Source organism: Tessaracoccus bendigoensis DSM 12906 (assembly GCF_900141915.1).
Lineage (GTDB): Bacteria > Actinomycetota > Actinomycetes > Propionibacteriales > Propionibacteriaceae > Arachnia > Arachnia bendigoensis.
In genome coordinates, this window is the sequence record NZ_FQZG01000004.1 from 1 (window position 1) to 57,671 (window position 57,671).

49 protein-coding genes and 2 tRNA genes (1 of these 51 running past the window's edge) are annotated in these 57,671 nt (G+C 66.1%); 36 read left to right on the forward strand and 15 right to left on the reverse strand.

The features are described from left to right. Positions 1 to 161: 161 nt before the first annotated feature. The 6 genes from BUC15_RS00580 to BUC15_RS00605 all read left to right on the forward strand — a co-directional run bounded on the left by BUC15_RS00580 (position 162) and on the right by BUC15_RS00605 (position 7,462). On the forward strand, positions 162 to 659 hold the full coding sequence (locus BUC15_RS00580) for a hypothetical protein (RefSeq protein WP_073185411.1): 498 nt from the start codon (positions 162 to 164) through the stop codon (positions 657 to 659). A 279-nt stretch (positions 660 to 938) separates the two neighbouring features. Further along, a complete protein-coding gene (locus BUC15_RS00585; RefSeq protein ID WP_073185413.1) occupies positions 939 to 2,681 on the forward strand; it encodes an acetolactate synthase large subunit in 1,743 nt (580 codons plus the stop codon). Next, a complete protein-coding gene (ilvN, locus tag BUC15_RS00590) occupies positions 2,678 to 3,181 on the forward strand; it encodes an acetolactate synthase small subunit (RefSeq protein WP_073185415.1) in 504 nt (167 codons plus the stop codon). Before BUC15_RS00585 ends, ilvN begins: the two co-directional genes overlap by 4 nt. A gap of 24 nt (positions 3,182 to 3,205) precedes the next feature. Then, positions 3,206 to 4,231, forward strand: coding sequence for a ketol-acid reductoisomerase (gene ilvC, locus BUC15_RS00595; protein WP_073185417.1), 1,026 nt, complete (start codon positions 3,206 to 3,208; stop codon positions 4,229 to 4,231). Between the two features lie 198 nt (positions 4,232 to 4,429). Then, positions 4,430 to 6,409 carry a PTS mannitol transporter subunit IICBA gene (locus BUC15_RS00600; protein ID WP_073185419.1) on the forward strand — a complete coding sequence of 660 codons (1,980 nt, stop codon included), beginning with the start codon at positions 4,430 to 4,432 and terminating at the stop codon, positions 6,407 to 6,409. Between the two features lie 6 nt (positions 6,410 to 6,415). After that, the gene (locus BUC15_RS00605; protein ID WP_073185421.1) at positions 6,416 to 7,462 is read left to right on the forward strand and encodes a zinc-dependent dehydrogenase; all 1,047 of its coding nucleotides are present in this window, start codon (positions 6,416 to 6,418) and stop codon (positions 7,460 to 7,462) included. 67 nt (positions 7,463 to 7,529) lie between these two features. Here the strand turns inward: BUC15_RS00605 and ptsP are convergent, their stop codons facing one another. Beyond that, positions 7,530 to 9,194: a phosphoenolpyruvate--protein phosphotransferase gene (gene ptsP / locus BUC15_RS00610; RefSeq protein WP_073185423.1), complete on the reverse strand. Its 1,665-nt coding sequence runs from the start codon at positions 9,192 to 9,194 to the stop codon at positions 7,530 to 7,532. Positions 9,195 to 9,302: 108 nt separating this feature from the next. Here ptsP and BUC15_RS00615 point away from each other — a divergent pair, with 108 nt between their 5' ends. Beyond that, complete coding sequence (locus BUC15_RS00615) at positions 9,303 to 10,070, forward strand: DeoR/GlpR family DNA-binding transcription regulator (protein ID WP_073185425.1); 768 nt, start codon at positions 9,303 to 9,305, stop codon at positions 10,068 to 10,070. Between the two features lie 19 nt (positions 10,071 to 10,089). Here the strand turns inward: BUC15_RS00615 and BUC15_RS00620 are convergent, their stop codons facing one another. Beyond that, positions 10,090 to 12,570, reverse strand: coding sequence for a phosphoketolase family protein (locus BUC15_RS00620; protein ID WP_073185428.1), 2,481 nt, complete (start codon positions 12,568 to 12,570; stop codon positions 10,090 to 10,092). Between the two features lie 161 nt (positions 12,571 to 12,731). Between BUC15_RS00620 and BUC15_RS00625 the strand changes: the two genes are divergently transcribed. The 4 genes from BUC15_RS00625 to mgtE all read left to right on the forward strand — a co-directional run bounded on the left by BUC15_RS00625 (position 12,732) and on the right by mgtE (position 17,066). Further along, positions 12,732 to 14,204: a carboxylesterase/lipase family protein gene (locus BUC15_RS00625; protein WP_217652062.1), complete on the forward strand. Its 1,473-nt coding sequence runs from the start codon at positions 12,732 to 12,734 to the stop codon at positions 14,202 to 14,204. A gap of 270 nt (positions 14,205 to 14,474) precedes the next feature. Further along, positions 14,475 to 15,458 (forward strand): 1-phosphofructokinase family hexose kinase, encoded by a 984-nt coding sequence (locus BUC15_RS00630; RefSeq protein ID WP_073185432.1) that lies wholly within the window; start codon positions 14,475 to 14,477, stop codon positions 15,456 to 15,458. An 18-nt stretch (positions 15,459 to 15,476) separates the two neighbouring features. After that, a complete protein-coding gene (locus tag BUC15_RS00635) occupies positions 15,477 to 15,743 on the forward strand; it encodes an HPr family phosphocarrier protein (protein ID WP_073185435.1) in 267 nt (88 codons plus the stop codon). 45 nt (positions 15,744 to 15,788) lie between these two features. Next, the gene (gene mgtE / locus BUC15_RS00640; protein ID WP_073185437.1) at positions 15,789 to 17,066 is read left to right on the forward strand and encodes a magnesium transporter; all 1,278 of its coding nucleotides are present in this window, start codon (positions 15,789 to 15,791) and stop codon (positions 17,064 to 17,066) included. Between the two features lies 1 nt (position 17,067). Here the strand turns inward: mgtE and BUC15_RS00645 are convergent, their stop codons facing one another. Next, a complete protein-coding gene (locus BUC15_RS00645; RefSeq protein WP_073185439.1) occupies positions 17,068 to 17,418 on the reverse strand; it encodes a hypothetical protein in 351 nt (116 codons plus the stop codon). A 95-nt stretch (positions 17,419 to 17,513) separates the two neighbouring features. Next, the gene (locus BUC15_RS00650) at positions 17,514 to 18,566 is read right to left on the reverse strand and encodes a 3-isopropylmalate dehydrogenase (protein ID WP_073185441.1); all 1,053 of its coding nucleotides are present in this window, start codon (positions 18,564 to 18,566) and stop codon (positions 17,514 to 17,516) included. A gap of 129 nt (positions 18,567 to 18,695) precedes the next feature. Here BUC15_RS00650 and cimA point away from each other — a divergent pair, with 129 nt between their 5' ends. From cimA to BUC15_RS00695, 8 genes are all read left to right on the forward strand, one after another. Next, the gene (gene cimA, locus BUC15_RS00655) at positions 18,696 to 20,276 is read left to right on the forward strand and encodes a citramalate synthase (RefSeq protein WP_073185443.1); all 1,581 of its coding nucleotides are present in this window, start codon (positions 18,696 to 18,698) and stop codon (positions 20,274 to 20,276) included. 33 nt (positions 20,277 to 20,309) lie between these two features. Then, on the forward strand, positions 20,310 to 21,113 hold the full coding sequence (locus BUC15_RS00660; protein ID WP_073185446.1) for a fumarylacetoacetate hydrolase family protein: 804 nt from the start codon (positions 20,310 to 20,312) through the stop codon (positions 21,111 to 21,113). After that, positions 21,110 to 22,033: a CPBP family intramembrane glutamic endopeptidase gene (locus BUC15_RS00665; RefSeq protein ID WP_139280037.1), complete on the forward strand. Its 924-nt coding sequence runs from the start codon at positions 21,110 to 21,112 to the stop codon at positions 22,031 to 22,033. The genes BUC15_RS00660 and BUC15_RS00665 overlap by 4 nt, the downstream gene beginning before the upstream one ends. Before the next feature lie 82 nt (positions 22,034 to 22,115). Continuing rightward, positions 22,116 to 22,187, forward strand: a tRNA-Gln gene (locus tag BUC15_RS00670). A 28-nt stretch (positions 22,188 to 22,215) separates the two neighbouring features. After that, positions 22,216 to 22,288, forward strand: a tRNA-Glu gene (locus BUC15_RS00675). A gap of 634 nt (positions 22,289 to 22,922) precedes the next feature. Further along, positions 22,923 to 23,531, forward strand: coding sequence for a hypothetical protein (locus BUC15_RS18940; RefSeq protein ID WP_084189238.1), 609 nt, complete (start codon positions 22,923 to 22,925; stop codon positions 23,529 to 23,531). 467 nt (positions 23,532 to 23,998) lie between these two features. Then, positions 23,999 to 24,463 (forward strand): PKD domain-containing protein, encoded by a 465-nt coding sequence (locus BUC15_RS00690; protein ID WP_073185454.1) that lies wholly within the window; start codon positions 23,999 to 24,001, stop codon positions 24,461 to 24,463. Between the two features lie 74 nt (positions 24,464 to 24,537). Next, positions 24,538 to 25,338: a siderophore-interacting protein gene (locus BUC15_RS00695; protein WP_073185456.1), complete on the forward strand. Its 801-nt coding sequence runs from the start codon at positions 24,538 to 24,540 to the stop codon at positions 25,336 to 25,338. Positions 25,339 to 25,441: 103 nt separating this feature from the next. Here BUC15_RS00695 and BUC15_RS00700 read toward each other — a convergent pair whose 3' ends face one another. Then, positions 25,442 to 26,167, reverse strand: a complete 726-nt coding sequence (locus BUC15_RS00700; protein WP_073185458.1) for an IclR family transcriptional regulator — start codon at positions 26,165 to 26,167, stop codon at positions 25,442 to 25,444. Between the two features lie 104 nt (positions 26,168 to 26,271). On the opposite strand from BUC15_RS00700, the gene leuC reads away from it, so the two are divergent. The 3 genes from leuC to BUC15_RS00715 all read left to right on the forward strand — a co-directional run bounded on the left by leuC (position 26,272) and on the right by BUC15_RS00715 (position 29,473). After that, complete coding sequence (gene leuC, locus BUC15_RS00705) at positions 26,272 to 27,669, forward strand: 3-isopropylmalate dehydratase large subunit (RefSeq protein ID WP_073185460.1); 1,398 nt, start codon at positions 26,272 to 26,274, stop codon at positions 27,667 to 27,669. Between the two features lie 13 nt (positions 27,670 to 27,682). After that, positions 27,683 to 28,288, forward strand: a complete 606-nt coding sequence (gene leuD, locus BUC15_RS00710; protein WP_073185462.1) for a 3-isopropylmalate dehydratase small subunit — start codon at positions 27,683 to 27,685, stop codon at positions 28,286 to 28,288. A gap of 141 nt (positions 28,289 to 28,429) precedes the next feature. Beyond that, the gene (locus tag BUC15_RS00715) at positions 28,430 to 29,473 is read left to right on the forward strand and encodes a hypothetical protein (protein ID WP_139280038.1); all 1,044 of its coding nucleotides are present in this window, start codon (positions 28,430 to 28,432) and stop codon (positions 29,471 to 29,473) included. 30 nt (positions 29,474 to 29,503) lie between these two features. Here the strand turns inward: BUC15_RS00715 and BUC15_RS00720 are convergent, their stop codons facing one another. The 5 genes from BUC15_RS00720 to nadA all read right to left on the reverse strand — a co-directional run bounded on the left by BUC15_RS00720 (position 29,504) and on the right by nadA (position 35,099). Beyond that, a complete protein-coding gene (locus BUC15_RS00720; protein ID WP_073185466.1) occupies positions 29,504 to 30,130 on the reverse strand; it encodes a PepSY domain-containing protein in 627 nt (208 codons plus the stop codon). Positions 30,131 to 30,181: 51 nt separating this feature from the next. Further along, entirely contained in the window at positions 30,182 to 30,610 is a 429-nt protein-coding gene (locus BUC15_RS00725; RefSeq protein WP_073185469.1) for a hypothetical protein, read from the reverse strand. 993 nt (positions 30,611 to 31,603) lie between these two features. Next, complete coding sequence (nadC, locus tag BUC15_RS00730) at positions 31,604 to 32,467, reverse strand: carboxylating nicotinate-nucleotide diphosphorylase (RefSeq protein ID WP_073185471.1); 864 nt, start codon at positions 32,465 to 32,467, stop codon at positions 31,604 to 31,606. Further along, a complete protein-coding gene (gene nadB, locus BUC15_RS00735; protein WP_073185473.1) occupies positions 32,464 to 34,089 on the reverse strand; it encodes an L-aspartate oxidase in 1,626 nt (541 codons plus the stop codon). Before nadB ends, nadC begins: the two co-directional genes overlap by 4 nt. After that, on the reverse strand, positions 34,086 to 35,099 hold the full coding sequence (nadA, locus tag BUC15_RS00740) for a quinolinate synthase NadA (protein WP_084189239.1): 1,014 nt from the start codon (positions 35,097 to 35,099) through the stop codon (positions 34,086 to 34,088). The genes nadB and nadA overlap by 4 nt, the downstream gene beginning before the upstream one ends. A 61-nt stretch (positions 35,100 to 35,160) precedes the next feature. Here nadA and BUC15_RS00745 point away from each other — a divergent pair, with 61 nt between their 5' ends. The 5 genes from BUC15_RS00745 to BUC15_RS00765 all read left to right on the forward strand — a co-directional run bounded on the left by BUC15_RS00745 (position 35,161) and on the right by BUC15_RS00765 (position 42,325). After that, positions 35,161 to 35,877 (forward strand): NUDIX hydrolase, encoded by a 717-nt coding sequence (locus BUC15_RS00745; RefSeq protein ID WP_073185475.1) that lies wholly within the window; start codon positions 35,161 to 35,163, stop codon positions 35,875 to 35,877. A gap of 236 nt (positions 35,878 to 36,113) precedes the next feature. Further along, entirely contained in the window at positions 36,114 to 39,026 is a 2,913-nt protein-coding gene (locus BUC15_RS00750; protein ID WP_073185477.1) for a glycoside hydrolase family 3 protein, read from the forward strand. A gap of 101 nt (positions 39,027 to 39,127) precedes the next feature. Continuing rightward, positions 39,128 to 40,273 carry a UDP-galactopyranose mutase gene (glf, locus tag BUC15_RS00755; protein WP_425443319.1) on the forward strand — a complete coding sequence of 382 codons (1,146 nt, stop codon included), beginning with the start codon at positions 39,128 to 39,130 and terminating at the stop codon, positions 40,271 to 40,273. A 10-nt stretch (positions 40,274 to 40,283) separates the two neighbouring features. Next, positions 40,284 to 41,027 (forward strand): LytR/AlgR family response regulator transcription factor, encoded by a 744-nt coding sequence (locus tag BUC15_RS00760; protein WP_217652063.1) that lies wholly within the window; start codon positions 40,284 to 40,286, stop codon positions 41,025 to 41,027. Beyond that, a complete protein-coding gene (locus tag BUC15_RS00765; protein WP_073185483.1) occupies positions 41,024 to 42,325 on the forward strand; it encodes a sensor histidine kinase in 1,302 nt (433 codons plus the stop codon). The genes BUC15_RS00760 and BUC15_RS00765 overlap by 4 nt, the downstream gene beginning before the upstream one ends. On the opposite strand, the gene BUC15_RS00770 is transcribed toward BUC15_RS00765, so the two are convergent. From BUC15_RS00770 to BUC15_RS00780, 3 genes are read right to left on the reverse strand one after another with little or no spacing between them, the layout of a single operon-like run. Then, entirely contained in the window at positions 42,318 to 43,319 is a 1,002-nt protein-coding gene (locus tag BUC15_RS00770) for a glycosyltransferase family 2 protein (RefSeq protein WP_073185485.1), read from the reverse strand. The genes BUC15_RS00765 and BUC15_RS00770 overlap by 8 nt on opposite strands. A gap of 13 nt (positions 43,320 to 43,332) precedes the next feature. After that, a complete protein-coding gene (locus tag BUC15_RS00775) occupies positions 43,333 to 43,983 on the reverse strand; it encodes a GtrA domain-containing protein (protein ID WP_217652064.1) in 651 nt (216 codons plus the stop codon). Continuing rightward, positions 43,983 to 46,376: a glycoside hydrolase family 3 C-terminal domain-containing protein gene (locus BUC15_RS00780; RefSeq protein ID WP_073185489.1), complete on the reverse strand. Its 2,394-nt coding sequence runs from the start codon at positions 46,374 to 46,376 to the stop codon at positions 43,983 to 43,985. Before BUC15_RS00780 ends, BUC15_RS00775 begins: the two co-directional genes overlap by 1 nt. 191 nt (positions 46,377 to 46,567) lie before the next feature. Here BUC15_RS00780 and BUC15_RS00785 point away from each other — a divergent pair, with 191 nt between their 5' ends. Together BUC15_RS00785 and BUC15_RS00790 are read left to right on the forward strand one after the other, a co-directional pair. Continuing rightward, entirely contained in the window at positions 46,568 to 46,921 is a 354-nt protein-coding gene (locus BUC15_RS00785; protein ID WP_073185491.1) for an ArsR/SmtB family transcription factor, read from the forward strand. A gap of 9 nt (positions 46,922 to 46,930) precedes the next feature. Further along, positions 46,931 to 47,908, forward strand: a complete 978-nt coding sequence (locus tag BUC15_RS00790) for an SRPBCC family protein (RefSeq protein ID WP_073185493.1) — start codon at positions 46,931 to 46,933, stop codon at positions 47,906 to 47,908. Positions 47,909 to 47,916: 8 nt separating this feature from the next. Here the strand turns inward: BUC15_RS00790 and BUC15_RS00795 are convergent, their stop codons facing one another. Then, positions 47,917 to 48,240: a putative quinol monooxygenase gene (locus BUC15_RS00795; RefSeq protein WP_073185495.1), complete on the reverse strand. Its 324-nt coding sequence runs from the start codon at positions 48,238 to 48,240 to the stop codon at positions 47,917 to 47,919. Between the two features lie 37 nt (positions 48,241 to 48,277). Here BUC15_RS00795 and BUC15_RS00800 point away from each other — a divergent pair, with 37 nt between their 5' ends. The 5 genes from BUC15_RS00800 to BUC15_RS00820 all read left to right on the forward strand — a co-directional run bounded on the left by BUC15_RS00800 (position 48,278) and on the right by BUC15_RS00820 (position 53,639). Beyond that, the gene (locus tag BUC15_RS00800) at positions 48,278 to 50,311 is read left to right on the forward strand and encodes a prolyl oligopeptidase family serine peptidase (RefSeq protein ID WP_073185497.1); all 2,034 of its coding nucleotides are present in this window, start codon (positions 48,278 to 48,280) and stop codon (positions 50,309 to 50,311) included. Between the two features lie 83 nt (positions 50,312 to 50,394). Next, positions 50,395 to 50,700, forward strand: coding sequence for a hypothetical protein (locus BUC15_RS19255; RefSeq protein ID WP_073185500.1), 306 nt, complete (start codon positions 50,395 to 50,397; stop codon positions 50,698 to 50,700). Further along, positions 50,700 to 51,470 (forward strand): lysophospholipid acyltransferase family protein, encoded by a 771-nt coding sequence (locus BUC15_RS00810; RefSeq protein WP_073185502.1) that lies wholly within the window; start codon positions 50,700 to 50,702, stop codon positions 51,468 to 51,470. Before BUC15_RS19255 ends, BUC15_RS00810 begins: the two co-directional genes overlap by 1 nt. A 131-nt stretch (positions 51,471 to 51,601) precedes the next feature. After that, a complete protein-coding gene (locus tag BUC15_RS00815; protein WP_245787839.1) occupies positions 51,602 to 52,714 on the forward strand; it encodes a D-alanine--D-alanine ligase family protein in 1,113 nt (370 codons plus the stop codon). Between the two features lies 1 nt (position 52,715). Then, positions 52,716 to 53,639, forward strand: coding sequence for a thiamine-phosphate kinase (locus tag BUC15_RS00820; protein WP_073185506.1), 924 nt, complete (start codon positions 52,716 to 52,718; stop codon positions 53,637 to 53,639). 98 nt (positions 53,640 to 53,737) lie between these two features. Here the strand turns inward: BUC15_RS00820 and BUC15_RS20615 are convergent, their stop codons facing one another. Next, positions 53,738 to 53,989, reverse strand: a complete 252-nt coding sequence (locus tag BUC15_RS20615; RefSeq protein WP_245787840.1) for a hypothetical protein — start codon at positions 53,987 to 53,989, stop codon at positions 53,738 to 53,740. Between BUC15_RS20615 and BUC15_RS00825 the strand changes: the two genes are divergently transcribed. Further along, the gene (locus BUC15_RS00825; protein WP_073185616.1) at positions 53,988 to 56,279 is read left to right on the forward strand and encodes an FtsK/SpoIIIE family DNA translocase; all 2,292 of its coding nucleotides are present in this window, start codon (positions 53,988 to 53,990) and stop codon (positions 56,277 to 56,279) included. The genes BUC15_RS20615 and BUC15_RS00825 overlap by 2 nt on opposite strands. A 15-nt stretch (positions 56,280 to 56,294) precedes the next feature. Further along, positions 56,295 to 57,671: the 5' portion of a 30S ribosomal protein S12 methylthiotransferase RimO gene (rimO, locus tag BUC15_RS00830; RefSeq protein ID WP_073185508.1), read on the forward strand. The gene runs 36 nt beyond the window's last position; only the first 1,377 of its 1,413 coding nucleotides appear in the window; it begins with the start codon at positions 56,295 to 56,297; its stop codon lies off the right edge, out of view.

The window sequence follows — 57,671 nt, forward strand, 5'->3', positions numbered from 1 at the left end:
CACGTCAAACGCGCCGCCCACGCCACCTGGCCCCAGCCCGGCGACACCACAACCATCCACGTCCAACGCTGTTAACTGAACGGTATTGGGCCTAAGCCAGGTAGGTTTGGTCCTGTCGTCGGGTGTGGATGCGCCCGCAACTCAAGTGAAGGGACCGGCCCATGAAGGCCACCAAACTCGTCGGAGTCTTGTCAATCGTCGCCGGGATCGTCATGATCATCGCCGGCGCCCTCACCTGGGGGATGGTCACCACGCAACTCAAGGCTGAGAAGATCAGCGTCCCGGGCGACTCCCAGTTCATGAACGGCGCATTCCAGGGCAAGCCCGTCGGCGGCCCCCTCACGGCCTTCGCTCAGGCCGATGCCATCAACATGCACGCCATGTTGGCCTCGGACAACAAGACCTACGCCGAACTGGGTGCGCTCGCAACCGAAGCGAGGGAATCCGGGGACGACGCCTTGGCTGATGAGTACACCGCTACCCGCGCCACGGTCATGAACGCCTCCTTCCTCCGCGCCTCGCTGTTCAGCTCGGTCATCGCCTACGGCGTCGCCGCGCTCGTGATCGGGCTCGGCCTGATCATCGGCCTGATCGGCTGGGCGCTGACCACCGTCCGCACCGTGCCGGTCGAGGTCGTCAAGGCGGACGTGGTTGCCTGACCAGAGGCTGAGCGGTTGAGCCCACAGCACAAGCGGAGGGCCGGGATCAGCAAAGATCCCGGCCCTCCGTCTTATATTCCGGACGCGTAACACGCAACCCTTGACAGCTTGGATGCCAGCGACCAAGGTGGACTCATGCCCATCAGCTGGCTCGTACTTATCTCATAGCGCTTCGCGGCAGTAAAGCTCCGAAGCGCTCCCTCGTGTGCCCCATCGGGCGGCGGGGGTTTTTTCTTGGGTACAACCGATGCAGCCAGCCGATATGTGAAGGGAGAGGCTATGGCAGACACCGATGGTCAGGTCATGACGGGGGCGCAGGCGCTCGTCGAGTCCCTCGAACGAATGGGCGTCGATGTAGCATTCGGGATTCCGGGCGGCGCGATCCTGCCCGCATACGACCCGCTGTACGACTCGAAGATCCGCCACATCCTGGTTCGCCACGAACAGGGCGCCGGACACGCCGCCGAGGGATACGCAATGACCTCCGGGCGGGTCGGGGTGTGCATCGCGACCTCCGGGCCCGGCGCAACAAACCTCGTCACGCCCATCGCGAACGCCTACATGGATTCGACGCCGATCGTCGCCATCACCGGTCAGGTCAACAGTGCCGCGATCGGGACCGACGCGTTCCAGGAGGCCGACATCCGCGGCATCACGATGCCGATCACCAAGCACTCCTTCCTCATCAAGAACGTCGAGGCGATCCCCTTGGCGATCAAGGAGGCGTTCCACATCGCCGCCACCGGTCGCCCCGGACCGGTGCTGGTCGACATCGCGAAGGACGCGATGGTGGCGAAGGCCCCGTTCGTCTGGCCGGGGGAACTCGACCTGCCTGGATATCGGCCGACCATCCGGCCACACGCCCGCCAGATCCGGGGGGCGGCCAGGATGATCGCGGAATCGAGGCGCCCCGTCCTCTACGTCGGTGGCGGCGTCGCCTTGGCCCACGCGCAACGCGAACTCGCGGAGTTCGTGGAGAAGACCCGCATCCCGGTCGTCACCACACTTATGGCGCGCGGGGTGTTCCCCGACAGCCACGAACTGCACATGGGTATGCCAGGCATGCACGGCACCGTCGCGGCGGTGGGTGCGCTCCAGAAGTCCGACCTGCTGATTGCGCTCGGCACCCGCTTCGACGACCGGGTCACCGGCAGGCTCGACAGCTTCGCGCCGGATGCGAAGGTGATCCACGCCGATGTCGACCCCGCCGAGATCGGTAAGAACAAGGCCGTCGACGTCCCCATCGTCGGAGATGTCAGGCTCACCCTTGAGGCACTCAACGAGGCGATCGAGGCCTACGAGCCTCCCGATGCGGCCGCCTGGCGCAGGCAGCTCACCGCTATGAAGGCACGCTATCAACCGCGCTGGGACGAGGCGCCGGACGGTCGGCTTTCCCCGCAGGAGGTCATCCAGCGGATCGGGCAGCTCAGCCCGCCAGACACGATCTACGCCTCCGGCGTGGGTCAGCACCAGATGTGGGCCGCGCACTTCCTACCGCACGAACAACCGGGGAGATGGGTCAACTCCGGCGGGGCCGGCACCATGGGCTTCTGTGTCCCGGCGGCCATGGGCGCGAAGGTCGCGAACCCGGACACCACGGTGTGGGGGATCGACGGCGACGGCTGCTTCCAGATGACCAATCAGGAACTGGTCACCTGCGCACTCAACAACATCCCCGTCAAGATTGCCGTGATCAACAACAACGCGCTCGGCATGGTGCGGCAGTGGCAGTCGCTCTTCTACGACGGCCGCTACTCCAACACGGACCTGATGACGGAGTCGTTGCCGAACTTCCCGCTCCTGGCCGAAGCCATGGGGTGTGTCGGGCTGCGGGCAACCAACGAAGAGGAGATGGACGAAGCCATCAAGCGGGCACTCGAGATCGACGACCGTCCGGTTGTCGTCGAGTTCGTGGTCCACAAGGACGCGATGGTGTGGCCGATGGTCCCGGCCGGTGTCAGCAACGATGAGATCCGCGTCGCCCGCGACATGGCGCCCGAGTGGGAAGAGGAAGTGCTGTGAAGTACCACACCCTGTCGATCCTGGTTTCCAACAAGCCGGGTGTCCTGACCCGGATCGCCGCGCTGTTCTCGCGGCGTGGGTTCAACATCCAGTCGCTCGCGGTCGGCCCGACCGAACGCGAGGAGATTTCACGGATGACGGTCGTCGCGCAGGTACACGACGACGCGACCCTTGAGCAGATCGTCAAGCAGTTGAACAAGCTCATCGAAGTGCGCAAGGTGCTCGAACTCGGCAGCAACTCGGTGAGGCGCGAGATGGTCCTGGTCAAGGTGCGCGCCGACGTGCATTCCCGCAGCCAGGTCATCGATGTCGTGTCGCTGTTCCGAGGCAAGGCCGTCGACGTTTCGGCGGAGACCATCACCGTCGAGGCAACCGGAAGCGATGAGAAACTCGCCGCGCTGCTGGAGATGTTGCAGCCGCACGGCATCATCGAACTGGTCCAGTCGGGTCAGGTCGCGCTGGGGCGCGGCACCAAGACCCTCACCGAAAAAGCTAGATAGAAACCGAACAAGGAGATACCCCCAATGGCAGAAATGTTCTACGACGCCGACGCTGACCTGTCCATCATCCAGGGTCGCACGGTCGCAGTGATCGGCTACGGCTCGCAGGGCCACGCGCACGCGCTGAACCTGCGTGATTCCGGTGTCGATGTGCGGATCGGCCTGCGCCCAGGCTCGAAGTCGGCCGCCAAGGCCGAAGCTGAAGGCCTGCGTGTCCTCCCCGTGGCCGAGGCCGTCGAGGAGGCCGACCTGATCATGGTGCTGGCACCGGATCAGGCACAGCGCAAGCTCTACAAGGAGGACATCGAGCCGCACCTGGCCAAGGGCGACGCGCTGTTCTTCGCTCACGGCTTCAACATCCGCTACGGCTACATCCAGGCCCCCGAGGGCGTCGACGTCTGCATGGTCGCACCCAAGGGCCCGGGCCACCTGGTGCGCCGCGAATACATCGATGGTCGAGGCGTGCCTGCGATCGTGGCGGTTGAGGTTGACGCTTCGGGCAGCGCCTGGGCGCTTGCCCTCTCCTACGCCAAGGGGATCGGGGCCCTGCGCGCGGGCGGCATCAAGACCACCTTCACCGAGGAGACCGAGACCGACCTGTTCGGTGAGCAGGCCGTCCTCTGCGGTGGCGCCTCGGCACTCATCCAGGCGGGGTTCGAGACTCTGGTCGAGGCCGGCTACCAGCCGGAGGTCGCCTACTTCGAGTGCCTGCACGAGTTGAAGCTCATCGTCGACCTGATGTACGAAGGTGGCATCGCGAAGCAGCGTTGGAGCATCTCCGACACCGCAGAGTTTGGCGACTACGTCTCCGGCCCGCGGGTCATCGATGCGCAGGTGAAGGCGAACATGAAGGCGGTGCTGAACGACATCCAGGACGGCACTTTCGCTCAGCGCTTCATTGACGACCAGGACGCCGGGGCGCCCGAGTTCAAGGAACTGCGTGCCAAGGGCGAGGCCCACCCGATCGAGGCTACCGGGCGCGAGCTGCGGAAGCTGATGAGCTGGGTTAAGAGCAATGACGACTACACCGAGGGCACAGCCGCCCGCTGACCATCGGCAGAGGCCCGCGACGCACCGCGTCGCGGGCCTCTTGCATGTCCAGATATCTCAAAAACCACACAGGGCAACAAAAACACATGGAAACAGGGTTGACATTGTTTCTGATTGGGGTGATGATTGAGGTGTGGGCGGAGGAGCCCACCGGCTCAGCGCAGAGGAGCGGTGAGCGGACCTAGACGGAGGGCGCAAATGACTCTTCCAGACGCAAGCGTCAACAAGAACCTAGAAGGGCCCGGTCTGCGGGCCAGTATCCAGCGCTTCGGCGGCAAGCTGGCCGGCATGATCATGCCCAATATCGGTGCGTTCATCGCCTGGGGCTTGATCACCGCGATGTTCATTGAGGTTGGCTGGTTCCCGAACGCGACCCTCGCGGGCCTCGTCGGACCGATGCTCTACTTCCTTCTGCCGCTGCTGATCGGCTACACGGGTGGCCGGATGGTGCATGCGACCCGTGGCGCGGTGATCGGCGCGGTCGCCACCTTCGGCGTGATCATGGGCGGCATCACCGACTTCGCCACGCTGAGCGGCGCACCCATGCTGCTCGGTGCAATGATCATGGGGCCGCTGGCCGCATACCTGCTGAAGAAGTTCGACACGGCGATCGAGGGCAGGGTCAAGGCCGGCTTCGAGATGGTCATCGACAACTTCTCGCTCGGCATCCTCGGCCTGATCCTCGCGGTGCTCGGCACCCTCGGTGTCGGTCCGATCATGACGGCGCTGATGGCCGTCCTTTCGGGCGGCGTCGGCTGGCTGGTCGACATGGGTCTGCTGCCGCTTGCCTCGATCTTCGTCGAGCCGGCCAAGGTGTTGTTCCTGAACAACGCCATCAACCACGGCATCTTCACCCCGCTCGCTGCGCTCGACGTGCAGGAGGCTGGGAAGTCGATCCTGTTCATGGTCGAGTCGAACCCCGGCTCCGGCCTCGGCCTTCTCGTCGCCTTCATGCTGTTCGGGCCCAAGTCGATGCGCCCGGCTACTGGCGGCGCCGTCGTCATCCACTTCTTTGGTGGCATCCACGAGATCTACTTCCCCTACATCCTGATGCGCCCCGTCCTGATCCTCGCCACGATCGCGGGTTCGGTCTCAGGCCTGTTCGTCGGAACCGCGCTCGGGGCCGGCCTCGTCGGCCCGGCCTCGCCCGGATCGATCATGGCCTACTTCCTGGTGACCCCTCCCGGCGGGCACCTGGCGATGCTTGCCACGGTCTTCACCGCCGCAGGCGTGTCCTTCATCGTGGCCGCCGCGCTGTTGAAGTTCGGCAGGGGCTCCGACGACACGGCCGAAATCGCGGCGGCCGCCGCGGCATCCGCGTCGGGGCAGCCCGGCGGTGGCAGTTCGATCGCCGGTGGTGCGATCCGCAAGATCGTAATCGCTTGCGATGCCGGTATGGGCTCATCCGTGATGGTCGCGGGCCAACTCAAGAAGAAGCTCGCCCCGTTCGGGGTCGAGGTGATCCACACCCCGGTCGATGAGATTCCGGCAGACACCACCGTCGTGCTCACCCAGGACGGGCTGGCCGGTCGCGCCGCCAAGCGGGTTCCGGACGCACTGATCGTGCCGTTCAAGTCCTATCTGGGCGACCCGGCCTTTGATCGGGTGGAACAGGCGATCCGTGAAGGACGTGAGCTGACGGCCACCGGTTTGGGGGAGCCGACCGCCAGCAGCGCAACAGCCACTCCAGAGGCGACCCCGGCCCCAGCGCCGAGGAAGCGACGCGCCAAGCGGCTCGAAGCCGGGGTGCTGCCACGTGAGAACGTCAGGCTCGGTCTCAAGGCCGTCAACAAGGACGACGCCATCCGGCAGGCCGGGCAGGTGCTCGTAGAGGCGGGGGCCGCCGAACCGGGCTACATTGAGGGCATGCTCGCCCGCGAGTTGCAGACCACGACCTACCTGGGGCAGGGGGTCTCGATCCCGCACGGCACCAACGAGGCGAGGCAGTTCATCTCGAAGGCGGCCCTCGGGTTCCTGCAATTCCCAGACGGCATTGACTGGGACGGTGAGACCGTCCACGTGGTCATCCCGATCGCATCCAACAGCAACGAGCACGTCGGCATCCTGTCGGCGCTCGCCACAACTCTTTCCGACAGCTCGAAATCTGAGCGCCTCCGCGTCGCATCCAGCGCCGATGAGGTACTCGCACTACTTATCCCAGAACAACAGGAGGACTGATCAATCATGTTGGCGCTTCGCTACCACGCACCCGGCGATGTCCGGATCGAAGACGTACCCGAACCGGTCTGTGGAGACGGTGAGGTGAAACTCCGCGTCCGCAACTGCTCCACTTGCGGCACCGACGTCAAAATCCGTGCGAACGGACACGTGAACATCACCCGGGTGACCACAATGGGCCACGAGATCGCGGGCGAGGTCGTCGAGGTCGGCGCCTCGGTCGGTGGAAAGTTCTCAGTGGGGGACCGCGTACAGGTGATCGCGGCGATCCCCTGCGGTGACTGCCACGAATGCCGCAAAGGCTGGATGGAGGTGTGCCAGAACCAGCTTTCGATGGGATACCAGTTCGACGGCGGGTTCGCCGAGTACATGATCGTCCCGGAAGAGGTCCTCCGGGTCGACGGGCTGAACCAGATTCCCGATGGCGTCGGGTTCGCCGAAGCGTCGGCAGCCGAGCCGTTGGCCTGCGCCATCAACGCGCAGGAGCAACTCGGCATCGAGAAGGGCGACTTCGTCGTGGTCTTCGGCGCCGGCCCCATCGGCTGCATGCACATCCGGGTGGTACGTGGCCTCTACGAGGCCGGGACGGTCGTGCTCGTCGACATCAACGCTGAGCGGCTAGAGATGTCGGCCAATGCGGTACACCCGGACATCGTCATCGATTCGTCGAAGGTGGACGTGGTCGAGGAGATTCTGCGGCTCACCGAAGGGCGCGGCGCCGATGTGGTGATCACGGCCACCCCGGCCAACGTCGTGCAGGAGCAGGCGGTGGCCATGACCGCCCGCAACGGGCGCATCTCGTTCTTCGGAGGGCTCCCGAAGACCAATCCAACCATCACCCTTGACAGCAACCTGGTGCACTACCGTCAACTCCACATCCACGGGGCGAACGGTTCCGCGCCGGAGCATCACCGTCGGGCGCTTGAGTACATTGCGACCGGCAAGATCCCGGTGTCGGACCTCATCACGCAGAGGTTGCCACTCAGCCGTGCAGCCGAGGCTCTTGACATCGTGGCGGCCGGCGAGGCCATCAAGGTGACGATCGAACCCTGACCCTCAGGACAGAGATGAGACTGGCCGGACACCCTCGGGGTGCCCGGCCAGTCTCATCTGTTCAGGTTCAGGACAGCAGCGTGCGCGCTAGCTCCTTCGCATCGCGCGAGTTGCGGGCCTCGACGATCTTCTGGGCCGCCTCGCGACACTGCTCCATCGTCACCTTGCCGAGTTGGACGCCCACCGCGGGGATCGCCCCGGTCGCCATCGACAGCGATGTGATGCCGAGCCCGATCAGCACGCAGGCCAGCAGGGGATCAGCCGCGGCCTCACCGCAGACGCCGACCGGTTTGCCTGCCCTGGTGCCGGCGTCGCCCGCCATCTTGATCAGCCGGAGCACTGCGGGCTGCCAAGGATCGGTCAGCGTGGCCAGCTTGCTGGACATCCGGTCGGCGGCCATCGTGTACTGCGTCAGATCGTTGGTGCCGATTGAGAAGAAGTCGACCTCTGCCAGGAACTGGTCGGCGAGCAGCGCGGCGGCAGGAACCTCGATCATGATCCCAGGCTTCAGGTTGCGTTCGCGGCACTTGCCAGCGAATTCGAAGGCCTCGTCGACGGTGGCGATCATCGGTGCCATCACCCACGGGTCTTCGACCCCGTTGTCCTCGGCGGCCTGGGCGATCGCGTCCAGCTGACGGTCCACGATGCCTGGGTTGGTCCAGCCGAGTCGGATGCCCCTGACGCCGAGCGCAGGGTTCTCCTCCTCCTCGTGGTTTGCGAACGGCACTGGCTTGTCAGAGCCTGCATCGAGCGTCCGCACGACCACCTTGGAATCGGGGAACGCGGCGAAAACCTCACCGTAGATGCCAGCCTGTTCGGCGACGCTCGGTTCGGTCTTGGCGGTCAGGAAACAGAGTTCGGTACGGAACAGACCGACCCCCTCTGCAGGGCTGGCGGAGGCCTTGCGCGCGGCCGCGCCGTCCTGCACGTTGGCCAGCACCTGCACGTGGGTGCCATCCGCGGTCGCGGCTGGGCCGCTCCACGAACGAACTTCTGCCCGAAGCGCCTCATCCTCGGCGACCAGCCGCTGGGCCTCCTCAGGGTCTGGGGAGACGGTGAGGATTCCGCTCGTGCCATCCACTAGGAGCATCGCTCCCTCCTGGACCGTGTCGAGGGTGGCTGCGGCCACCACGCAGGGAATCCCGAGCTGTCGGGCGATGATCGCGGTGTGGCTGGTCGGCCCGCCGAGCCTGGTTACCAGCGCGCGCACGAACGTCGGGTCGAGGCTGGCGGTGTCGGCTGGGGCCAGATCCTCCGCGCAGAGGATCACCTCGCTGGTCTGCTGTGGGACCCCCGGTTCGGGCAGACCCAGGAGTTCCGCGATCACGCGGTTGCGGATGTCGCGCAGGTCGGTGGTGCGCTCGGCCATTACTCCGCCGAGCTTCTCGAACTGGGCGATGAAGCCGTCGATAGCGTCGGTCGTGGCGACCTCTGCCGTGCTTCCGGCATTGATCGCCTTGGTCGCGGTGCGCAGCCAACCACGATCACGGGCCAAGGCAGCCGTCGCCCCGAGAACCTCGGTGGCAACACCGGTGGCGGCGCTTGCCCGTTGGGTGAATCGCTCTGCCACCGTCTCGGCCGCAGCCTTGAAACGGGCGACTTCCGCGGGTCGGTCGTCTTCGGCGACGCTTCCCCGTGAGGTCGGCAGCACCGGGGCGGGCCTGGTCCACGCGACCGGTGCGTAGGCGAATCCCGAAACCACTCCGGTACCGCGCAACTTGACTGATTCCATGGCATCCTCCACGGGGCTGGGGTTTGGTCTATATTCCCCACTGAACCTACCAAGTCCACGTCGGTCTTGTTTGGAATGTGTAGCTAGCAAGCTCAAGGAGTGATTCGCGTGTACGCCGAGGAACGTCAGCACGAGATTCTTGCCCTGGCGAGGAGCTTCGGGCGGGTTTCCGTGACCGAACTCGCCAGCCGCTACGGGGTGACGCCGGAGACGATCCGCCGCGACCTTGATGCCTTGGCTGCGCGTGACCTGCTCAGCAGAGTGCACGGCGGCGCGGTGCCCCAGGAGAAACTCCTGCTGAAGGAAGCGTCACTGCGTGACCGCCAGACGACCTCGCCGGATGAGAAGTTGGCGATCGCCAGACACGCGGCCAACCTGCTGCCCGAGCGCGACGGGTTGACCGTGCTCCTTGACGCGGGAACCACGACGGGTCGCCTGTGCGCGGTCCTCCCCTCGCGGGTGTCGATGGTGGTGACGAACTCGGTGCCGATCGCCGGCGAGCTCGCCGACCGGGGCGAAGTGGAGGTCCTGTTGCTCGGGGGGCAGGTGCGGGGGCTCACGCAGGCGACGGTCGGCGTCGACGCGCACACGGCCCTTTCGCGCCTGCGGGTCGACGTTGCGTTCGTGGGCGCCAACGGGTTCTCGGTCGACCACGGTTTCTCGACGCCGGACCCGTCGGAGGCGATCATCAAGCGTGCGATGGTCGCGGCCGCACGTCAGGTCTACGTACTGGCAGACGCCAGCAAGTTCGGTGTCGACTACCTGGTCCAGTTCGCCGGGTTCGGTGACGTCGATGCCCTGGTCACCGACTCGCGGATAGAAGAGGCATCACTGACTGCGCTTCAGGCCGCCGACCTGACGGTCGAGGTGGCCTGAAGCGCGGTGTTGCTCTCGGCTATTCGTTGTCCCCACCGGTGACCACGGTCGCCGCCTCGGCCTGACCCTCTGAAGCGGCGTTTCCGGCGTCGGGCCAGACCCAGTCTCGAACCTCGGGGATGTCGTCGCCGTGGGCTCGGGCATAGGTGCGGGCGTCCAGCCGAGCGTCAACCATCTCCTGCCGCAGCCCCGCGTAGCGCACGCCCAGGCTGGGGACTCGGTCGATGACATCGATCACCAGGTGGAACCGGTCCAGATCGTTGAGCATCACCATGTCGAATGGCGTCGTGGTGGTGCCCTCCTCCTTGTAGCCACGCACGTGCAGGTTCGCGTGCCCGTTGCGGCGGTAGGTGAGCCTGTGGATCAGCCATGGGTAGCCGTGGTAGGCGAAAACGATCGGCTTGTCAGTGGTGAAGAAGGTGTCAAAATCGCGGTGTGACAGGCCGTGCGGGTGCTCGTCCACGTCCTGCAGGCGCATCAGGTCCACGACGTTGACCACGCGCACCTTGAGGTCGGGGATTCGTCGTCGGAGGATGTCGGCGGCCGCCAGCACTTCGATCGTGGGGATGTCGCCGGCGCAGCCGAGGACGACGTCGGGCTCGGTGCCTTCGACCTCGGTGCCGGCCCAGTCCCAGATTCCGAGGCCACGGGTGCAGTGCTTCACTGCCTCATCCATCGAGAGCCAGTTCGGGTTCGGCTGCTTGCCTGCGACCACCACGTTTACGTACTGCGTGCTGCGCAGGCAGTGGTCGAAGGTCGAGAGCAGCGTGTTCGCATCCGGCGGGAGGTAGACGCGCACGACGTCGGCCTTCTTGTTGACGACGTGGTCGATGAATCCTGGGTCCTGGTGTGAGAAGCCGTTGTGATCCTGGCGCCACACATGGGAGCTGAGCAGATAGTTGAGGCTAGAGATGGGGCGGCGCCATTCGAGGTGGTTGGTCACCTTCAGCCATTTGGCGTGCTGGTTGACCATCGAGTCGACGATGTGGATAAAGGCCTCGTAGGACGACATCAGGCCGTGACGGCCCGTCAATAGGTAGCCCTCAAGCCAGCCCTGGCACTGGTGTTCGCTCAGCATCTCGACGACCTGGCCGACACGGCCGAGGTACTGGTCGACCTCGGGAGATTCGTAGTCGGCGACCCACTGCTTGTCTGTGACCTCGTAGAGCGACTGGAGCCGGTTGGAGGCGGTCTCATCGGGGCCGAAGACGCGGAAGTTGTCGCGGTTGTGTGCGGCGACGTCGCGCAGCCAGTTGCCGAGCACGCGGGTCGCCTCGTTCAAGCTGCCGCCAGGGGTTGGGACGTCGACCGCGTAGTCGCGGAAATCGGGCAGCCTGAGATCCCGGCGGATGATCCCGCCGTTGGCTTCAGGCCTTTCGCCGAGCCTCAAGCCGATGGGAGGGGTGGTTGCCTCGATCTGGGGCCCGGGTGCCCCGTCCTCGTCGAAGAGTTGGTCAGGTTCATAGGATCCCAACCAGGCGGCGAGGTCGGCCAGGTGGGCGTCGGTGTCGCGGGCACTGGCCAGCGGGACCTGGTGGCTGCGCCAACTGCCCTCGGTCTTGCGGCCATCGATCTCCTTCGGGCCGGTCCAGCCTTTCGGGGTGCGAAGGACGATCATCGGCCAGGCCGGACGCACGGCGTCGGCGGCGCCTTGCGTTGCTGCGACCCGGCGGATCTCGGCGATCTCGTCCATCACCTGGTCGAGCAGTTCCGCGAATCGGCGGTGGTAGGACGTGGGGTCTTCCTCGTCGAAGCCCGCGGTGAAAACGTGCGGGTTGTGCCCGTAGCCCTTCATCAGGTCGACGAGTTCGGCTTCCGGGATTCTCGCCAGCACCGTCGGGTTGGCGATCTTGAACCCATTGAGGTGCAGGACGGGCAGCACCACACCGTCGGTGACGGGGTTGAGGAACTTGTTCGAGTGCCAGGACGTGGCCAGTGGCCCGGTTTCCGACTCACCGTCGCCGACCACCGCGAACACCAGTAGGTCGGGGTTGTCGAACGCGGCCCCGTAGGCATGCGAGAGCGCGTAGCCGAGTTCGCCACCCTCATGGATCGAGCCGGGGACCTCCGGCGCGACATGTGACGGGATGCCCCCCGGGAACGAGAACTGTTTGAACAGCTTCTTCATCCCGCCCTCGTCTCGGGTGACCGCCGGGTAGATGTCGCTCCAGGTGCCGTCGAGGTAGCTGTTGGCGACCATGCCCGGGCCACCGTGACCCGGGCCGGTGATGTAGAGCGTCGGGCGTCGTCGTTCGGCGATGACCCGGTTCAGGTGTGCGTAGAGGAAGTTGAGCCCCGGCGTGGTGCCCCAGTGGCCCAAGAGACGGGGCTTTACGTCGTCGCGAGTGAGAGGGCGTCGCATGAGGGGGTTGTCGAGCAGGTAGATCTGCCCGACGGAGAGGTAGTTGGCGGCGCGCCATCGCGAGTGGATGCGTCCCAGGTCGGTATCGGTGAGTTCGGCCGCGCCACACTGGGCGCGCGTCTGCCAAGGCTGGTTCATTCTCAACTCCTTCGTTGCTTCCATCAAACACCAGTCGACCAAGCTTGTGGCTCGATCGGCCCTGTGATCGCTGTTGGATGCGGCATGATCAAGCGTACGGACTGGTGACGTCGAATCTTGACTGAGAGCCGTCGGGTCCGGTTCTGGAAGGGAGAATGTCAGTGGCGCTTCAGCCTGTCGACACCATCGAGGTAGACACCTGTGAGGGTCGCGTCCGAGGCTTCTGGCGTGACACACCCGGTGCGGTCGCCCGATCCGCTGCATTCCTGGGCATTCCGTTCGCGCAGGCTCCGGTCGGGTCGCTCCGGTTCTCTGCCCCGGCCCCGATGGAGCCTTGGGTGGGGGTACGCGACGCGTTGGCGTACGGTGCGACGGCGCAGCGCGGCGACCCGGGGGTGACGCTGATCCCGGAGCCATCGGTGCCCGGCGAATCGACCCTGAATGTCAACGTGTTCACCCCGGATCCGTCCCACCGCACGGATTCAATGCCTGTGCTCGTCTGGATCCACGGCGGCGGATTCATTTCCGGTTCGCCTGCCAGCCCGTGGTACGACGGCCGCGCATTCAACCGGGACTCGGTCGTCGTGGTTTCGCTGGGCTACCGGCTCGGCTTTGAAGGTTTCGGGGCCATCCAAGGCGCAACATCCAACCGTGGTGTCCGGGACTGGATCGCCGGCCTCGAGTGGGTGCAGCGCAACATTGCGGCATTCGGGGGCGACCCGTCCCGCGTCACGATTGCGGGCCAGTCCGCCGGGGGTGGTGCGGTGCTGACCCTGCTCGGGATGGAGCACGTGCAGCACCTGTTCCATTCGGTGTACTGCGCCTCGGGTGCCATCGCCGATGTGACGTCGGAGCGCGGGGCCGAGGCGGCGGGGAAGTTGGCGAAGGCAGTAGGTGTCGAGGCGACAGTCGAGGGGTTCTCCAACGTGGAGGAGGAGAGCCTGCTCGCTGCGCAGGGAGAGGCCTTCAAGTTGGGCGCGTCGGATCTCACCGCCGGGTTGCCTTTCGGGCCGCTGATCGACGGCGAGTTGATCGTGCGGCCGACACCTGAGTCGCTTCGCATGGGCGTCGGGTCGGACAAGCCACTCGTCCTGGGGGCGACCGACGACGAGTTTTCGATGATCGTGCAAGGTAAAGAGAAGTTCCTGCGCTGGCTGCCGCTGGCGCTGTTGTTGCGCCCGTTCAAGCTACCGGCTGAGGTGCGTCGAGCCTATCTCCGGGCGAATCCGGAGGTGGCCGCCTGTGGGCATGGTGCGGTGCTCGGCAGGTTCATCACGGACAACATGTTTCGAACCGTCGTCGTCCGGGTCGCCCGGGCGCGCGGCGAGGCGCCGACGTGGGTGTACCGGGTCGCATTCAAATCGAAAGCGCACGGGTCGGCCGTGCATTGCATAGATGTGCCGTTCCTCTTCGACTGCCTGGACGGGCCGCTCGTTGAACGGTTGACAGGAGAGAACCCGCCCCAGGAGTTGGCCGACGCGATCCACGGTGCCGCTGTCGCGTTCATGCGTGACGGCGATCCCGGATGGACGCCGTGGTCCAGCGAGCCGGACACGGACGCGGTGTTCGGTGGGGCGGAGGCGACCATGGAGGTAGAGCGGGGCGGATATGGGGGAGCGCTGCCGCTGGTCTGAACCCCGCCCGGAGGTTCGAGCCCCGTGCCGGACCAGGGTGCCTGCGACAAGAGGGGCCCGTGGCTGGTCAGTGGTCGATCTTCGTGCGCAGACGGGTCAGAATGGGCCAGTGGTCGATTTTCGGAGGCTGGCTGCGGCTTGTGTTGGGGGAAGGTGGCCGGTCTCGCCTCCGGCCCCATGTGTGTTTAGTTGTGTTCGTGTTGGAATGGCTTGCTTTCTCTGGCGATTGTGCAGTACGGTTGTTCCACCGTCCGAAGCTGGAGGCATCAAATGACTGACGAAGTTGTCACCCTCACTGCCAATCCGAGTGTCGACCGAACCATTGTCCTGCTCGACACCTTGGCCCGCGGGCAAGTGCAGCGCACTCCCTACGTCACCGAACAGGCCGGAGGGAAGGGCCTCAACGTGGCCCGGGTCCTGGCGTCCGCGGGGCGCAGCGTTGTGGCCGTAGCTCCCGCAGTGGATGCCGTTTACCGTGCGCTTGCTGCCGAGCCGCCGTCAGGGAACCTTGTCGCCGCCGTCCTCCCCGAGGGGCGACGGGTGAGGATCAACACGGCCATCACGGAACCAGACGGCACCACCACCAAGATCAACGAGGCCGGCAACGAGCTGGGGGCCGTGGATCGCGAAGCGACCGCCGAACTCCTGGCCGAAAGGGCCGCTGGGGCAAGTTGGGTTGTGCTCAGCGGGTCGCTCCCACCCGGCGCACCCGTCGACTGGTATCCGCAACTGGCGAAGGGAATCGACTGCAAGGTCGCGGTCGACACCTCGGGCCCCTACCTGCAGGCCGTTGTCGATGCCTTGCCTCAGGTCAAGATCGATCTGCTGAAGCCCAACTCCGACGAATTGGCCGAACTGACCAGTGGAGACGCCGCAGCCTTCGAGGAAGCCGCGGCTCAGGGAGACGTCGGAGACATCGCGACTGCGGCACGCCGCCTCGTCGAAGCAGGTGTCGCGAACGTGATGGTCACCCTGGGTGGCTCCGGCGCGGTGTTGGTCAACGCCGACGGCGCCTGGTTCGCTCACGCTCCCGAGATCGCCGTGCGTAGCACAGTGGGGGCCGGGGACTCGTCGGTCGCCGGGTTCATCCTGGCAGACCTGCGCGGCGAAGGGCCCGAAGGCTGCCTCGCAACTGCGGTGGCGTACGGTTCCGCCGCAGCGGCGCTGCCGAGCACTACACTTCCGACAGGGGCTGATGCACAGCCGCTGCTTCCCAAAGTTGTCGCCGTGGGACGAACCACGGTGAAGCAGTAGAGAATCACAGGAGAGATTATGGCAAGCAAGACAGTCATCGTCGGATCAACCGTTGGGCTCCACGCCCGTCCCGCCGCGCTGGTTGCCCAGGCAGCTGCAGAGTTCGACGACGACATCACGTTGCGGCTGTCCGACGCGGATGCCGACGACGCGGTGGACGCGGGCTCCAGCATGATGATCATGTCGCTCGGCGCCGCCGCTGGCGACGAGATCGTGGTCGAGTCCGACAATGCGGAAGCCGTTGAGAAGCTGGCAGCGCTGATCGAGCAGAACCTCGACGCCTGATCCGAGACCTCTTGGCGGATAGAGTTGCCGTCGGGAGGTGGCGACATGAGCGGGCAGACGTACGAAGAGGCGCATGAGATCGCCGACCGTATCGCCCGACTCGACGATGTTTCGGCGGCGCTGGAGTATCGCAGCCTGCCGAAGGGCTTGGGCCTCGAGGTGTTCGAGGAACTCAACGCCTTCGACCAGCAGCGTCTACTTTCGGGCATGCGGGACGACGCCTACCGGCAGACCCTGGAGGCGATGGATCCCGACGATCGTTCGCGTCTGCTGCAGGAGGCCCCAGCCGTCGTCGTCAAGCGGGCGCTCGCGGGCCTGAGTCACCACGAGCGCACGATGACGGCGCAGCTGCTCGGCTACCCGAAAGGGTCGGTCGGCCGCTACATGTCGCCGGAGGTCGTCACACTCCGCGAGGGCCTGGCTGTAGGCGAGGCGCTGGAGATCGTCCGCGCCAAGGGAGCGAGGGCCGACAACGTCTATACTCTCGCGGTCGTCAACGACTCCCGTTGCCTAGTTGGACCGGTGGCTCTCAGCGACCTGGTGCTCTCTGAGCCGGGCCGGGCTCTGGCTTCGGTCGTCGACGGCGACGCCATCACACTCGTCGCCACCGATGAGGCGGAGGGGGCCGCCCGACTCATCCAGGAGACCAACGAACCCAACCTACTCGTCGTCGACAGCGAACACCGGCTCGTAGGGCTGCTTTCCTATGACGATGCAATGGAGGTCCTCGAGGAGGCCGACTCGGAAGACGCCGCCAGGCAGTCCGGCGCGGAGCCTTGGGAGGGCCACTACACCTCGGTCGGTGTGTTCCGCCTCGCCAGGTATCGGGCGCTCTGGCTCAGCTTGCTGCTCGTCGCCGCGACGTTGACCGTGTCGGTAACTCAGGCGTTCGAGGCGACCCTCGCCGAGGTCGCCGCCCTGGCGCTGTTCATCCCCATGCTGATCGGCGCAGGGGGCAACGCCGGTGCCCAAGCCGCAACGGCGTCAGTGCGTGCCCTCGCCGTCGGTGAGTTGAAGTTCTCGGACCTGGGGCGGGTCGTGTGGCGCGAGGTCAGGGTCGGGCTGCTGCTCGGGCTGATGCTCGCCCTATTGGGATTCCTCGTCGGCGCCGCGTTCGTGGGGTGGCAGATCGCCACGGTGCTGGCGTGCAGCCTGATCCTGGTGTGCGCTTGGGCGGCGACCATCGGGGGCGCGATGCCGTTGATTGCGCGGCGCCTGGGGATCGACCCGGCTGTGGTGTCCGCTCCGCTGGTGACGACGCTGGTGGATGCGACCGGACTGGTGATCTATTTCCTGATGGCGAGGCTCATCCTTGGGCTCTGACTCAAGCGCCTGAGGTGTCGACGGGCGGGAAGTCGGTCATGACGAGGCCAGGTCTGGGCGCACCCTCGAGGTAGGCGGGGCGGTCATCCACGACGTGCAGGAGTGCGAGCAGGTCGGCAGTGCCTCCTTGCAGCACATGGCATGAGGCACCCCTTGGGGCGGTGCCGTCGTCGCCGACCAACTCGATGGACGGGCAGGTTCCACAGCCGCAACGGTCACCGGCGAACGCCGAATCGAGGAAATTCAACCAGCGCAGCCGCTGCGCAACGCTCGGCGGAGCCGTATCCGTGGTGCCGTGGCCGATTAGATGTCGGGCCCAGGCCTCCTCGTTCGGTGAGAGTGGGCGCTTCATTCCGGCAGGCTACCGAGTGGGCAGCAGCCCGGAGAGGGCGGGGTACAGCTTCCGGCCCGCATCCGATTGTGGGATGCGGGCCGGATCGAGTCGTGTCAGGCGAGTCGCGCCGCGATCCTGTCGCCGGTCTCGACCGTAGAGAACCTCTGGCCGCCACGCTCGGTGATGTCGGCCGAGACGGCGTCGTCCACCCGCTTCGCGAGGTCGGCGTGACCGAGGTGGTCCAGCAGCAGCGCCATCGACGAGATGGCCGCCGTCGGGTCGGCGATGCCCTGCCCTGCGATGTCGGGTGCCGAGCCGTGGACCGGCTCGAACATCGAGGGGAACTCGCCGCTGGGATTGATGTTGGCGGAGGCGGCCAACCCGATGCCCCCGGTGACGGCGGCGGCCAGGTCGGTGACGATGTCGCCGAACAGGTTGTCTGTCACGATCACGTCGAACTGGGATGGGTCGACGACCATGGCGATCATGGCCGCGTCGATGTGCAGGTATCTGCGCTCGACGTCGGGGAACTCCTCGCCGACCTCATTGAACACGCGGTTCCACAGCGAGCCCGCGTTGACCAGCACATTGTGCTTGTGAAGGAGGGTCAGCTGCCTGCGGCGGGCCTGAGCGCGGTGGTAGGCGTCGCGCACGACCCGCTCGACGCCGAAGTAGGTGTTGACGGAGACCTCGGTGGCCAGTTCGTGCGGCGTGCCGATGCGCACCGCGCCTCCGTTGCCGCAGTAGAGCCCCTCGGTGCCTTCACGGACGACGACGAAGTCGACCTCGCGGCCCTCGAACACCCTCGGCGCCAGCGGCGTCGGAACACCCGGGTACAGCTTTGAGGGGCGCAGGTTGATCCCGTGGTCGAATGCGAAGCGCAGCTTCAGCAGCAGGCCGCGTTCCAGTAGGCCACTGGGGATCGCCTTGGAGCCGGGTGCGGCTCCGATGGCGCCAAGGACGATCGCGTCGAACCCCTTCAACTCCTCGAGCACGGTGTCGGGGAGCACCTCACCGGTGCGCTGCCAGTGCTCGGCGCCGAGGTCGTAGTGCGTGAAGTCGAATGCGTCCGGTCCAGCGACGGCGGTCAGCGCCTTGAGCGCCTCCGCCGTCACCTCTGGGCCGATCCCGTCGCCGCCGATGACGGCAATCCTGGCTGAAGTCATGGCGGAACCCTACGCGAGCCGTGCGAGGGCGGGGCGCCCGTCTCAGGTGTCCGTCCACTGGCTGAGACGCCCGCACCTGTTCCGGGCGGCGTATCCTCGGGCAGAGTTTTCCGATCAACTGGAGTGACAATGCCGACGCTGCCCCAGCAACCCGCCGAGTTCCACGTGTTCGACACCTCCCTGCGCGACGGTGCGCAGCAAGAGGGGCTACACCTGTCCGTTCCCGACAAACTGAAGATCGCGGGATACCTTGACGAACTGGGCGTCACCTTCATCGAGGGCGGCTGGCCCGGCGCCAACCCGGCCGACACCGAGTTCTTCCGCCTTGCAAAGGACCTGGGGCTGAAGAACTCGAAGCTGGTCGCATTCGGGGCCACCAGGAAGGCTGGCGCGAAGGCATCGGAGGATGCCCTCACGCAGGCGCTGGTGGATGCGGGCACCGACTACATCTGCATCGTCGCCAAGTCGCACGAGGACCACGTGCGCCGCGCGCTTCGCACCACCCTCGAGGAGAACCTCGAGATGATCACCGACACCGTCACGTTCCTGCGTTCGCAGGGCAAGCGCGTCTTCGTCGACGCCGAACACTTCTTCGACGGCTACCGTGCGCACCCCGAGTACGCGATCAAGGTCGTGCAGACGGCCCACGACGCGGGTGCCGAGGTCGTCGTCCTGTGTGACACCAACGGCGGCATGCTGCCCAGCTGGATCGGAGACATCGTCCGGGCCGCCGCGGAAACGGGCGCAAATCTGGGCGTCCACGTCCACAACGACACCTCCTGCGCCGTGGCGAACACCGTCGCCGCCGTCGAAGCCGGCGTCATGCACATCCAGGGCACCTTCAACGGCTACGGCGAGCGCACCGGCAACGCCGACCTGTCGGCTGTGATCCCGAATCTCCAGCTCAAGTTCGGTTGGCAGGTGCTGCCGCCTGAGCAACTCGCCGAGCTCACACGGGTGGCGCATGCGATCGCGCTGGTGGCGCATCAGCCCCTGCTTGGCCGGCAGCCCTACGTCGGGCAGTCCAGCTTCGCGCACAAGGCCGGGCTGCACGCCTCCGCCATCAAGGTGGACGAGAACCTGTACCAGCACATCGACCCCGCCCTAGTCGGCAACGACATGCGGATGCTGATCTCCGACATGGCAGGCCGCGCCAACATCCAGATCAAGGGCGAACAACTCGGGTTCGACCTGAACGACCGCGAGTTGGCAGCCAGGATCACCGAGGTCGTCAAGGCCAGGGAATCCGAGGGGTACTCGTACGAGTCGGCCGACGCGAGCTTCGAGATGCTGCTGCGTGACCAGTTGGACGTCCTGGAGTTGCCGTTCACGGTCGACTCGTGGCGGGTTTTCACCGAGGAACGGGACGGCACCAACATCTCCGAGGCGACCGTCAAGCTGACTGCGAAGGACGCCCGCCAGATGGTGGTAGGGGAGGGCAACGGCCCGGTCAACGCCCTCGACGGCGCACTGCGGGCCGCGCTCATCCCCGCCTACCCGCAGGTCGCCGACTTCGAGCTCACCGACTACCGGGTGCGCATCCTCGACGAGGGCTACGGCACCGATGCGACGGTGCGGACGCTGATCGACACGTCCTTCGACGGCCACACCTGGACCACGGTCGGTGTCGGCACCAACGTCATCGAGGCCTCGTGGGAGGCGCTCTCCGACGCGTTGGCCTACGGGATCATCACCAAACTGGCCGACTGACGCTTCCCGGCCCGGGCGACTACGCTGGCGCACATGCGCATAGCCCGTTTCGCCCTCGCCGGCCAGGATCCCCAGTACGGGATCATCGAACTCGCCATCGACGGTGGCGACCATCCCGACACGATCGCCACCCTGACGGGCGACCCCCTCGCGGGGGTCGCCGTCAACTACACCGGTGAGCGGCACGAATTGGACGACGTCCGGCTCCTGTCGCCGGTGATCCCGCGGTCGAAGATCGTCGGCGTCGGGAAGAACTACGCCGATCATGCCAGCGAGATGGGCGGTGAGGTGCCAGAGGTGCCGCTGCTGTTCTTCAAGCCCAACACGTCCGTCATCGGACCGAATGAGACGATCATCCGTCCAGAGGGCGTGAACGAGTTGCATTTCGAGGGAGAACTCGCCGTCATCATCGGGCGCATCTGCAAGCAGGTGCCTGTCGAGCGGGTACCTGAGGTGGTGTTCGGTTACACCATCGCAAACGACGTCACTGCGCGTGACTGGCAGCGAGCCGACGGACAATGGACCCGTGCTAAGGGGTCGGACACCTTCCTGCCGCTCGGCCCGTGGGTCAACACCCACCTGACGCTGGAGGAAGTCGGCAAGCTCGACATCGAGACCCGCCTTGGTGACGAGGTGCGCCAGTCGGGTTCGACCTCGCAGATGGTGCGTGGGGTCGCCGAACTCATCGCCCACATCTCCCGGTCGATCACGCTGCTCCCGGGCGACATCATCCTCACCGGAACCCCGGCAGGGGTCGGCGCCATGGAGCCCGGCGACGAGGTACACGTGCAGATAGACGGCCTCGGAACCTTGTCGAACCCCGTCGCTGACCAGTGAGCGAAGTCCCCCGCCTGATGGCGGTTGGCCAACCCGCCGATCCGCCGTCGGGGCTGACCTACCCGCTGGCGCTGCGTCACGGAGGGTCCAGCGGCTTCCAGTCGGTCTTCGGGATCCTGGTCGGGTTCAGCGCGTTTGCGCTGCTTGTGCCGCTGATGAATCAGTTGGTGCTTCGGATCACCCACCTGTTCCGCGGCGGTGACTGGGAGCAGTACCTCGCCGAGGCGGGCAGCTACCGGTTGCCCGAGGGACCGGCCGCGGGTCATCTCGCTCTCGCTCTGCTGATCCCGGTGTCGATCCTGATCGTCCGCTACGTCCAGGGCGTCAGCCCGCGTTGGCTGGCGTCGGTGCAGCCGGGGGTACGGTGGCGATTCCTGCTGATCTGCCTGATGGCCGCCGTGGTGGTGCTCAACGGCGTCCTTTGGTTGTCGTTCGTGACGAAGGGGGTGCCGTCATTCCATTCGGGGGAGAGCGGATGGCTCGGGTTCCTGGCGGTGTTGGTCATTACCTCGCCGTTGCAGGCCGCCGCTGAAGAGGTGTTCTTCCGTGGCTACCTCCTGCAGGCGATAGGGTCGGCAACGGGTCGGCAGTGGGTCGGTGTGGTCGGGTCGGCTCTGGTGTTCGCCTTGCTCCACGGGGGCCAGAACCCTGCGCTTTTCGCGCACCGCTTCGCCTTCGGGCTCGTGGCGGGTGCATTGGTGGTGGTCACGGGGGGTCTGGAGGCGGGCATCGCCGCGCACGCCGTCAACAACGTCGCCGCCTACTGTTACGCGATGTTCACGACGTCGATCGCCGAGTTGAAGACGGTCAGCGCGATCACGTGGGCGGATGCGGCCTGGGACATCGCCGGGTTTGCCGCCTTCGCCGCGGTCGCCTGGTGGCTGTCGAGGAGGATGAGGTTGGCCACGCAAACCCCGTGACGGGCGCCCGGCCGCCGGTTTGTGGGTCGTGGATTCCATGGTGTAGTGTTTCACTTCGTGCCCGGGGGAAACCTTGGGACACAGGGGTATGGGGTAATTGGCAGCCCGACGGTTTCTGGTTCCGTTAGTTCAGGTTCGAGTCCTGGTACCCCTGCGGAAAGTGTTAAGCTCTCCATCGCTAGGGCCCCGTTGTGTAGCGGCCTAGCACGCCGCCCTCTCAAGGCGGTAGCGCGGGTTCGAATCCCGTCGGGGCTACAAGGCAATCGGCCTAGTCAACAACAAGTTGGCTAGGCCGTTACTCTGTCCGGCTATCCGGCATCCCGCACCAGATCCCGCACCAGTCCGGGACGGGTCGCCAAAGCCGCTACCGCGCCGACTCCATCGCATCGGCCACCACGTCGAGCCGATCCCCGAACAGGGGCCGATACAGGGCAACGTCAGCGTCGCCGACTTGTGGGCAAGCATCTGTTGCCGTCCTGCTCGCGTCCTGAAAATCGGCCAGTGGTCGATTCTGGTGTGTCTGGGGTCGAGTATGGGCCACTGCCTTGGTTGGCTGGGTTCGGTCGTCTTTCGTTGGAGTCGCGAGGATCGGCCAGTGGTCGATTTTGGTGTGTCTGGGGTCGAGTATCGGCCACTGCCTTGGTTGGCTGGGTTCGGTCGTCTTTCGTCGGAGTCGCGAGGATCGGCCAGTGGTCGATTTTGGTGTGGCTGGGGTCGAGTATCGGCCACTGCCTTGGGTGCCGTGGCGGGGGGAGGGACTCGGCTGACGCATCCAGGCCTTAATTCTGTGAGCGTCGCGAGGTTATCCACAGATGTCGTGGAGGTGCGGTTGGTTGAGCCCTTCTGTTGGTTCAATGGAGCCTCATCAAGTCTCAAGGTGGAGGTTCGGATGCGTCTTCTTATCGCGGCTCTCGTGTGCGTGGCGGTGTTGGTGGGATGTGGGCCGACTGGGGCGCAGACGCCTTCGCCGAGCCCGAGCCCGAGCCCGAGCGCGCCGAGCGTCACGCCCACCCCCACGCCGAGCCCGTCCCCGACCCCGACCCCGACTCCGACGGCGTTCGCGTCGTTTCCTGCGGACCTGCCGACGGAGGACCCGGAGACGGCTGCGGTGATTGAAGGTTGGCAGGCGTACTGGAAGGTATATGAGAAGTTCGCCGCCGACCCAGCCTCGTTCAAAGACTTCACAGAGACCCAGTACGTGACCACGGGTAAGCAATCGGTCGGGATACTGGACGAACTGGAGCAGATTCGTGAGGCGGGGCTGCGGAGTGACGGCGGGCGTCAGTTCAGAGACATCGATGTGGTGATCAACGATGGGTCGCCCCGGACAGCTGTGGTGAGCTACTGCATGGTCCTGGATTCGCTGCGCGTGGTTGATGCTGAGACCGGTGAGAGGGTAGTCAGGACCGGATCGGTGCTCGAACAGGACACCCTCGAGGAGATGCCAGACGGATCTTGGCGGGTGGCCTTGGTCCGGAACAAGGCGGCGGTGTGTTGAGGCTGGTCCGGCCTGCGTGGCTGATGCTAATCCTGGTGGGGTGGAACTGCTCAGTTTCGCTTGTTGATGGGGCCAGGGCTGCCGCCGATAACGACCCTTGCGGCGGATTGAATACGGTGACAGGGAACTGTGCGTACGAGGTCGCTCAAGCATCGGAATCGTCGGTCGGCTTGCTTCTTGAGGTTCGTGATGATTCCACTCAGCAGACTGTTGGCCCACGAGTCTGCTCCTTCGAAGGCGCAGTCGTCAGGTGTGTGACTGGGCTAGGGGTCTGGAGTTCATATGTGAGCGCGTGGTGCCGCCACTTACCTGATCAGCCTCCGGCCGATAATCCCGTGTGGGCTGGCCGGACCGAGGGGGCGATCTTCGAGTGCGCCCGACCGGGTTTCGATGGGCTTCCCAATCCCGGTGAGTTGACCTGGCACTGGTTACCGGATGCTCCCGGGACCGAGGTTGACCCAGAAGAGATGGCCAGGCGTCTGTTGGCCAGCATCGAGTTCCAGTCTCCGGAGATGGGGATGTTCCCGAAGGGGGATTCGCTCCAACACATGGGTCTCGTGGGGTGGAACATGTGGCTTTGGGCGGCTCCCTCGTCGCAGTTGCAGTGGGGGCCGGTGACGGATTCGATCTCCGAGAGCGGGATCACGGTGACGTTGACGGCAGAGGTCGACAGCATGGAATGGGACATGGGTGACGGCACCACCATCTCCTGCGGTAAGGGCCGGGCCTGGTCGCAGCAGGTGACGGGCGGGCGGAATGTGCCCTCGCCCGAGTGTGGGCACGTCTATAGCGGGGATGGGCGTTACACGGTGACGGCGACGTCGAACTGGGATGTGGAGTGGTCTGGGGGTGGCCAGTCGGGTTCTCTGCCGTTCACGTTGAGCCGTGACGCTGCGGTCGTCGTCGGCGAGATGCAGTCCGTCAACCGGTGAGTGAGGTTTTAGGCATGACAGTCTGACCTATTTGTCGGTAAGGTGTGCCTTACCCGACTCAGGAGGTCCCGGACATGTCGTTCTCCGACGCCCGCAAGGTGCGCGGCCTGTACCGCGCCGAGGTGGCGTCGGCGCGCAGGATCAGCCCGAACTTTGTTCGCGTCACCCTTGCCGGTGACGACCTTGAGCGGCTGCCCCGACACGGGTTCGACCACTGGGTGAGGCTTTTCCTTCCGCATCCCTCGGGCGCTCGGACCGATTTCTCGTCATTGCCCGAGACCTTCGGCGTGGGCGGCTATGTGAAATACCTCCGCCAGAAGTCCGACTCCCGACCAGTGGTTCGCAGCTACACGATCCGGGCCCAACGTGCCCGGGAGATCGATATCGACTTTGTCGCCCACGGGGACGAAGGGCCTGCCGGTTCCTGGGCCCAGCGTGCCACGGCGGGTGAGCCGGTGGCGCTCATCGACCAGGGGCGCGGTTTCGACCTGCCAGATGACGCCGGTTTCCACCTCCTGGTCGGCGACGAGTCCGCGCTTCCCGCAGTTCTCTGCATCCTGCGTGACCTGCCCGCCGACGCCACGGGGCTCGCCATCGTCGAGGTGCCCCATATTGCAGATGCTCAGGATGTCGTCATGCCCGAAGGTGTGGAACTGCGCTGGTTGGTGCGCTCGAACCCGAAGACGATACCTGGGCGCCTCGCGCTGCAAGAACTCCGAGATTTCTCCCCGCCCGATCCGGAGACCGTCGCGGCATTCATCGTGGGGGAGCAGGCACTGGCCACCGGTGGTCGTCGGCACCTCGTGTCGCTAGGTACCCCGAAGCCGCAGATCGAGTTCACGGGTTTCTGGCGCGTCGGCAGAGCAGCCGGCTGACGTCAGGTTCAGGTGTTGCGGCGGGATCCTCCTTCTCGAAGTCGCCGCAGCAAAGCGAGTGGCCCGGTGCTGGACACACCGGGCCACTCATCACTTCCTGATCTCACTCGGGCGCGCCGCTCCTGCGGAGCACCTCGCTCAACCGCTCCGCTGCCGCGAGGACGGCGGGGGCGTGCAGACGACCGGGGGAGCGCGTCAGCCGCTCGATGGGTCCCGAAACTGACACCGCCGCGATCAGCTTGCCCGACGGAGCCAGGACCGGGGCTGAGACAGAGGCCACCCCGGCCTCCCGCTCCGCGACCGACTGAGCCCAGCCTCGTCGGCGCACCGACTGAAGCGTCGAGAGGGTGAAGGAAGCGGTGTCGAGCAGCTTCTCGAGCTTCTCCGGCTCCTCCCAAGCCAGCAGCACCTGCGCAGCCGAACCTGCCGTCATTGAGATCTGCGCCCCCGTCGGCACGGTGTCGCGCAGACCGTGTGGCCGCTCGACGGAGGCGACGCAGACGCGCACATCGCCTTGGCGACGGAAAAGCTGCACTGACTCACCGGTGATGTCCCGGAGCCGCGAAAGGATTGGTCCGGCAGTTGCCAGCAGGGGGTCCTCGCCCGCGGACTCGGCGAGCTCGATCAGCCTCTGGCCGAGTACGAAGCGGCCTTGCAGGTCGCGTCCCACGAAGCGATGATGTTCGAGGGCCACGGCCAGCCGGTGCGCGGTGGGCCGGGCCAGCCCGGTTGCCGTGACCAGGCCTGCGAGCGTCAGAGGATTGTGCTCAAGGGCTGCGAGCACTGCGGCGGCTTTGTCGAGTACGCCGACACCTGAGGTTTCGTCCATATGGTGAGACTAACAGTCCGAATGGTGGACAAGCAAACTGGATCCACGCTCAGTTTGCCCATACTTGACGAAGTTCGTTGGAGACCCTGAAGAAGCGAGGAGCCATGGGGAAGACCCTGAGTGAGAAGGTTTGGGACGCGCACGTCGTCCGTTCGGTCCAGGGTGAGCCTGACCTCCTCTACATCGACCTGCATCTTGTGCACGAAGTGACGAGCCCGCAGGCGTTCGAGGGTCTCCGGCTCGCTGGCCGCCCCGTCCGCCGTCCCGATCTGACGCTGGCGACCGAGGACCACAACACCCCGACCCTCAACATCCTCGCCCCGATCGCCGACCCGGTGTCCAAGAAGCAGGTCGACACGCTGCGGAGCAACGCCAAGGACTTCGGCGTGCGCATCCATTCATTGGGCGACAAGGACCAGGGCGTGGTGCACATCATCGGCCCCCAGCTGGGGGTGACGCAGCCGGGCATGACGATCGTGTGCGGCGACTCGCACACCTCCACGCACGGCGCGTTCGGTGCGCTGGCCTACGGCATCGGCACCTCCGAGGTCGAGCACGTGCTCGCGACCCAGACGCTGCCGCAGGCGAAGCCGAAGACCATGGCGGTCAACATCAACGGTGAACTGCCGGACGGCGTCACGGCCAAGGACATCGTGCTCGCCCTGATCGCGAAGGTCGGCACCGGCGGCGGCCAGGGCTACATCGTCGAGTACCGCGGCGACACCGTCGAGAACCTCTCGATGGAAGGTCGCATGACGATCTGCAACATGAGCATCGAATGGGGTGCCAAGGCGGGCATGATGGCCCCCGACGAGACGACCTTCGCCTACCTCAAGGGTCGCCCGCACGCCCCCGAGGGCGAGGACTGGGACGCCGCCGTCGAATACTGGCGCACTCTGAAGTCAGACGACGACGCCACCTTCGACGTCGAGGTCGACATTGACGCCTCCAAGCTCACCCCGTTCGTCACCTGGGGCACCAACCCCGGCCACGGCGTGCCGCTGGGTGCCACAGTCCCGGCGCCGGAAGACTTCGAATCTGAGGTCGAGCAGGCCACCGCGAAGCGGGCGCTTGAATATATGGCACTGACCCCCGGCACCCCGATGCGCGACATCTACGTCGACACCGTCTTCCTCGGCTCCTGCACCAACGGCCGCATCGAGGATCTGCGCCTGGCCGCTTCGGTTCTGAAGGGGCGCAAGAAGGCCGACTCGATCCGGATGCTGGTCGTCCCGGGTTCGGCCCGCGTACGGCTGCAAGCCGAGGCTGAGGGTCTCGACAAGGTGTTCCTCGACTTCGGTGCGGAGTGGCGCGCCGCTGGCTGTTCGATGTGTCTGGGCATGAACCCCGACCAGTTGGCGCCTGGTGAACGCTCGGCCTCGACGTCGAACCGAAACTTCGAGGGTCGCCAAGGCAAGGGCGGCCGCACCCACCTTGTTTCCCCGGCCGTCGCCGCCGCGACCGCCATCACCGGCCATCTGTCCGCCCCGGCCGATCTCTGAAAAGGACCTGAAGATGGAACCCTTCGCCAACCACACTGGTATCGCGGTCCCGCTGGAGCGCAGCAACGTCGACACCGACCAGATCATCCCCGCCGTCTACCTGAAGCGGATCACCCGCACCGGCTTCGAGGACGGGCTGTTTGCCGCCTGGCGCAACGACCCCGAGTTCGTGCTGAACCGCGAACCGTTCACGGGTGGCACGATCCTGATCCCCGGCCCCGATTTCGGCACCGGCTCGTCTCGTGAGCACGCCGTCTGGGCTCTCCAGAACTACGGCTTCAAGGTCGTCATCGGCACCCGATTCGGCGACATCTTCCGCTCGAACTCGGGTAAGGCCGGCCTGCTCGTTGCGCTGGTCTCCGAGGCCGACCGCGACGCGCTGTGGGAGGCCATCGACGCCGACCCGAACGTCCCGACCACCGTCGACCTGCCCTCGCAGACGATCACGCGCGGTGACCTGAACGTCAAGTTCGAGATCGACGCTTACACGAAACACCGGCTCCTCAATGGGCTCGACGACATCTCGATGACGCTGCAGCACGCCGACGAGATCGCGGCGTTCGAGGCGACGCGCCCGTCCTTCAAGCCGAAGACCCTCCCGGTCCGCACCGCCGGCTGAGCCCAGGTCGCGACCCACGTGCCTCGCGCCGATTGGTGCGGGGCCGTTGCGATTCCTGGGAAGAGATCCCCGCCAGCCACGTCTAGTTGCGTCTAGTTGAACTCAGCACGGTGATGCCCGGTCCCGGGTAGCCTCGAGCCCGTGATGACTGCCGAGCAACTGCTGGCCGGGCCGCGGGGGCGGCGGCTCCTGCTTGGGCTTGCGTTGGAGAGTGACCGAACTTGCGACGATGGGCCGGGTCCCCTGTGGAGCGCGGTCTTCGACGCGTCGTTCCTCATCGCACAGTCCCAGTGTCACTCAGTGTCGCGGTTTGGTTGGGGCGACCTCACCCCGAAGCACACGGAGTTTGACGTCGCCGAAGCTCTGTCTGCGCTGACCCTCGCTCCGGTCACCGATGCACGGCTGTTCGACGCCCTTCAGCGCTCGGTCGATGCGGCGATGTACTGGCAGGAGCCCGACGGCGACGACCTGCTCTGCGCCATTCCGCAGGTCAGCCAGGCACTGATCAGGGTCGCGCGGCATGCGGCCTCTGCGCCTATCCCCGGCTGGTGGAGCGAGCCTGTGGCCCGCGACGATCAATGGGAAGTCGCCTGGGCTGAGGCACCCCTCCAGCAGGACGGCGAGCTCCTGACCTGGCGCGAGGAGGTCGTCAGGGCCGAAGTCGAGGCGCGCGTCAACCTGCCTGCCGACATCACGGCCAACGCTAGCGGCTGCTGGTGGTCGCGCCCGCCGCACTGGCTAACCAGCAGCACCCGCACCACGTCAGACGGGGTTCCCGTCGGAATGCGGCTGGTCGAGGATGGCCTTGGCTGGTCGGAGGCCACCGTGCACAAGCTCGCCGTCCCCGACCATGCTCGGGTGTATGAGGTCGACACCCCGGATGCCTGGGCCAGGTTGTGTCGCGACTTTCCGCTGGAGGTGACCGCGCAGCATCGCCACGACTGGTACCGCACCACCAGGAGGGACGGCGACTGGGTCATCCCCGACTGGTCGGCGGTCGCTGGGAGCTGGTCGGGCATACACCTCACCGTCGCTGCCTACGTGGAAGCGGCGACGACCGCGATCCCGGTGACCGGGCGACTCTCCAGCGTCATCGCGGGATGCGACCCGGACACCACGTGGTGGTTCCCTGGAGTCGTCACCCGTACCGGCGAACAGCGCCCCATCGCGCTTCCCGCAGATTGAGACAGGCCGCGCCGGAGAGGCAGGACGCAGTCAGTCGTCGACTTCCACCTTCAGGACCTCACCGGTGGTGGCGTCCACGTAGATCTCGACGCGACCCCCGGCCTCCGCGCGGACCAGCACCTCCCACACGAGCGTGCCGCGTTCCGTGTCCAGGTCCAGCTCTATGACCTCGCCAGGAGTGTTGCCCAACGCGATCCCGATCGCCTCCGTGGCGCTGATCTGAGGCGCGGTCGACTGGGTCAAGCTCAGGCGGGTGTCGCGGGTGCGCGTCACCTCGCCACTCTGGGCGTCGATCGTCAGTTCGACCCCGGTGCCGTCCTCACGAATCACCGTCACCTCCCAGGCGCGCCGCTCGGCGTCGATCTCCACCACGGCGCCGGGCGAATGCGCAAGAGCTGCCTCGATGGCGCGGGTGGCGTCGAGAGGACCCTCGGGGACGGCGGTCGCCGACGCTTCGTCGGTGGGGGTCGGCGTGCCTTCGGTCGTAGCTGTCGGTGTGCTCTCTGCTGACGGCGAGCCAATCGGGGCAGTCACGCTCGGCGATGTGCCGGTCGGGGAAACCTCAGGTGATGACGGCGTCGAGCAGGCCGTCGGTAGCAGCAGGGCCGCGGCCGCCAAAGAGGTCAGGGCGAGGCTGCTGGGTCGGGTGGTGGGCATTGGGTCCTCCCAGGGCGTCGTCGCGAATTGGGGCGTGCAGCATCGACTGGGTCAGGTTTGCTGCTCTACGGGTTGAGCGAGCAGTCGGCGGACCCCGGCCCGGGCGAGCATCAACACGAGGATCAGGGCCGTTACCGACCAGAAGCCGCCGAGTTTGACGGATTCCCCGAAGAAGAATGCGACCAGTTCCAGGACCACGAACTTGCTTCCAACCAGCGTAAGCCACAGCAACAAGGCTGAGGTCACCTTGCCGAAGGCCGTGGTGGAAGCCTTCATCCTGACCTTGATGCGGTCCTTGATCGCGACGACGACTTCCAGGACGGCCTTCAGCAGCACCGACGTCAGAAGTGACATGGTGAAGGTCTCGGTGATCACCAGCGGTAGGTACTCAGCGGCCAGGTTGAGGACCACTACGTAGACGAACACATCCACCACGTCCGCGGCTGAAGGTCGCCGGTTCCGCTTCTGCTCTGTAGGCATGGTGAAGGTTAACGCCTATCAGGAACGGCTGTCGACGTCAGCCCTCAGCGCACAGTTGGGAGGACCTCAACCCTCGGGCCGGTCACCTTCCCCGAAAATCGACCAGTGGTCGATTCTGATCGGTCTGGGCACGAGGATCGGCCACTGCTCTGGTCACGGCGTGCGTCTGGTGAGCGGTAGGCGGGCTTCCGCCGTCGGCGTTGTCCGAGAATCGACCAGTGGTCGATTCTGCTCCGTCTGGGAGGCAGGATCGGCCACTGCATTGCCATCCGGCCGAGGGGCGCGGCGTCGACGTGTGGGCGTTGGCCGATTCTTCAGGCAAGAGGGGTCAGAAGTGACCAGTGGTCGATTTTGGTCCGTCTGGGCGCGAGAATTGGCCACTGCCTAAGGTGGTACGCCGGGCCGGTACCGCGGCGGATCGGCCATTGGCCGGTCTGAAGCGTCTGGCCCTTCGACATATCGTGGGGTTCCCCCGGGCATCCTGAGCGGGCTCGTCTGTCGGGGGTGCCGTCTCGTCAGTCAGAACACGGCCCTTGGGTCCGACGTGTGCACAAATCTCTCTATACGTGGAGGCAGGTGCCATATGGGGTCGCCTCGACGTATAGAGAGGACTAGGCACGCCACGTCGGGTGACGCGGACTTGGCCGTGACCGAGGTTCGTGTTGTTACCAGCGGTGTTCGACGGTTACCAGCGGTATTGCTGGTCACCTGCTGTATACCGCTGGTGTCGCGCCATACTGCTGGTGTCGACGTCGTATCGCTGGTGTCGAGGTGTTGCGGTCACTGCGGTTTGCGTTGTTACCAGCGATGTTCGACGGTTACCAGCGGTATTGCTGGTCACCTGCTGTATACCGCTGGTGTCGCGCGCTATTGCTGGTGTCGGCGTCGTATCGCTGGTGTCGCGCGCTATTGCTGGTGTCGGCATCGTATCGCTGGTGTCGCGCCATATCGCTGGCGACGGCGACCTTTCCCTGGTGACGCGACCCCGAGACCCTACAGATCCAACCCCAGATCCAGGACAGGCGCCGAGTGCGTCAACGCGCCGACGGCGAGGAAGTCGACCCCCGTCTCGGCGACCTCGCGAGCCCGGTCCAACGTCAACCCGCCACTGGCCTCCGTCCGGACCCCCGCCGCGCGGCAGAGGCCGACAGCGGTGACGGTGTCTGCCGTCGTGAAGTTGTCCAACAGCACCAGATCTGCGCCCACCGAGATCGCCTCGGCGACCTGGGCAAGCGTGTCGCACTCGACCTCGACGGCGACCTCGGGCGCGTGCTGCCGGACGGCCTGGTAGGCGGCGGCGACCGAGCCGGCCGCGGCGACGTGGTTGTCCTTGATCAACGCGGCATCCCCAAGGGCCATGCGGTGGTTCACCCCGCCGCCGCAGACGACGGCGTACTTCTGTAGCGACCTAAGTCCTGGCACCGTCTTGCGGGAGTCACGCACCCTCGCGTCCGTCCCGGAGATCGCCTCGGCCCAGAGCGCGGTCTGCGTCGCCACCCCGGACAGCTGCCCCAGGAAGTTCAGCAGGGTCCGCTCAGCCGTCAGCAGCGTCCGCAGCGGCCCCGAGATCTCGAGGACGGCGTCGTCGGGGGAGACCCGGGACCCGTCCTTGGCAAGCACCTTCGTCGTCACCTCTACCCGTCGGGAGTCGGCGACCTGCCGCAACACCTCAATCGCCACCGGCACCCCTGCGATCGTCCCGGCCTCCCGGGCGACGACGAGCGCGGTGCCGACGGCGTCGGCCGGGACCGTCGCCTCCGTCGTGACGTCGGGGCCGAGGCGCAGGTCTTCGTAGAGAGCCAGGGTGACGAGGCGTCGCATCTCGTCGGTGGAGACGGCTTCGAAGGGGTCGGTCATGCCGCGGTCCTTTCGGTGGGGGTGGGAACGGCGTCGGTCAGTGAGACGCTGCCGGAGGCGTCGAGGCCGACCGCGATCCGACGCACCCAGCCGACGTGGCTCTCGGGATGGTCGAGGCGACGGTGGCAGCCCCGCGACTCGGTGCGGGCTGCGGCCGCTGCCGCGAGCGCGACGGCGCAGAGGTGGAGGTTGGTGGCCGTGAGGGTCTCGTCCGCGATCGGTTCGCCGCCGCCCGGCAGGCTCGCCAGGAGCGCCGACAACTGGCCCAGGCCGTGGGCGGACCGCTCAACGAACGCGTGCCGCTGCATCGCCTGCTTGAGGCCAGCGACGGCGCCGCTCGAGATGGTCGCGGTGGCGGGCCGATCAACAGGCAGCCCCGGGCGCGGCAGCGGTCCCTCGGTAAGCAACCGGCCGACCCTGTCACCGGCGACCAGGGCCTCCGTCAACGAGTTCGAGGCCAGTCGGTTCGCGCCCTGCACCCCGGTTGCCGCCACCTCGCCGACGGCGAACAGGCCAGGTACCGAGGTGCGGCCGTCGAGGCTGGCCGCGACTCCACCACACGAGTAATGCGCCGCGGGGTGGATAGGGATTGGGGAGCCGATCGGGTCGACGCCGCGCCCCCGGCAGAGCTTCAGGATGCCCGGGAAGCGTTCCTCCCAGACGGCCGCCCCGAATGCGGTCGCATCCAGGAAGGCGTACGGTTCCCCGGTCTCGCCCAGGTGCGCCATGATCGCGGCCGACACGACGTCGCGCGGCGCGAGGTCGGCCAGAGGGTGTCGGCCCGCCATGATCCTGGTGCCCAAACCGTCTACGAGGAAGGCGCCCTCGCCACGGACGGCCTCGCTGATCAGCACCCCGCGCTCGGTGGCGGCGTCGTCGGCAAGCACGGTCGGGTGGAACTGCATGAACTCGACGTCGCGGGCCACGGCCCCTGCCCGCAGCGCCGCGGCGAGGCCGTCTCCGGTGGCTCCTGTCGGGTTGCTGGTCACGGGCCACAACTGCCCGATCCCGCCGCTGGCAAGCACGACGGCGTCGGCCAACAGGTCGGAGATCGCCCCATCGGCGTGCAGGAGTCGCACCCCGCAGGCACGCCCATTGGCGTCCGTCAGGATGTCGACCAGCCGGGTGTCCTCTCGGACAGTCGTGTTCGACCCTTCAAGCCCGCTTCGGAGCGCTTCCCACAGCGTGCGCTCCACCTCCGCGCCGGAGGAGTCGCCGTCGGCGTGGATGATGCGCCTGGCGCTGTGCCCGCCCTCCAGATGCAGGTCCAGTTCCCCGGACGGGGCGAGGTCGAAGCGTGCCCCCAGTGCGATGAGACGGCGGATCGCGCCCGGCGCGGAGGCGACCAGGTCGCGCACGGCGGCTTCGTCGCAAAGCCCCGCACCAGCGGTGAGGGTGTCGGCGACATGGGCTTCAAGCGTGTCGGCGTCGTCCCAGACGGCGGCCAGGCCACCCTGCGCCCAGTCGGTGGCCGAATCGGTGACCCGACCCCTGGTAACCGCCACACAGTCGACGCCCGCGGCGGCAAGGTGAAGCAGCGCGGACAGGCCGGCTGCCCCGGTGCCGACGACGACGACCCCGGTGTGCCCGGTGGCCACGGGAGCCTCGGTGACGAGCCTCATTCCCCACCGCCCGGGTTGCCGATGGCCACCATCTTCTCCACCGCCTTGCGTGCCGCGGCCGCGATGTCCGGGGGCACGTCGACCTCGTACTCGCTGGTCAGCGCGGGCTCACCGAGGCAGGCCTCGATCTTCTCCGGCGTCGTCAGCTTCATGTAAGGGCAGGCCGCGCGCGGGTTGACGGCCTCGAACACGGTCGACGGGTTGGCCCGCCGCAGCTGGTGCAACATGCCGATCTCGGTGGCGACCAGCACCTTCGATGACATCTCCCGCCTCGCGGCCTCCAACATCCCGCCGGTCGACAGGATGTGGGTTCGCTCTTCGGGCAACTGCCCGCTGCCTGCCAGCCACAGCGCGCTCGTGGTGCAGCCGCATTCGGGGTGCACGTACAGGTCTGCGTCAGGGTTGGCGCCGACGGCGTCGATCAGATTGGACGGCGAGATGTCGGCGTGCACGTGGCACTCACCCAGCCACACCTGGATGTTCTTGCGGCCAGTGACACGACGCACGTGCGCGCCGAGGAACTGGTCGGGCAGGAACAGGATCTCGCGGTCCTCGGGGATGGAACGCACCACCTCGACCGCGTTGCTGCTGGTGCAGCAGATGTCGGTGAGCGCCTTGACCTCGGCGGTCGTGTTGACATAACTGACGACGACGGCTTCAGGGAACTGGCGCTTCCACTCGAGAAGCTGCCCGGCGTCGATGGTGTCGGCGAGCGAGCATCCAGCGGCCTGATCGGGAATCAGCACGCGCTTCTCGGGGGAGAGGATCTTGGCCGTCTCGGCCATGAAGTGGACCCCCGCGAAGACGATCGTGGAGGCGCCCGACGATGCGGCGATCCGAGACAGTGCCAGGGAGTCGCCGACGTGGTGCGCGACGTCCTGGATGATCGGCGCCTGGTAGTTGTGCGCCAGGATCACGGCGTCGCGCTCGACGGCGAGCGCGTGGACGCGCGTCTGCCACTCTGCGATGTCGGTAGGGCCCCACAGGGCCGAGTCCTGCATGACGGTCATCTATCGCTCCTCGCGGTTATCGCCTCTCAGGCGGAAACTTGGTCAAGGGTAACATTCAGGCATGACGAGAGACCAAATCCGGGACGCCGACGGGGTCGCGCTCTACCGGCATGAGGCCATCGCCGCGGTCCTTCAGGTGCGTCGCGTCGACGACGTCGAGCGGCTGACCGTGCTGCTGTCGCGTCGCCGTGACGAGCCGTTCGCCGGGCTGTTCGCGTTGCCCAGCGGAGCCGTCGAGACCGGAGAGGCGCTCGACGCCGCAGTCCTGCGGCACCTGGCGGCCAAGGTCGATGTCTCAGGGGTGACACACCTGGAGCAGCTCGGCACCCGCTCCGACCCTGGCAGGGACCCGGCCCAGCGCACCATCGCGACGAGCTACCTGGGGCTCGTGCCCACCTCAAGTGACCCGGCACTGCCCGAACGGGCCCGCTGGGAGCCGGTCGACGCCCTCCCCGCGTTGGCCTTCGACCACGGCATCGTCGTGGCCGAGGCGGTGGAGCGGCTACGGGCCAAGCTCAGCTACACGAATCTCGGCTTCGCGCTGATGCCGACCGAGTTCACCATCGCCGAGTTGCGCGAGGTCTACGTCGCGGCGCTCGGCCACGATGTCGCCCCGACCAACCTGCAGAGGGTGCTCACCCGGCGAGGGCAGTTGGTGCCCACCGGCGAGCTGAGCAGGGCCGGTACCCGGGGAGGGCGCCCGGCCCGGAGGTTCCGGTTCGCCGAGGCGAGCCTGATCGTGACCGACCCATTCGCCGTGCTGCGGCCCGAAGGCTAGCCGGCCCGTCCGATTATGGAACCAAACGCACCGATCATGCCTCCCAGGCGTTGCCCCGCCCCCTTCCGCTGGTGGACTGAATCCAGATAAACGACTGGATGCGGGAGTGAGCCCGGTGGATGTCCGGTCAACGCACTGGAGCGATCGGCTTGAAAGTCAAAGACGGTCCAACTCCGGCGCCGCGGGTGAGATCCCGCGGTGTGTGCACTGGTTCTGTACAGAGAGGTACTTGGTCGATGCTAGACATCAACATGGCGGACGTGGTGGCAGTGGTCAACTCGGTCTTGCCGCAGCTGATCACGATCGGGGTGGTGCTGCTGCTGGCGATTATCGCCACCATCGCGGTGCGGAAGCGCCCACGGCCCACACGGAAGTTCTTCCGCGCTCAAACCTGGATCGCAGCGCTGCTGGTAGCCGCGATCGCGGTCACCACGATGCTCTACGGCGGGCTGCGTAACATGCTCGACCTGGCCTCGGGTGCCGGCGTTCTCAGCCAGGAATGCGCCGACGCGGCCACCGAACTCGGCCAACAGGTCGCCGACGAAGGCATGGTGCTCCTGAAGAACGAGGCAGGCACCTTGCCGCTGGCGGCCACCACCAAGCTGAACGTGTTCGGTTGGGGTTCGACGAACCCCGTCTACGGCGGCACCGGTTCTGGCTCGCTCTCGGCAGACAGTGAACTGACCTCGCTGCTCGACGGACTGCACCACGCAGGGCTGGAGACGAATGACGAGCTTTCGCAGTTCTACACCGACTACCGGGCCGACCGTCCCGAGGTCGGCATGTTCGCCGCAGACTGGACACTGCCGGAGCCGCCGGCAAGCACCTACCCGGAGGAACTCCTCACCGGGGTGCGTGACTACTCCGACACCTCGGTGGTCACGATCGCACGCACCGGCGGTGAAGGCTTCGACCTGCCGCAGGACGTCAACGGTGAGGTGGCCGACACCGGGCAGTTCAGCTTCACGGAGAACTCCACCGAGTACAACGACTTCGCCGACGGCGAAGGGCTGCTGGAGCTGACCCGCTCCGAGAAGGACATGCTCGACCTGGCCAAGCAGAACTCCGACACCGTCGTCGTCGTCTACAACGGCGCCAACGCGATGGAACTCGGTGACCTGGCCGACGACCCAGACGTGGACGCCATCATCTGGGCGCTCCCTCCAGGCCAGGTGGGCTTCGATGCGCTCGGGCGGATCATCGTCGGTGACGTCAACCCCTCGGCCAAGACGCCCGACACCTTCGTCCGCGACCTCAGCGCGACGGCGACGTCGAACAACTTCGGCTCCTTCAACTACACCAACATGGACGAGTTCAAGCAGCTGTCCCCCTTCGGGACGGACCTGGAGACCGTTCCGGCCTTCGTCAACTACGTGGAGGGCATCTACGTCGGATACCGCTATTGGGAGACCGCGGCGGCTGAAGGGGTCGTCGACTACGACGCCGCGGTGCTCTACCCGTTCGGCTACGGATTGTCCTACACCTCCTTCGCGCAGGAAATGGGGCAGGTCAGCTACGCCGACGGCACCGTCTCGTTCGACGTCGTGGTGACCAACACGGGCGACGTTGCGGGCAAGGATGTGGCCCAGGTCTACTTCACCCCGCCGTATACCAACGGTGGCATCGAGAAGGCAGCGGTCAACATGGTCGACTACGCCAAGACGGAGATCCTCGAGCCCGGAGCGTCCCAGACCCTGAGCTTCGAGTTCAGCGACGAGGAACTGGCCTCCTATGACGCACAGGACGCCGAGGCCTACGTCCTGGAAGCCGGCGACTATGACATCTCGCTGCGCTCCGATTCCCACACAGTCATCGACACCGAAACGATCAGCGTGGCCGACACCGTGACCTACGACAGTGCGGACAACACGCACGGCGGCGACCAGATCGTGGCGACCAACCAGTTCGGAGCTGCTCTGGGTGAGGACATCACCTACCTGTCACGTGCAGACGGCTTCGCCAACCGCGAGCAGGCGCTCGCGGCACCGACCTCCTTCGAGATGTCGGATACGTTGAAGGCGCAGTTCGTCGCCAACGACACCTTCGATCCGACCGAGTTCAACAACGACTCCGACGAGATGCCCACAACCGGCGCCGACAACGGCCTGGTGCTGGGGGACCTCGCCGACGCCGACTATGACGACCCGCGCTGGGACGACCTGCTCGACCAGATGACCTTCCAGGAGATGGACAACCTCATCGCCAACGGCGGCTACAAGACCACCGCGGTGAACTCCGTCGGGAAGATCCTGACGGTTGACGTCGACGGTCCGGCTGCACTGAACAACAACTTCACCGGCGTCGGCTCGATCGGGTTGCCAGTGAGCGTCGCGGTGGCAGCGTCCTTCAACAAGGACCTGGCACACCACTTCGGCACGGTCATCGGCGAGATGGCCCACGACATGGAGGTTGCTGGCTGGTACGCCCCCGCGATGAACATCCACCGCAGCGCCTACGCTGGCCGAAACTTCGAGTACTTCTCCGAGGACCCGGTGCTTTCCGGCAACCAGGCCGCTCAGGAAGTCGTCGGCGCGAGGGAACTGGGTGTCTACGCGTTCATCAAGCACTTCGCATTGAACGATCAGGAGACCAACCGCACCAACATGCTAACCACCTGGTCTGATGAGCAGGCCATCCGCGAGATCTACCTCCGCCCGTTTGAGATCGCCGTCAAGGACGGCGGCGCCCAGGCCGTCATGAGCGCGTTCAACTACGTCGGCCCCGTCTATGCTGGCGCGACACCGGAACTGTTGAACACCGTACTCCGAGACGAGTGGGGATTCCGCGGAATGGTTCTCACCGACTACTTCGGTGGGTACGGCTACCAGAACGCCGACCAGATCATCCGGGCCGGTGGCGACCTGATGCTGGCCACCGTCGACATGGGCGTCAACCACCTCCAGGACGACTCGGCCACGTCGGTGATCGCCGCGCGGCAGGCGTCGAAGAACATCCTGTTCACCGTCGCGAACTCCTGGATCTACGCCGATGGCCAGCCGGAGTCGACACCGGCGACGTGGGAGTACATCGCCTGGAGCGCCCTGGCGGTGTTGGGGCTTGGCGTGATCGCACTTGAGGTCGTGACCATCCGGCGCTTCCAGCGCAGGCGTGCCGAAGCCGCCGATCAAACGGTCGCTCAGGCTGAGTAGAAGCCTCCTTCCAAGAGATGGGGCGTCGCGCAAGCGGCGCCCCACCTTGGCGTCACGGACCTGTACCGTATCCATGACCCGGAATGAGAGGACGAGTCGTCGTGGATCTGCTGGTTGTGGGCTCCGGATTGTTCGGATTGACCATCGCGGAACGGGCCGCGGCGGAGCTCGGTCTGAGGGTGGGAGTAGTCGAGTCCCGTCAGCACGTCGGGGGTAACGCCTGGAGCAGCATCGACCGCGACACCGGAATCGAGGAGCACCGCTACGGCGCGCACATCTTCCACACCTCCAACGAGAAGGTGTGGGGCTACGTCAACCGGTTCACGAGTTTCACCGACTACACACACCACGTGTACGCCAGGCACCGCGGCGAGGTTTACCCGCTGCCCATCAACCTCGCCACGATCAACCAGTTCTTCCACACCTCGCTTGGGCCGGGCGAGGCACGGGCCATGATCGAAGCCCAGGCCGATCTGGGCTCGGACGCGAACCCGGGCAACCTCGAGGACAAGGCCATCTCTCTGATCGGCCGACCCCTCTACGAGGCCTTCATCCGGGGCTACACCGCAAAACAATGGCAGACCGACCCCCGCCAGCTGCCCGCCGAGATCATCACCCGGCTTCCGGTGCGCTACACCTACGACAACCGGTACTTCAACGACACGCATCAGGGGATGCCAACGCAAGGCTACGGAGCCTGGCTCGAACGCATGGCGACCCATCCCCTGATCGACGTGCATCTGGGCGTCGACTTCCTCGATCCGAACCAGCCCCTCAGCCGGTCTGCGGCCGTGGGGCAGGTACCTGTCGTCTACACCGGCCCGATCGACCGGTACTTCGATCACCGATTCGGTCGACTCGGATGGCGGACGGTGGAGTTCGAACGGCAGGTCCTGCCGGTCGACGACCATCAAGGCACGGCGGTGATCAACTACTGCGACGAGGATGTAGCGCATACGCGGGTGCTGGAGTTCAAACACTTCCACCCGGAACGTCGGCATCGAAACGACTGCACGCTCATCGCGCGGGAGTTCTCGCGCTTCGCCGGTGCCGACGACGAGGCCTACTACCCCGTGAACACACCCGGCGACCGGCAGATGCTTGACCGCTATCGGGAAGCGGCCGACAAGGAGAGCCGTGTGCTGTTCGGCGGACGCCTCGGTACCTACCAGTACCTCGACATGCACATGGCCATCGGATCCGCGCTCAGCCGGTTCGACAACGTAATACGGGGATGGTTCGCATGAGCCTTCGGCCGTGCCGATAGGGTTCCGCTACGGAGGGGCAATGTTTCGGATCGGCATCGTTGACGACCAGCAGGAGAGCAGGGGCCTGCTGAGGTCCTACCTCGCACGCTATTCGGCCGAGAACGCGACCGAGGTCATGGTGGAGGAGTTCGCCGACGGCTCGGAATTGACCGCCGCCTACGTACCGCGCTTCGACATCATCTTCCTGGACGTCCAGATGGCGAACTTGGACGGGTTCGCCACGGCCCGGCTGATCCGGGAGATCGATCCGTTGGTCATTTTGATCTTCGTCACGAACATGGCCCAGTTCGCCATCAATGGATACGAAGTGGATGCCCTGAGCTACCTGCTCAAGCCGGTGCCCTACTTCGCGTTCTCGCAGGAACTCAAGCGCTCGCTGGAACGGCTCGTGCGGTCGCGGGACGAGTACATGGTTCTGCCGGTTGACGGGGAACTGATCCGGCTGGCACTGGCGGAGGTCGTCTACGTGGAAAGCGACAAGCACCGGCTCGTGTTCCACACCCGGGACGCCGACCTGATGATGACAGGAACGCTGAAGGAGTTGGCCGTCAAGCTTGAGCCGAAGGGCTTCTTCCGGTCCAACAGCTACCTCCTGGTCAACCTCCGTCACGTCGAGGGCTTCGGCCAGAGCGAGTCGCGCCACGTCGACGGAATCCACCTGCCGGTCAGCCGTTCAAGGAAGAAGGCCTTCCTTGAGGCCTTGACCCACTACTACGGGCAGAACCCCAAGTGACAGACGTTCTGCCTGACATCCCTCGGGCGGTGACCGGGCTGGCGGAATGGCTGGCCTGCGTTGTCTACCTGCTGGCGCTTCCCCGACGGTTCGGACCCTTCGGCACGGCTGCCCTGTTTGCCGCTGGGTTCGTGACCCTCACCGTCATCCAGCTCCTGGCCGGCGCGCTGCCGCTGCAGTTCTGGATGCCGGGGATGGCCTTGGCCGCCCTCGGTATGGGGGCCTTCATCGCCGGGGTGGCAAAGCTCGGGCCACGTGACGTCGCCTATGTGACGGCCCGTGCCTTCGTGCTGGCCGAACTGGTCGCATCGCTGGAGTGGCAACTCCACTCCTACTATTTCCATCCGACGCCGGGGGTCTCGTCTCCACCCGCCGTCGCGACTCTGGTCGTGGCCTACTGCATCGTCTTCGGCGGCGCATACCTACTCGAGCGCCGACACTTCGACGGGGCGCCCCCTGCGATCGGCTGGCGGACGTTGAGCATCGCGTTCGCGATGGTGGCGATCACCTTCTCGCTCAGCAACCTCAGCTTTCTGACCCCGAACACGCCGTTCAGTGGGACCGTCTCGATGCAGGTCTTCTACATCCGCACGCTCGTCGACCTCGCCGGTTACATCGCCCTGTACGCGCAGCACGAGCAGTTGCGCACGCAGCGGGCGGATCTCGAATTGGCAGCCATGGATGCCATGCTGCGGACGCAGCACGATCAGTATCTGGCCGCGAAGCGCGACATTGAGCAGGTCAGCCGGGCATCGCACGACCTCAAACACCAGTTGACGGTGATCCGTGCCGAACTTGATCCAGCGCGTCGAGACTCCCACCTCGACGCGCTGGAGGAGTCGTTGAACCAGTTCGGAGCGGCCTTCGACACGGGCAACCCGGTGCTTGACGCCATCCTCACTTCGAAGGCGCGCTACTGCCAGACAAGGGGCATCAACTTCACCTGCGTCGCCGATGGCAGGTCGCTTGGTTTTGTCGAGACCATGGACCTGGCCAACATCGCAGGCAATGCGCTCGACAATGCGATCGAATCGGTCATGAGGTTGCCGGATAAGGAGCAGTGGCTGATCCGGGTCGCCATCCATGATCAGGGTGGGTTCGTGGTGTTGCGGTTCGAGAACTACTTCGACGGCGAACTCCGCTACGCCGATGGCCAGATCGCGACCCGCAAAGCGGGCGATGGCCACGGGTTGGGCCTCAAGAGCATCCGGAACGCCGCCGAGAAATACGGGGGGAAGGCGACGGTGACCCATGAGGGCAACTGGTTCGGCCTGACGGTGCTGATGCCGGTCAGTTGAACCCGATCGCGAGCCTCGCCATCCGGTAGGCGGCCACCGAGACCCTGCGCCCCGCCCGACCGGGCAGGTTCACCAGCCGGCCGATGCTACTGCGTCGAAGTTGATGATGGGCCGAGGCGTGCGTGAATCGCAGTTCTTGCCAGAGGTCGCGCTTGAGGCGCAGGTGCTCGGGTTCCCCGGCCCGGATCAACATGATCGACGAGATGGCGCACACCAGCCCCAGGTAGTGCACCTGGTAGCGGTGCAGGGCCTCCGGCGTGGTCCCACTGGGTGGGAGGGCCTGGATCATGAGGTGGTTGACCTTGAGTTGCTGGTCGAGCCTGCCGAGCATCACGGCCTCGTTGACCGACTGATCGAGACGACCGATGTGGTATCGGTACAGGTCGACATCCAGGTACCGCATCCGGGTCACGTAGGGAAGCGGGACAAACGCGTACAGGTTGTCGACATAGAACGTGTGTTCCGGGAGCCGTAGACCCGACTCACGCAGCACCTCGGTGCGGTAGGTGAGCGCGTGCATCAACAACCCCTGATCCGCGCGGAACCGACCAACATCCTGCCAGCCGAACTCGCGCCCGACCGGTAGCGTCGTGCGGTAGCGCATGGCGTGGCGTCGGCGTTTGCCTTCTTTCTCATAGACGAAGTTGGTCACGACCAGGTCGAGGCGCTGCTGCCCCCGAAGGGTTTCCAGGAGTGCGGCCAGCGCACTCCGGTCCACCCAGTCGTCGCTGTCGATCACCTTGAAGTAGTTGCCGGTGGCCGCATCCAGCCCCGCGTTGACGGCCGAGCCGTGCCCCCCATTGGGCTTGCTGACCACACGGAGGCCCGGGTGCCTGTCCGCGTAGTCGCCCGCGATCTTGGCCGTCGCATCCTTGGAGCCGTCGTCGACGACGATCACCTCCAGGTCGTCGTCGAGCGGCAGCATGGAATCCAGGCAGCGCCTCAGGTAGTCCTCAGAGTTGTAGCTCGGAACCACCAAAGTCAGGGTCTTCACTTGGCAACGCCCTTCATGCCTTCTCGCCGTCTTGCGAATCCTCAGTAGACGCTACCGGATCTTCGCGGAAGATGACCTTCAAAATCGGGTAGAAGACCCAGAAGGAGATGATCGCGTTGATGATCATGGTGCAGACGTCGGCGACGGTCTCTCCGGTCCTGCCCCATCCGAGCGTGTCCATGAAGAAGGCGTAGACGGGGGCCTTGTAGAAGCCTTGGGCGGCCGCCGCGACCAGGGTGATGACGACGTAGGCGATCAGGTACCAGAAGGCGGCTCGCCCGATGCTGGAGTTTGACTTGAAGGTGATGTTGCGCTGCGCGAAGAAGTTGATCACCTGGGCGATCAGGATCGCCAGCTGCACCGCGAGGAAGTAGGCGAGACCCCCGCCGCCCTCTGGGAGCGCACCCGCGGCGTAGTCGAAGATGAAGTACTGCGACCCGTCGACGTTGGAACCGATGGGCCACACCTGGAAGTTGGTGTCGATCAGGGCGGTGTTGGCGAAGATGGCGCGGAAGACCGGCATGATCACGATCTGCAGCACCGTCACACCGTTGCTCACGATGAAGAACATGAGGAACCGCGACAGTTCCGGGTGGCGTTCGCTGAAGCTACCCCAGAGGGTGCGGATTCGGGTGAGCATTGTGGGTTTGCTTTCTGTGGTCATCAGTGTTGGCCTTCGAGTTGGCGGGTGAGGTTCTTGACGGTGCGGCGGTTGCGGCGGAAGCCGCCGAGCACCATCCGCAGTCCGCGGAGGTGGTGGCCGTTGGCCAACGTGACGATCCCGTCGACCATCTCGTCGTTGATAGTGCCGCCCGTCATCTTGCCGATGGCGCGAAACGGCATGTTGTAGAGGAAGGCGATGTTCAGGTCGGGTTCGCCCTTGGCCTCGCTGCGGCGACGCATCAGATCAAGCACCCAGTGGGCGACGCGCCCCAGCGGGCTCTTGGCGTGGCGCAGATCGCCGAGTGGATCGTTGCGGTCCAGTTCTGCAGGGAGCGCGTCCTGGGGGACAGTGACGCCGAGCCAGTCGCTGAATTCGGCGTCCGTCAGTCCACGCAGCATCGCAGAACGTAGCTGATCGGGATCGACCGTCGCGGAGATGCTCTCCCCGGCCACGTTCAGCTCGCCGGAGAGCCGCAGGTCCTGTGCGCTGGCGGCGATGATCACCTGACGCGTTCCCGCTTCGGTGATCCAACTGCCGGTCTCAGCATCGAAATGCCGCCAGGTGTAGCGGTCGAATGCGATCTCGACCCGGCGAGACTCGCCGGGCTCGAGGTGGACCTTCGCGAAACCCTTCAGCTCCTTCTCGGGACGGACGATCGCGCTGCCCGGGGTCGACACGTACAACTGCGCGATCTCGGCGCCTGCGACGGTGCCGGTGTTGGTGATGGTGAACTCGGCGCCCTCGTCGGAGAGCTGAAGATCTGAGTAGCTGAACGTCGTATAGCTGAGACCGAAGCCGAACGGATACCTGACGCCTCGCCTGCTCGCGTCCGAGTACCGGTAGCCGATGAACAGGCCCTCCCGGTAGATGCTCGGCCGACCGTCGGCGGGGAAGCGTCCGAAGGTGGCAGTGTCGGTCAAGGCCATCGGGTGCGTCTCGGCCAACTTCCCGGAGGGGTTGACCTCACCGGTCAGGACCCGGACGGCGGCCTCGGCGCCGGCCTGACCCGACAGGTAGCCGTGCAGGATGGCGCGCGTCTGGTCCGCCCATTCCATGTCGACGACCGAGCCGGCACTCAGGACCACCGCGATGTTCTGGTTGACCGCCGCCAGTGCCCGCACCAGTGAGAGTTGTGCCTCCGGCAGGAAGATGTGACGGCGGTCGACCCCCTCGGACTCGCTGACCTCGTCGAGGCCCAGATACAAGACGATGACATCGGACTTGCGGGCCAGAGCGACAGCCTCGCGCTGCAGGGCCTCGTCGGTCTCGCTGTGGCGCCGGTAGCCCTGTGCATACCCGACCAGATCGATTCCGCTGGCCTCAATGACATCCTTGGCGTTGCTGACGCGCGTCGGGTTCACCGCGGATGAGCCGGCCCCCTGGTAGCGGGGGGTGGCGGCCATATCGCCGATCAGGGCCACCTTGGCGCCGGGGGCCAACGGTAGGAAGTCGTCTTCGTTCCGCAGCAGGACCATGGCCTGCTCAGCGGCCTTGCGGGCGAGCGCATGGTGGGCATCGAAGTCGATCTGTGGCTTGGGGTTGGAACGTGCTTCAAGAGCCAGTCGAACCACCTCAGCCGCGCGCTGCGTCAGGGCAGCCTCGTCGAGCCGTCCCTGCTGCACCGCGTCGACCAACTGGCGCACCGAGTCGAGCCCGGGGGCCGGCATCTCCAGGTTTGCGCCCGCTGCGATGGCGGATGCAGCGTCGTTGCTACCGCCCCAGTCGCTGATCACCACGCCGTCGAAACCCCAATCGTCACGCAGGATCTCGGTGAGCAGGTGGCGATTCTCGTGTGCGTACGTGCCATTGACCATGTTGTACGAAGTCATCAGGGCCTTTGGTGAGGCCTCTCTTACGACGATCTCGAACGCGGTCAGGTAAAGCTCGCGAAGCGTCCGCTCGTCGACGACGGAGTCGGATGCCATGCGCCTGAGCTCCTGGCTGTTTGCGGCGAAGTGCTTCGGTGTCGCCGCCACCCCCTCAGCCTGGATGCCGCGTACAAACGCGGCGGCCAGCTTTCCGCTCTGGTACGGATCCTCGGAGAAGTACTCGAAGTTTCGGCCGCCCAGCGGGCTGCGCTTCAAGTTGAGGCCGGGGCCGAGAAGGACGTCGACGTCCAGAGCCCGCGCCTCCCGGCCGAGGGCGTGGCCCACCTCATCGGCCAGTTCCACGTCCCAGCTGCACGCGATGGTGGCCGAGGTCGGGAAGCAGGTTGCTTTCACCGACGCGTTGAGCCCCAGGTGATCGCCGGCGCCCAGCTGCTTGCGGATGCCGTGCGGACCGTCCGCCATGAAGAAGGACGCTACCCCGCGTCGCGGAAGGTCGCGTGACTCCCAGACATTCTTGCCGCTGAGCAGAGCGGCCTTCTCCAACAGGGTCCAGTTCTCGATCATCGAGCATCTCCAGTGATGTGCAAGTTGGCCGCGTTGCCGCAGCGGTGATGAATACAAGTCGACCATGGACGGGCCCGCAACTCGGGGGAGCCTGCACAAGTGGCACGTTCGACGGCACAATCCGTCGTTGACGGACCCATATCGCGCATGGGGGTTGACGCGAAGCCGAGCCTCCTCTAATCTACAACCAAATGGTTGTAGATACTGGTTCTCTGACAGGCATCACCGACGACGAGGTCGACCGGATCTTCCGGGCGCTCGCCGACGCGACGAGGCGCGACATCCTCCGTCGCACCCTGGCGGGAGAGGTGAGCGTCTCAAACCTGGCCGCCGACTACGACATGAGCTTCGCGGCCGTGCAGAAGCACGTCTCGGTTCTGGAAGGAGCTGGTCTTGTGACGAAGACCCCGTCCGGCCGTGAGCGGAGGGTCCGGGCCAACCCCGAGACCATCCGCAAGGCCCAGCACCTGCTCGACCACTTCGCGCGGCTGTGGGTCGGCCGCATCACCCGGCTCGACGACCTGCTCGCCGAGGACAACAGGTAAGGAAACACCATGCCCATCACCTCCGTCACCCAGGACCCCGAAGCCCTGACGCTCACCGTCGTCGCAGATTTCGCGGTGCCTGTGCGTCGCCTCTGGGACGCATATGTCGACCCACGCCAGATCGAGCGCTTCTGGGGTCCGCCTGGCTGGCCGGCGACCTTCACTCGCCACGATGTCGCCGTCGGTGGCCGGTCCAACTATGCGATGCACGGGCCCGAGGGCGAGAAGTCCTGCGGCTACTGGGAGTTCCTGGCCGTCGACGAATGCGTGGGGTTCGAGGTCCTCGACGGTTTCGCCGATGAGGAAGGCAACCCGAATCACGCGATGCCGACCATCCGGATGGAGTTCGCCTTCGAACCAACCGACGGCGGGTCCCGGATGGTCACGACCAGCCACTTCGCATCGCTGGAGGAGCTGGAGAAGCTCGTCGGGATGGGCATGGTCGAGGGCATGCGGGCCGCCATGGGCCAGATCGACGACGTGCTGGCCGACCTGGCCTCGTTCGCGGCGGGCAACGGCACCGAGGTCGCCCTGCTCGGCGACACCCAGGCCAGGATCACGCGCATCATCCGCGGCACCGTGCAGCAGGTCTGGAGGGCGCACCACGAGCCTGAACTCCTGCGCCGCTGGATGCTCGGCCCAGACGGGTGGACCATGCCCGTGTGCGAGGTGGCCACGGCGGTGGGGGAGAGCTACCGCTACGAGTGGGAGAACCAGGACTCCGGTGAACGGTTCGGTTTCACCGGGCTGCTGCTGGAGTCGCTGGCGCCGGTGCGGGCCGTGACCACCGAGGCGATGATCGGCATGGAGGGCCCGGCCGTCGTCAATGAGTTGACGCTGACCCCCCTGGAGGTCGGGACCCTCCTGAGCCTGGTTTGCACCTATCCCGATGCTTCGACCCGCGAGCTGATCCTCGGCACTGGCATGGCCGATGGCATGGAGACGAGCTATGCGCGGCTGGAGCGGGAGGTTCTGGGCGCGCGCTGAGGCGGAGATCAGCCGATCTTGAGCTCTCCCATCTCATCCCAGCCGACGCCGTCAACCTTGCGGGAGACGATCTTCGGGGTTGCGACGAGCAGCGGGCGCATGGTGTCGAGCCCGGCGGCGAAGTGTTCCGAGCTGACGTGCGCCCCTGCGGCGCCGTCATCGGCGAAGGCCTCGACCAGGACATATTCGGTGGGGTCCTCGATGCTGCGGGACCAGTCGAACCAGAGGTTCCCCGGCTCTGCGCGGGTGGCCGCTGTGAACTCGGCCGTGCTCTCCGGAAACGTGTCGGCGAACTCGGGCTTTACCTGGAATTTCACGACGATGAAGTGCATGACACCCACCCTAACGGGGCACGGATAGGCTGGCGCGATGGACGAACGCGACGAATATCTCTGGCTCGAGGACGTCGAGGGTGAGGCGGCGCTCGACTGGGTCCGGGCCCGGAACGCCGAATCCGAGGCCCAACTCGCCGACACCGTGGAGTTCGCCCGGCTGGAGGCCGAGCTATTGGCCATCTACGACTCCGACCGGCAGCTTCCCATGATCGGAAAGCACGGCAAGTGGTACTACAACTTCTGGCGTGACGCCGACCATCCGCGGGGCATTTGGCGGCGCACGACCCTCGACGAGTACCGTCTGGCGGAGCCCACCTGGCAAACCGTGCTCGACCTGGATGCGCTCAACGAGGCCGAGGGTGAGAACTGGGTCTGGCACGGAGCGGAGTTCCTGCGGCCAGAGGCGCCGCGGGTGCTGGTCGCGCTTTCCCGGGGAGGTGCCGACGCCGACGTCACCCGCGAGTTCGACGTCGAGGCCTGCGCGTTCGTTGAGGATGGATTCGTCCGGCCCGAGTCGAAGGGCAGCCTCACCTGGCGGGATCAGGACTCGGTGTTCCTGGTCGCCGACCTCGGGCCCGGCACCGTCAACCGGGCCGGCTATGCCCGAACGGCCCGGATCTGGCGCCGCGGCACCCCGATGAGCGAGGCGACCGTGGTCTTCGAAGGGCCGGAAGACAACGCCGGTTATGGCATCTTCGCCGGCCGCGACCGGACGCCGGGTTTCATCCGCGACCTGCTGGTCCATTACCTCGACAGCCGTGACGCCGTCCTCTACATCGGCGACGCCGCCGACCGCCTCGTCCGCGTCGACGTGCCGGACTCGGCCGTCAAACACGTCCACCGCGAGTGGTTGGTCGTCGAACTGCGCGATGAGTGGAGCGTCGGCGACCAGACACATCCGGCGGGCTCGCTGTTGGTGACCGACCTCGACGACTTCCTCGCAGGCGGGCGCGACCTCGCCGTCCTGTTCACCCCGACGGAGACCTCCGCGCTGGCAGAGGTCACCTTCACCCGCAACCACATGCTGCTCAACGTCCTCACCGACGTCGTCAGCTCGCTCACCGTCGCCACCCATGTCGACGGGGACTGGCAGACGAGACCACTGGACGGCGTCCCCGAACTTGGCACCCTGCACGCAGGGGCGGTCGACGACGAGACCTCCGACGAGATCTGGCTGGTCGTCACCGACTACCTGACGCCCACGTCGCTGCTCCTCAGTGACCTCTCGGGCGACGATCCCCCGGAGCTCATCAAGGCCGAGCCCGCCGCATTCGACGCTACCGGTCTCAGCGCCCGACAGCGGTTCGCCACCTCCGACGATGGGACCCGGGTGCCCTATTTCCTCATCGGGCCCGCCGACCTGGAGCCCGACGGGTCCCACCCGACGCTGCTGTACGGCTACGGCGGCTTCGAGATCTCGCTCACCCCCGCCTACGCCGCCGCAGTAGGGAAGGGATGGCTCGAACGGGGCGGGGTCTACGCGGTCGCCAACATCCGAGGCGGCGGGGAGTATGGCCCCCGATGGCACCAGGCGGCGCTTCGGGAAAACCGGCACCGCGCCTACGAGGACTTCGAGGCGGTCGCCCGCGACCTGATCGATACCGGCATCACCTCGCCGACCCATCTCGCCATCCGTGGTGGCAGTAACGGTGGCCTGCTGACCGGCAACATGCTGGTGCGCACCCCCGAGCTATTCGGCGCGGTCGTCATCCAGGTTCCGCTGCTGGACATGCGCCGCTACACCCACCTCCTCGCGGGAGCGTCCTGGATGGGGGAGTACGGCGACCCCGACGTCGAATCGGACTGGAAGTTCATCCGGACCTTCTCCCCTTACCACCTCATCGACGCTGCGCGTGGCTACCCGCCGACGCTGCTGCTCACCTCGACGCGCGACGACCGCGTCCACCCCGGCCATGCGCGCAAGATGATGGCCGCGCTCGCTGAGGCGGGCAAGGAAGTGTCCTACTTCGAGAACATCGAGGGTGGGCATGGCGGCGCGGCCGACAACCGGCAAAGGGCACACATGGACGCCATCTGGCTAGGGTTCCTGTGGAGGCACTTGGGGTAGTTCGGGAACACTCAGCAACCTGTTGCCGACAGGCAGGGCCAAGAGCCGACGCGGTTGATGTCCACACCGCTACCCTGTCCGACATGAAACAGAAGTGGCTGGCCTACGCGCTCGTCGTGTTGGCCGCGCTAGGAGCTTTGAGCGTCTCGCTCACCGGGGAAGACGGCTTCAACGTCGCCCCCGCCGTCCTCGGGGTCGTCATCGGGGCGACCCTGCTGTTCGGGAGAAGACCCTGGTGGGCTTGGTCGGCGATAGGTGCGGCCGCTGCTACCGCGTTGGTTGCGCTGCTGCTGCGCGGCAGTGACGGATGGTACCTGCTGCCATCGGCCTTCCTGGCCGCGGTCGCCGGGCTGTTCGACCTGACGGCACCGAAGAGGGAGGCATCCTGATGGCTTTTCGTAGGCCCCACTTCGACAAGACGAACAAGGAACCGGCCTCCCGCGTCTTCCGTTTCCTCGCCCACCTTGCGCGTAACCTCGTCCCGTTCATTGCCCGCACCAGCTGGTCCGGCGGCGAGCACATCCCCCGGGAGGGTGGCGCCATCGTGGTAGCCAACCACATCTCCAATTTCGATCCGATCACACTGGGCGAGTTCCTCATCTGGCAGGGCCGCTGGCCGAGGTTCCTCGGCAAGGCCGACATCTGGAAGGTGCCTGTGCTGGGGTGGGTCGCCAGGAAGTGCGGCCAGATCCCGGTCTACCGCGGCACCGACCGGGCGGGGGAAAGCCTCGTGCATGCGAGGGAAGCGCTGGAGGCCGGCAACCTCGTGGCCATCTATCCCGAGGGCACCATCACCGCAGATCCGGACGGCTGGCCCATGAGCGGTAGAAGGGGCGCGGCGCAACTTGCACTCACGACCGGCGCGCCCGTGATTCCCGTCGTCCAAAATGGCGCCGATCAGGTGCTCGGCGGAAAGAAGATCGAAGTCAGGCGGTTGTTCGGGAGACGCAAGGACATCACGATCGTCGCCGGGCCTCCGATCGACCTCTCCCGGTTCGCCGGGCAGGAGCCGACGAAGGAACTGCTCGACTCGGTGACGACCCTGCTGCTCGACACACTCACCTCCATGCGGGCTACGCTCATCGGGGAACCAGCACCCGAGGGTCGCTACGACATGCGGCAGGGTCGACGACTACCGATCACCAGACGCGACCAGTAGCGCTTGGGCCACGGGTGAGGGGAGCGCACCAGCGCAATGCGCGTGCCCGATAGGGGATGCGGCTCCGCCGAAGGGTAGAGTGCCTGCCCGGTGGGTGTCTCAAACCCGCCGGAAATGCTTTGGAGGAAGTAGTGAGCGATCGTACCCACGTCGCACTGATCTTCGGTGGCCAGTCTTCGGAGCACGGTATCTCGTGCCTGACGGCGTCCTCGGTGCTGAACGCCATCGACAAGGAACGCTACGACGTCGTTGGCGTCGGCATCTCCAAGTCGGGCCGGTGGTCGCAGGTCCCGCTCGAGACGATCGCCAACTACGAGATCGTCGACGGCGTCCCTCCCCACGTGGAGGAGGCGGACAACGAAGCCGTCTGGATGGTCGGGAAGAACGGCTGCGAGGTCGCCACCCGCACCGGCGAGACACTCGTCGACATCAACGGCGTAGATGTGGCCTTCGCTCTCCTCCACGGCCCCTACGGCGAGGACGGCACCATCCAGGGCATGTTCGAGATGATGGGAATCCGTTACGTCGGTAGTGGTGTCACCGCCTCGGCGGTCGGCATGGACAAGCACTTCATGAAGATCGCCTTCGAAGCGGCCGGGCTGCCCGTCTACCCGTATGTGGCCGCATCGGCCCTCCGGCTCGTTCAGGAGCGCGATGCGGTCATCGCCGAGATCAACGAGTTGACCTACCCCCTGTTCGTCAAGCCGGCCCGTGGCGGCTCTTCCATCGGCATCTCGCGCGTGGCTGATCCGTCCGAATTGGATGCCGCCATCACCGAGGCGCAGCGTTACGACCCGAAGATCGTCGTAGAGCAGGGCTTCGTCGGCGCGCGGGAATTGGAATGCGCGGTCCTCGGCAATCCGGACGCCCCACTTGGTTGCGACGCGTCCGTGATCGGTGAGATCCGGGTCCAGGCCGACGACGGGTTCTACGACTACCAGGCGAAGTACTTCGATGAGGACGGCGCCGCGCTCGACGCACCGGCCGACATCCCGGCCGAAATCTCCGAACGGTTGCGTGAGCTGGCCAAGCGGTCGTATGCCGCGGTCGACGCCGAGGGGCTCGTGCGTGCCGACTTCTTCGTCGACGGCGACGAGATCTACATCAATGAGGTCAACACCATGCCTGGCTTCACAAGGATCTCGATGTTCCCGACGCTGTTCCAGGAATCCGGCATGAGTTACGCCGACCTGGTGGGCCGCCTGATCGAATTGGCCCTCGAACGACCGGTCGGGCTCCGCTGACGTGTCGGGCGAGTTCGAGCTGATCGACCGGATCACCGCCGACCTCGAGGTGCGCGACGATGTCCTGCTCCCGGTCGGCGACGACGCAGCCGTGTTGCGGCTCTCGGGCGACACCGTCGTAACCACGGACATGCTGATCGAAAACGTCCACTTCAAACGCCAGTGGTCCCCGGCGCGCGCCGTCGGGCGCAAGGCGGTTGCCGTCAACGTCTCCGACGTCGAGTCGATGGGCGCGAGGCCGAGTTCGGTCGTCGTCGCGCTCGCCTTCCCGAAGGACCTCGACCAAGCGTGGGTCGCCGAGTTCGAGGAAGGTGTGAAGGAGGAATGCGCCACGGCAGGGGTCAGCCTCGTCGGGGGCGACCTCAGCAGCGCCGCCATCATCGCGGTGTGCGTAACGGCCATCGGCGACCTTGAGGGCCGACGCCCGGTCACCCGCTCCGGCGCCAACGCCGGCGAGGTCGTCGCGGTGTGCGGCAGGCTCGGTTGGTCGGCGGGTGGGCTCGCCGTCCTGCAGAGGGGCTTCCGCTCACCCAAGGAACTGGTCGCAGAGCACCTGACCCCAACCGTGCCCTACGGACAGGGCGCGCTCGCATCCGCTGCCGGGGCCACCTCCATGCTCGACATCTCCGACGGGCTGCTCGCCGACCTCGGCCACCTCGTGGAACGCTCGGACGTGGGCATCGACGTCGAAACCGCCAGGGTTGAGATCCCGGAAGGGGTCGAGCGGGTGGCGGCGGCCACCGGCAAACCTGCGTTGGGCTTCGTTTTGGCTGGCGGGGAGGATCACGCCCTAGCCGCGACCTTCCGCAACGAGGCCGTCGTGCCCGCCGGTTGGACGGTGGTCGGCTCGGTCAACGATTCAGGCAAGGTGACGGTCGACGGCGTCGCCTGGGAGGGGTCGACGGGCTGGGATCACTTCGGCTGACGATCATGCCGCAGCCACCTACCCCTGCCGGTCCGAGGCTGGCATTTCCGGCGACGTCGGCGTGGAAAGTAGGCCAGTTCGTGGCCGTGGGTTAGCGTTTACCCCATGGCGTCCCGCGGAACTTCCTCCTCAGCGCGGAACACCAGCACTTCGACGCGTTCAAAGGGCACGTCCAGCGCTGCACGTTCCAGCAACAATAAACCTGCCCAGAAGTCGACCTCCTCGAAGTCGTCGGCGGCCTCGAAGCGCGCCCCGGCCAAGAGCAGCACCACCACGCAGACGAAGGTGATGCCGAAGCAGGGCCCAGGAATCGGATCGGCGATCCTCAAGGGTGTCGGCGTCGCGGTCATGGGGCTCGCCCACGGCGTCGGGTGGGTGGCCCGCAGCTTCGGCGGCGCCGCGCGGGATGTCGATCCCAAGCACCGCCGCGACGGCTGGGGCCTACTGCTCCTGATCCTCGGCATCGTCGTCGCTGCCAGGTTCTGGTTCGCCCTCCCCGGTCCGGTAGGCAACGCCCTGGACGTAGCCGTCACCACGGTGTTCGGCTCCCTGTCGATCGTCGTGCCCGCCGTGCTGCTGTACGGCTCCTGGCGGGTGCTGCGCCACCCGGGCGAAGTCGAAAAGGCGCCAAGGACCGGCCTCGGCTGGACCCTGATCACTTTGGGGGTTCTCGGTCTGGTCCACATCGCACGGGGGCTCCCCGCGCCGACGGACATGGCAGCCGTGCGGGTCGCAGGAGGGGTGCTCGGCTACGTCAGCTCCAGCATCCTGACGGATCTACTGACGCGGTGGGTGTCCGTGCCCGTCCTGATCCTCGTCACCCTGTTGGGGGTGTTCATCGTGATCGGGCGGCCGCTTCGGGACATCCTCGGGGGAATGAAGGTCGCCCTCGGAACTCTGGTCGAAAAGGACGAGGCCCCCGCGGAGAAGCTCAAGCTAGGTGTCGCCGTCCCATATGACACGCCGCTGATCGAAGACGAACCGGTCGACTACTTCGGCGGCGAGGAATCCGACGACGACCTGCTCCCGGCCACGATGACGGTCGACCCTGACCCGGAACCGGCGTCCAGGACCCGCCCCGCGGCCGGATTGCCGAAGGACGAACCGCGCGACCTGGAACCTCCACAGCACACCACGCCGCCACCTCGTGCCGAACAGTTGCAGCTCAGCGGCGACATCGCCTACCTCCTGCCGGACGAGCAGGCACTGAAGCCGGGGACCAGGCCGAAGTCCCGCACCGAGGCCTCCGACAAGGTCGTGCGCCAACTCGCCGCGGTCCTCACCGAGTTCGAGATCGACGCGCACGTCACCGGCTACACCAGGGGTCCGACTGTGACGAGGTACGAGGTCGAGCTCGGCTCGGCGATCAAGGTCAGCAAGGTCACGGGCCTCGCGGACAACATCGCCTACGCCGTCGGCTCAAACGAGATCCGGATCCTCACCCCGATCCCCGGCAAGTCCGCCATCGGCATCGAGATCCCCAACCTCGACAAGGAGGTCGTCAGCCTCGGCGACGTGCTGCGCTCTAACAAGGCCAGGAACGACCACCACCCGATGACCGTCGGCCTCGGGAAGGACGTCGAGGGCGGGTTCGTGTGCGCGAACATGGCCAAGATGCCCCACCTGCTGGTCGCGGGCGCTACCGGCTCCGGCAAATCCAGCTTCATCAACTCGTTGATCACCTCGATCATGATGCGCGCCACCCCGGAGGAGGTGCGCCTCCTCCTGGTCGACCCCAAGCGGGTCGAACTGAACCAGTACGAGGGCATCCCGCACCTCGTCACGCCCATCATCACCAGCCCGAAGAAGGCCGCGGAGGCCCTCGCCTGGGTGGTGCGCGAGATGGACATGCGCTACGACGACCTCGCCGCGTTCGGGTTCCGTCACGTCGACGACTTCAACAAGGCGGTGCGGGCTGGGCAGGTCAAGCTGCCGGAGGGGTCCGAACGGGTCCTGAGCCCGTACCCGTACCTGCTGGTCGTGGTCGACGAGTTGGCCGACCTGATGATGGTCGCCCCACGCGACGTCGAGGAGTCGGTGGTGCGGATCACGCAGCTCGCGCGCGCCGCGGGTATCCACCTGGTGCTGGCAACCCAACGTCCGTCGACCGACGTCGTCACCGGGCTGATCAAGGCCAACGTCCCTTCCCGCCTGGCATTCGCCACCTCGTCGATGACCGACTCAAGGGTCATCCTCGACCAGCCGGGAGCCGAGAAGCTCGTCGGCAAGGGCGACGGGTTGTTCCTCCCGATGGGGGCCAGCAAGCCGATCCGTGTGCAGGGTGCCTGGGTCAACGAGTCCGAGATCCGAGAGATCGTCGAGTTCATCAGCGGGCAGCTCCAGCCCAACTACCGCGAAGACGTCGCGATGGTCGGCGCCGCGGAGAAGAAGGTCGTCGACGACATCGGAGACGATCTCGAACTCGTACTCGACGCCTGTCGCCTCGTCGTGGAGTTGCAACTCGGCTCCACATCGATGCTGCAGCGCAAGCTGCGGGTGGGGTTCGCCAAGGCCGGGCGGCTCATGGACATCCTGGAGAGCAGGGGAGTGGTTGGCCCGTCGGAAGGCTCGAAGGCGCGCGAAGTGCTCGTCAAACCAGACGATCTGGACGGGGTGCTGATGAACCTCGCCAACGGCTGAGCCATAATAGGTTCGATGTCCAGCCCGCTCCGCTCAGTCCATATCGCATCGCTTGGATGCGCGCGCAACGACGTCGACTCGGAGGAGTTGGCCGCCCGGCTGGAATTGGGCGGTTTCACCCTGGTCGAGGATGCTGGCGAGGCCGAGACCGTCGTGGTCAACACTTGCGGGTTCGTGGAGCAGGCGAAGAAGGATTCGATCGACACGCTGCTCGCTGCCGCGGACCTCAAAGATGCGGGCACCGTCAGGTCCGTCGTGGCCGTCGGCTGCATGGCCGAGCGCTACGGCGTCGAGCTGGCCTCTTCGTTGCCTGAGGCGGACGCGGTGCTCGGGTTCGACGCATACGCAGACATCGCCGAACGGCTGCGTTCGATCCTCGAAGGAGAGCAGCAGATCTCGCATGTGCCGAGGGATCGCCGCAAGCTTCTTCCCCTCACCCCGTCGGCCCGCCCGGCCGCCGCGGTCGCCGTCGCGACGCCGGGCCACTCGCCGCTGCCGGAGGGTCTGGCTCCGCTCAGCGGACCACCGACCCTGCGGCGCAGGCTGGCCAGTGGGCCGTCAGCGTCGCTGAAGATCGCCTCGGGCTGTGACCGGCGCTGCGCCTTCTGCGCGATCCCTGCGTTCCGTGGGAGCTACCTCTCGCGGCCGATCGAGGAGTTGGAAGCCGAAGCCCGCTGGCTGGTCGAGGATGGCGTCAGGGAACTGTTCCTGGTCTCGGAGAACACCTCGTCGTATGGCAAGGATCTGGGAACCGGGCACCGACTGGAGCGACTGCTCGGGCGGTTGGCCGGAATCGACGGGCTGGAGTGGATCCGCGTCAGCTACCTCCAACCGGCCGAGATCAGGCCATCGCTGATCGACGCCATGCTCGGCACCGAGAAGGTCGTGCCCTACTTCGACCTGAGCTTCCAGCACGCTTCGCCGTCGGTGCTGCGCGCGATGCGCCGCTTCGGCGACCCCGACAGTTTCCTTTCGCTGATCGGTCAGATCCGGTCCAAGTCGCCTGAAGCAGGGATCCGCAGCAACGTGATCGCAGGGTTCCCGGGCGAGACCGACGCGGATGTCGAATGCCTGCGCCAGTTCATCATCGACGCCGACCTCGACATGCTAGGGGTGTTCGGCTACTCCGATGAGGAGGGCACCGAGGGCGCCACTCTTCCGGGGCACCTGGCCGCCGAGGAGATCGAGGAGCGTCGCGCCATGTTGGCCGATGTGGCTATCGAGGTGTGCGAATCGCGCGCCTCAGAGCGCATCGGCGAGGAAGTCGTGGTGCTCGTCGAGGAGGCCGACGGGATCGGTCGGGCCATGCATCAGGCGCCCGAGACCGACGGCAACACCACTCTTGACGGGCCTGCTGAAGTAGGCTCGCTCATCCCCGCCCGGGTGATCGAT

Bases quoted from the DNA above. Each gene is read 5' to 3' on its own strand.
- BUC15_RS00580 (WP_073185411.1), top strand. From the start codon at position 162: ATGAAGGCCACCAAACTCGTCGGAGTCTTGTCAATCGTCGCCGGGATC.
- BUC15_RS00585 (WP_073185413.1), top strand. From the start codon at position 939: ATGGCAGACACCGATGGTCAGGTCATGACGGGGGCGCAGGCGCTCGTC.
- ilvC (WP_073185417.1), top strand. From the start codon at position 3,206: ATGGCAGAAATGTTCTACGACGCCGACGCTGACCTGTCCATCATCCAG.
- BUC15_RS00600 (WP_073185419.1), top strand. From the start codon at position 4,430: ATGACTCTTCCAGACGCAAGCGTCAACAAGAACCTAGAAGGGCCCGGT.
- BUC15_RS00605 (WP_073185421.1), top strand. From the start codon at position 6,416: ATGTTGGCGCTTCGCTACCACGCACCCGGCGATGTCCGGATCGAAGAC.
- ptsP (WP_073185423.1), bottom strand. From the start codon at position 9,194: ATGGAATCAGTCAAGTTGCGCGGTACCGGAGTGGTTTCGGGATTCGCC.
- BUC15_RS00620 (WP_073185428.1), bottom strand. From the start codon at position 12,570: ATGAACCAGCCTTGGCAGACGCGCGCCCAGTGTGGCGCGGCCGAACTC.
- BUC15_RS00630 (WP_073185432.1), top strand. From the start codon at position 14,475: ATGACTGACGAAGTTGTCACCCTCACTGCCAATCCGAGTGTCGACCGA.
- BUC15_RS00635 (WP_073185435.1), top strand. From the start codon at position 15,477: ATGGCAAGCAAGACAGTCATCGTCGGATCAACCGTTGGGCTCCACGCC.
- mgtE (WP_073185437.1), top strand. From the start codon at position 15,789: ATGAGCGGGCAGACGTACGAAGAGGCGCATGAGATCGCCGACCGTATC.
- BUC15_RS00645 (WP_073185439.1), bottom strand. From the start codon at position 17,418: ATGAAGCGCCCACTCTCACCGAACGAGGAGGCCTGGGCCCGACATCTA.
- BUC15_RS00650 (WP_073185441.1), bottom strand. From the start codon at position 18,566: ATGACTTCAGCCAGGATTGCCGTCATCGGCGGCGACGGGATCGGCCCA.
- cimA (WP_073185443.1), top strand. From the start codon at position 18,696: ATGCCGACGCTGCCCCAGCAACCCGCCGAGTTCCACGTGTTCGACACC.
- BUC15_RS00660 (WP_073185446.1), top strand. From the start codon at position 20,310: ATGCGCATAGCCCGTTTCGCCCTCGCCGGCCAGGATCCCCAGTACGGG.
- BUC15_RS18940 (WP_084189238.1), top strand. From the start codon at position 22,923: ATGCGTCTTCTTATCGCGGCTCTCGTGTGCGTGGCGGTGTTGGTGGGA.
- BUC15_RS00690 (WP_073185454.1), top strand. From the start codon at position 23,999: ATGGCCAGGCGTCTGTTGGCCAGCATCGAGTTCCAGTCTCCGGAGATG.
- BUC15_RS00695 (WP_073185456.1), top strand. From the start codon at position 24,538: ATGTCGTTCTCCGACGCCCGCAAGGTGCGCGGCCTGTACCGCGCCGAG.
- BUC15_RS00700 (WP_073185458.1), bottom strand. From the start codon at position 26,167: ATGGACGAAACCTCAGGTGTCGGCGTACTCGACAAAGCCGCCGCAGTG.
- leuC (WP_073185460.1), top strand. From the start codon at position 26,272: ATGGGGAAGACCCTGAGTGAGAAGGTTTGGGACGCGCACGTCGTCCGT.
- leuD (WP_073185462.1), top strand. From the start codon at position 27,683: ATGGAACCCTTCGCCAACCACACTGGTATCGCGGTCCCGCTGGAGCGC.
- BUC15_RS00720 (WP_073185466.1), bottom strand. From the start codon at position 30,130: ATGCCCACCACCCGACCCAGCAGCCTCGCCCTGACCTCTTTGGCGGCC.
- BUC15_RS00725 (WP_073185469.1), bottom strand. From the start codon at position 30,610: ATGCCTACAGAGCAGAAGCGGAACCGGCGACCTTCAGCCGCGGACGTG.
- nadC (WP_073185471.1), bottom strand. From the start codon at position 32,467: ATGACCGACCCCTTCGAAGCCGTCTCCACCGACGAGATGCGACGCCTC.
- nadB (WP_073185473.1), bottom strand. From the start codon at position 34,089: ATGAGGCTCGTCACCGAGGCTCCCGTGGCCACCGGGCACACCGGGGTC.
- nadA (WP_084189239.1), bottom strand. From the start codon at position 35,099: ATGACCGTCATGCAGGACTCGGCCCTGTGGGGCCCTACCGACATCGCA.
- BUC15_RS00745 (WP_073185475.1), top strand. From the start codon at position 35,161: ATGACGAGAGACCAAATCCGGGACGCCGACGGGGTCGCGCTCTACCGG.
- BUC15_RS00750 (WP_073185477.1), top strand. From the start codon at position 36,114: ATGCTAGACATCAACATGGCGGACGTGGTGGCAGTGGTCAACTCGGTC.
- BUC15_RS00775 (WP_217652064.1), bottom strand. From the start codon at position 43,983: ATGACCACAGAAAGCAAACCCACAATGCTCACCCGAATCCGCACCCTC.
- BUC15_RS00780 (WP_073185489.1), bottom strand. From the start codon at position 46,376: ATGATCGAGAACTGGACCCTGTTGGAGAAGGCCGCTCTGCTCAGCGGC.
- BUC15_RS00785 (WP_073185491.1), top strand. From the start codon at position 46,568: ATGGTTGTAGATACTGGTTCTCTGACAGGCATCACCGACGACGAGGTC.
- BUC15_RS00790 (WP_073185493.1), top strand. From the start codon at position 46,931: ATGCCCATCACCTCCGTCACCCAGGACCCCGAAGCCCTGACGCTCACC.
- BUC15_RS00795 (WP_073185495.1), bottom strand. From the start codon at position 48,240: ATGCACTTCATCGTCGTGAAATTCCAGGTAAAGCCCGAGTTCGCCGAC.
- BUC15_RS00800 (WP_073185497.1), top strand. From the start codon at position 48,278: ATGGACGAACGCGACGAATATCTCTGGCTCGAGGACGTCGAGGGTGAG.
- BUC15_RS19255 (WP_073185500.1), top strand. From the start codon at position 50,395: ATGAAACAGAAGTGGCTGGCCTACGCGCTCGTCGTGTTGGCCGCGCTA.
- BUC15_RS00810 (WP_073185502.1), top strand. From the start codon at position 50,700: ATGGCTTTTCGTAGGCCCCACTTCGACAAGACGAACAAGGAACCGGCC.
- BUC15_RS00825 (WP_073185616.1), top strand. From the start codon at position 53,988: ATGGGGCTCGCCCACGGCGTCGGGTGGGTGGCCCGCAGCTTCGGCGGC.
- BUC15_RS20615 (WP_245787840.1), bottom strand. From the start codon at position 53,989: ATGACCGCGACGCCGACACCCTTGAGGATCGCCGATCCGATTCCTGGG.